This is a genomic window from Cecembia calidifontis (assembly GCF_004216715.1).
In the GTDB taxonomy this organism is placed as follows: Bacteria; Bacteroidota; Bacteroidia; order Cytophagales; family Cyclobacteriaceae; genus Cecembia_A; species Cecembia_A calidifontis.
In genome coordinates this window covers 1,325,588-1,383,258 of sequence record NZ_SGXG01000001.1, presented here as the reverse complement: position 1 = coordinate 1,383,258, position 57,671 = coordinate 1,325,588, and the positions used below count along the sequence as shown (strand labels likewise).

Here is a 57,671-nt window from a genome sequence, read left to right as displayed (position 1 = left end):
TCTTAATACCTTCCAAGCTGTCCGAGAAAAAATAGCTCAGCTCAAAGTTTTGTTTTAACTGCTTGAATAGGACTTCAATGTTCCATCTGTACTTATAAAGCAGAACAATGGTCTGTTCACGGTACTCAAACATATTGGTAACAAACTCCAGAGTTTAACCGCTTAAAGGGTCTATATATTTAATCAGTCTTGCCTTCATTGCTTCTTTTGAGGGATTTAGGAGAATTATCTGATCTGAAATTACCCCTCCAGATGCATAATCACTGATATGGTTAGTCTTTCCTTCCACGACGTCATAGACGGCATCTTCATTAATCCTGGTAAGAAAAAAGCTCCCTCGTTAGTTAACTCCTGCCATTTTTTGTACTTGACAGACCCCTTATCAAAGACATATATCGCCCCTTTTTGGGGGACAAGCTGTCCGAGAAAAGATTTGTCGTTACAAGCAGCCTCGGTAATATGTACCAGATCAGGTACTGAGCTTCCCAAAGGAAGCTGAGCATGGATTTATAAACCTCCCTTTTTCTTTCCGTCGATAGGGTTACGCCCGGCACCTTTGAAAACATCTACAAAAAGAGAGATAGTCGAAGAGTCAAGAATAAAAATTTTACTGACATTGACCTGTCTGGTAAGAAAACAAGGCATTACAGGTCTCAACTCTTCAGCGGAATGAGCTACGAGCTTATTGTAAATAGCTTCGAATACTTTACTGTCACGATTAATAGTTGCATCGCTTAGAGTACTCACAGCCGGTAGTTTGTAAATGTCAAGATAAGAAAGCTTATTTTCAAGAAAGAGAAGGTTCTAACAAAGACTAACCAAAGAATGGCTTTTAGTGGCAACACCATAAAGTAGGAAAACCAATTGCTTCCATGTGGTCATTGTCTTATAATATCTGTCACTCTGATATTCAAGTACACATGAATCAACTATATCACGGGGAACAAAAGAAAGTAGCTGACAAATGACGGGTTGACCCGCAAGTTTTGTATTTTTGTACATGATGTTTTGGTGTAGTGACTATAAATATCATAAGTTTTAGCGAGGCTTCATAGACTCGCTATTGTATTTTTCTAAGATATCCAAAAACACGCAGTGTTTTTGTCGGATGACAGTATTATTATACTACCAATCAGATAAATTTATACAAGATATCCCTTATAGGTTCACTTCTAAAAATCTCGCTCTCCGTACTCAGTTTTCACCTGCTTGGCTGACTTGGATCTTCCATTGAAATTGTAAGTCAAACTAAACTGTATAATTCTATCAAACCTCCCATATTCTGTGGAAGATAAAAACTCAAAACCTCGGGTGTTGATAGTTTGAATCTAGGTTTTTTAAAAAATAGTTTAAGTGCAACTTTAACCCCCTACTTTTATCCAACAAACCGATAAGCAATCCCCAATTGAAGGGCAAAATTCCTATAACGGATTTTGTCTTGAATATCATAAATGATGGATAAAAGAGCAGGGGTTGTTGTGGACTTTGGGTACCGGCAATTGACAAGGTGAAGTAATTTTAAAAGAAGGATTTAATTTATCTTTGGATATTCTTTGAAAGTTTAGTTTTTTATTTTATTATTGATCAGTTTTAGTTTTAACTTAAATTAACTTTTCGTGAAATTAAAGAACAACCGAAAAAGAACTGGGAAAAGAATTTCCTGGCTTCTTAGTGAAACTGGGGGGGGGGATTAGTTAACCTTTCTTTAGCGAAAGGCCTCGTAATTGTGGCCATGGTTTTGTCTGGATGTAGTCAGGAAGTGATTACAGATGATTATTTGGACAAAGGTATCGAGCAATCATCCTCAAAAGGTTTGCTTCAAGTTTCTTGGGAGTCAGTTATTTCTACTGATTATCAGGGTAATTTAGATGCTCTAAATGAAAACACGCTATCTTCAATGAATCCTTCAGAAGAGAAACAACGTGTTGAATTCGTGTTGTTTGAGACTGGAGAAGCTCGACTAAGCATAGAGCATTTAGCCAAAAATGAAGGGATCAAAATCCCTCATGAGGATCTACCGGATGATCGGTCGCCAGTAAAGAAAACCGTAATCTATGGCGGGGAAATCTCTTGGTATGACGGTTCAGGTGTATTGCTTGGATCAGAATCCGTGGACCGACTGGATTATTCTTCATGGATCTCAGATATCAAACAAATCAAAGAAACAAATTCCAAAGAAGATATCAATAGGGCTTTGCGAAACTTTCAATCCCAATTTTTTAAGGTTAATCTGGAGAAGTTTCTTGAAAATATTAAAGCAAATAATCCCATTGTACGAGAAATAGAGGAGTTTCAAATTTTAGAGGAAAATGAAACCTATGTCACCATACGTGTGGATTTGGCACAATTTGAACCGGGACAGACTGGAATTAATGTGATGCTAATAGACAAGAATAAAAATAGAATGGTAGCCAATAGAATTTATACCGAAGGTTATGAAATCCTACAAACTACCTACTACGGTTATTCCAAAAAAGATATTGAGACCCTAGATGCCATTCGGGTGGAAGAACCTCTTCTTCTGGAAGAACCGGTGGAAGTTACTAAAGTGACTTTGAATAAAATCTCTAACTTAAACATCTCATTAAATTGATACAGCTATGAAAAAGATATCTCTATTATTTCTTTGCTTTTGTTTTTTTCTTTCTCGTAGCTCCAATGCTCAAAATAAAAACACTTTTTGGTTACATGGGCTTGGCGATGATGAAAAAGCTTGGCAGCATTATGCCGCCATATTTGAAGCAGAACGACGAATGAGCAGCAATCGTCTTAAATACCCTTCAGACGCTGGAGTGGTTAGTTCTACATCTACCATTAGTAACCATATTACCCCCAATCCACAAAATATAGGAATCGGTCATAGCATGGGTGGTGTGGTCTTGAGAAACTTGGATAGAGTAAGTTCTCCTTCCTTTAGGAGAATTAATGGATTGATTACAGTGGCTTCGCCCAATTCTGGTGCAGGAATCGCCAATTCTTTTGATGATCAGAGTTTGCTAAGAGCTAGTCAAAAGGCCTGCACAGATATTTCTGCGGGTCCGACTTCTGAACTTTTTGGTTTACCATGGAAAATGATTGAACTGAAATTTGCCTCTTCGTTAGGTGCTAGCCTAACTTCAAAAGCTCTCTGTGAATTATTTATAACAAATGACCTGCTAGGAAACTATGCCGGATCTGCCTCAGCCCGGGCTGATTTAAAGATTGGTAGCCCCTTGCTTGGTCAAATCAATAGTTATAGCTCCTCCATCCCTAGGCTAACGATGATTGCAGAGGAAAACCGCCCTGTCCATTGGCGTATGTTGAGTAGTACGCTAACCCGCAATAATTCGTCTCCAAGTGACCAATTATTGCCTGATGTAATTACAGGGGTAGAGGTAATCTACAATGGCTTTTTTGTGGCTAGAACTACTGGTGCAGTGGCCAATACAATTTTAGGCTTCATAAATCCTGTGCTATTTGCGAAAGCTGCCCTTGATGCTTATAAGGCAACAAAATGGAAAAAGGGAGTCGATTGGCTTAGAGACAGTGAATCCATCTGGAACGGACTCACTGGTGCAATCCGGCTGGAACCTGAAAAGTACTGGGTCTGGACATGGATTCCTTGTGAAACTATTCCTGGAAGACAATTGCTAATCGATGACGTAGGGAGAGATCGGGATCAGTCCTGCGGAGAGTGGGGATTTGTGGAGCGTACACGACAGGTGATGGTACATTATCCTTCTGACGGATTTATTCCCAACTATAGTCAGGATATCGCTTCCCTGCCTGCATCCAACCGCTACTATATCCGCGGAGCCAATCATATCGAAGTACTCAATATGTCCAACAGTCGGCAGAATGGACAGCCGAATGATGCTACTAGAGAACAACTAAATGATGTTTTTGATTTTAGAACTGATATTTTCAGAACGGATAGAAGACAATGAGACCGTTTAGCTTAGGAATTATATGCTTGGCTTCTGCCTTAGTTTCCTCCTGTTTCTTATGGGATAAGGATGAACCCAAGCTGAAAACCAACGAGGAAGGGGAAGTGATTTCCCTTCCTTACCTCTGGAAAACAAACCTTCACTTTAACGACCCGGTATTTAACGGAACACTGAAATATCCGATTTACTACAAGGAAAATATTATTATTCCTATGACAAAAAGCCCATCAGGAAGATTGCTCGCAATGGTCAATCCGTTAAATGGAAAAGTTCTTTGGGAGTGGGATGATCGTTTTGTTAAAGCTACTGAAGATATATTAATTGGCCAATTCCCACAATTTGAAAATCTGATTTTTTTCCCCGCTGGAGGTAGGCTTTATTGTGTTAATCTGCAAAATGGGGAAACCCATTGGAAAAGGCGAATGGATCGTTCATTTTATAGTAATGTTTATGGCAAAGGTGAAAATTTCTATATGTTTGGTAGATCTGATGCATTTCCCGATTCGGTGTATCAGTCCGTTATCTTCAAAGGAAATATTGTCACAGGAGATCTGGAGGAGTATCTGATCCCTAACTTTACCATGGATTATTTCTTTCCCGGCAATCGGATCGGGGATGTGACCGCAGCTATGCCGGTGGGCCTAGATGGGAAGGAGTATCTGGCGGTCGTTTGGCAGGAGCCCTTCTTTGAGTTCTTTTGGCAGTCCTATCTGGGACTGTACGATCAGAGCACCCGGGCGTGGGTCTATGAAAAGACCATCATCAATCCGGAAAAAGCCTTCAATGGGGTACTGCTTAATCCTCCGGTAATTTATAAGGATAGAATATACATGGCCGTGGGGTTTGAGCTCACTTGCCATGACCTCCGCACCGGTCAGCAGTACTGGCGAAAGAAGTTTGACGGGGAGATCTTCTTCTCCAACTTCCTGATCGAAGAGGATAGGATTATCGTCAACAATGAGGATCAATATGTATATGCCCTAGATCCAATGTCAGGTAATCAACTATGGAAAACACGGGGTTCAGGTACAAGCAGTAAAATGAGCTATATGAACGGGGTTGTCTATTTCAACGGAGGAGCAAGCGGCAGGCTCCATGCAATAGATATCAGGGAGGGCAAGACTGTATGGAAGATCGATCCCAAACTGATTGGAGAGTTTCCTGACGAAGCCTTTAGAGGAACAGCCATCTATACCCTCCCCGGAGAAAACGGAAAAAAGGGGAAAGTGATATCCCTGACAGGAAATAATGCCTATTGCTTTGAAGCGTATCGGTAAATTAACACACTAACTGAAAACTAATACTACAATGAAAAAAATTTTAATTTTAATTTTCTTTAGCACTTTTTCATCTTGGGTAATGGCCCAAACGGAAAAAGGCAACATCCTGATTGGAGCCGGAACCACACTTGGCTTGGGGCAAAGTGATGGACTGATGGGTTTGGCATTTAACAGTTCTACCACGGAATTGGCTAATGGGGTAGAATTGAAAAATCGGATGACTTCATTTTTTATTTCATCCAAAGGGGGATATTTTATTTTCGACCGATTTGCGACAGGGTTAGAGTTGGCTATTTCCACGAGTAGTGGTACGACTCAGACTTCTGGACTTGAATTAGAATCCAATTTTTCCTTTCTCGGAGCCGGTCCCTTTGTGCGCTATTATTTTCCATCGGGAAAGCTCCTTCCTTTTGCTGAAATCAATTCTCTTTTTGGAGCTAGAAGCGAAGAAACCTCTGGTTCTGGTATTCAGGAAGATAGTAAGTTTTCGGTAGCTAATGTAGGAGGCGGGTTGGGGTTAGCCTTTCTTTTGGGAACTAGAAGTTCGCTTGACCTCGTTGCCAGCTTTAACGCGACTTCGCTCAAGGAGGATCAAACGGATTTGACTACCAGGCAAACTTCCATCGGGCTCAAACTTGGCTTTACGTTGTTTTTTTAAAGAGTTTATGATTAATTATGCCACCTAAAGGATCCCTAAGTTTCAATGGTAAAATTAAGCCTTTGAGATGAACCTTGATTTGGGAATAAAAACCAAATTTTCATTAAGTTAACGATAATGGGATTAAAAGTGAAAAATATCCTTAAACCTATGGTGAGCATTTACTGACTCCAAAATCCCTAACAATTCCAGATTATAGCAGCCATCCTCAGAATTAATAATTCGCTTTTCTCTCACTTCCACACCGATAAGCAATCCCCAATTGAAGGGCAAAATTCCTATAACTGATTTCGTCTTGAATATCATAAATAATGGATGCAGCCTGAGGTATTGGTCCAATAGTCATGAGGATGGTTAGAGCGAAGGTAGGTAGCTGAAAGGTTCATACCTAGATTTTTAGAATTTGGATAAGTAAGCTTGGTTTCCAGTCCATAGGCGAATCCCTATAATACCCCCATGATTAAGACCAGAGATTAAATTAAAAAAAACCGGTTAAATGTAACCTTATGCACAAGCAAACATGACGAAAGTTTTCTCTTGAGTTCTAAGCTAATGTGGCCCTTGAAGCACTCAAGAATCAGTTTGCATTGGCTGAATTGTCCAAGAAGTTCGATGTTAGCCCTGTGATTATATCCAAGTGGAAGGGTGAGTTTTTGGATAATATGTTAGCTGTATTTGAAAAGGATCATTCAAAGAAAAAGAAAGAAGGCCCGGCCCTTCAGCTACTCTATGCCTAGGTCGGAGATAGTTAATTCTGATCAGGGTAGCCAGTACAAATCAGCCTTTTAGGGCTACTACCTCGAAGGGCTAGGTATCAAAGTATCAATGGACGGAAAGAGAAGGGCTTTGGACAATGTATATATTGAAAGGTTCTGAAAGGCGGGCAAGTTTGGTTACCTCTATCTGAACCCAAGGGAGAACGGTTATGACCTCGGGAAGGTTGTCAAATGGTATATTGAATACTACTACCAAAAGGTCCAGCAAACCACCAGGGAGAAGCCAGAAGAAAGGTATTTTGGAGCAACCCAAAAAGCAGCAAAAAACGAAAGTCAGCTGTCCTACCTCCCAAAGAAATCCTTGGGAACCAGGACGCCAACTAAAGTGTATTAATACATAAACTTAGCAACTGTTACTTTTGGTCCAACAAATAGGGATTATTATACTACCAATCAAATAAATTTATACAAGATATCCCTCATAGGTTCACTTCTAAAAATCCCGCTCTCCGTACTCAGTTTTCACCTGCTTGGCTGACTTGGATCTTCCATTGAAATTGTAAGTCAAACTAAGCTGTATGATCCTATCAAACCTTCCATATTCTGTGGAAGATAAAAACTCAAAACCTCGGGTGTTAATAGTTTGAAAATTGGTATTGAAAATATTCTGAAAAATCAAATCGGTACTCAAATTACTATTGATAACAAAATTTAATCCGATATTGGAAAGTAATAAGTCTGTGTCAAAACCTTGGGCAGTTACCGACTTGGATAAGTAAGTGGCATCCCATTGGACTTTCCATCGAGGTGCGGGCTTATATGAAATATTGCTGTTGAGATTATAGTTAAAGCTGCTAGTAGACGGCCTATCAGATATTTCAATATTATTTATTTGAAAGTAAAACAAATTACCTGATAGATAGAGTTTGAATTTATCACTGATTTCCCAATCACTGATTGCTTCTAGTCCGGTGGACTGACTATCTCCGGCATTGGTAGCCAAGGTCAACAAAATAATTCGGTTATAGGGTTGATTTACCCTAAAAATAAGGTTGGAAACTCGGTTGTGGTAAGCATTGAAAATCAATGTAACCGGATTGTAATGTTTAGTTAAGCCCATTTCAAAGTTATGGCTGATTTCGGGTTGAAGGTCCGGGTCTCCCTGCCAAATGGCTTCTGAATGCCTGTGATTTTTGAAAGGGGCCAAATCACGTGTAGTAGGCCTGTCAATTCTTTTGGAATAGGTGGCCCTTAATTCACACTCTTTGCTCAATTTCCATAATGCTTGAAAAGAAGGGAAAAAATCAAACCTGTCCATCAAATACGGGGTTTCTCCCAATTGATGTACCAGATTTCTGTAGGTATGTTCTCCACGCAAACCTCCCGAGAAACTGATATCTCGGAATTTTCCATTTACTTGAATATATCCACCCTGTACCGTTTGCCTTAGGTCTAGGACATCATTGAAGTCAGGATCCCGATACCAATCGTCCAATTCATTATCAAACCTTTCAAACAAAAAATCCCCTTGATGTCTTACTGTCTTCCAAAGGTAGCCGGTTTCTACACTCATAGCATCCCCCACCGGAAATAAATAATCCCCTTGAATTCTCCATCCGTTCAATGGTGAAACCTCTATTGACCTTTCTAGCAAAGTTACTTCACCTGAACCCAAATCGGTATCCCTGTTGCTAAGTGGCCCTCCAAGTGTAGACCGCTCATAGACTGTAGCAAAACTAAGCCTATGTTTATTCTCGAAGGTTTTATTTGCATCAATACTCGTTGTCAAGAATTTTCCCTCTCTGACAAAAAGGTTTTCATTCAAAAAGGTACGGTCAGGTGATTGATTAAAGGTATAATCCAAATCTTCCCCTAAAACTGAATATTCGTTATATACCAGATTAGCTGTACGGTCGTTTCGTCGTTGACCATAAAAGCCTGATGCGCTGATAATCAGATTATTTTTTCCGGAATAAGTGGTCCCTCCTCTCAGACCCCAAATTCTCTCTGAAGTCGGACGCTCACCGGAAGATGGTGACCAAGTTAAGGTATCACCAACTAAGGTCCGAATCTCCCCAATTCTTGAACCACCAATATCAAATCTTCGAAAGTTTCCGGATAAAAAAGAGGTAAACTTACCACTGCTGTGATGCAAGGTAATGTCACTGCCATAGCGAGGTAAATCAAAATTGCTGAAGTTTCCATTTGCTACCATTCCCCAGCCTTTCTGAAATTCTTTTTTTGTCACAATATTGATGATTCCGGCTTTTCCATCCGCATCCATCCGGGCAGATGGAGAGGTCAACAACTCGACTTTTTCAATCATGTTGGCGGGAATTTGTGCTAAGATGTCAGCAGGGCTTTGGTTGGAAATCACTCCATTGACAGTTACCAAAAATTCTGCATTACCGCGCATCATGATATTGCCTTCTGCATTGACAGTGACTGAAGGTAATCTGCTCAGGACATCCATTCCTGTCCCGGATACAGTATTACCAAGTTGGGACGCAGCAAATTCTTGCTTATCTAATTTCATTTGAGCACTCAATGCATCTCCTTGTATCAAGACTTCATCCATTTCAGCCAACTCCGATACCAGTTGGATATTTAGAGTTATATGATTTGTGGATGGATTGAGATGCAGAACCGTATCTTTCGAACTAAATCCAACAAAACTTGCTTCAGCTTTCAGGTAGTTTGAGTCTGGTATGTTGATTGAATAAGAACCATTATCATCTGTTGTAGTTCCTGAAATCATTTTTTGTTGCGCATCAAAAAACCGAATGGAGGCAAAGGGGAGTGGTTCATAGCTATTTTTATCAATTACCTTGCCTTCTATTAAAACGCCCTCTTGGGCAAAAGAAACTAATGGAATTGAAAATAAAAAAATCAGAAATATTTTATAATTGGATTGCATCATTGAGAATAATTAATTCAACATCGAGGGTTTATTACTTATACCTTCCTTTTCTGTAAATGTTGAAATAGTAACGGGATAGTAGTGTTATTTTCAATGTAAATCAACTAACCACATTCAAAAGTATCAATTCGCAACCAAATAGGAAAATCAATCTTTTTAAAAAAGTAAGACTCTAAGCCTATTTAATCATTTCAAAAACGTTAGTGCAGGACAAGCTTAGGAACTGTATCTCTAAAATATAAATGTTGGTTCAAAACGCTGAAAAGACAAGCCAATCCCCAAAAACAGGGATTGGCTTAATATATAATTTATTAATCTTCAATAATCAAAGGGAAGGTAATATCAAAATCTACATCACCATCCTGAGTGGAAGAAGTAGCTGTTTTTACTCCTGGCTGATGTGCTAACCAAACCCTAAAGGTTGCACTCTCCTGAGGATCTGCTGTTGTCCATTTTGTTTTCAATCCTAGAGGCAAGCCATTTCTATCAAAATCTAAGTAGTTGATAGCTCCATCTCTGTTTTGAATATTCCCTATACCAGTAGGGCTTGAAAATACATTTTCTGTAAATTCAAAAAACATCTGATGCTCATCGTCTTCCTCTTTAATTTCAAGTTGAACATCTTCCACCGGACTTACAAGCCTGTTTAGTAGCTCAAAAGTAAGAACATAAGTGGTGTTTGATTTAAGTATAATCGGCTCTACCGTAAATGAAGAATTAACCGCTAGACCACCGGTCGGATCTTCCGCAAGAGCGCGTACTACGGTTCCATCATCTGCTGTAAAAATCAGTTCTACATCAGTAAAGATTTCTACTTCATTTTCCTCTTCCGGAACTTCGGCTTCTGTACAAGCATTAAATGCGATGATAGAAAGGATTAACATCCATAGGTGGCGAAGTTTGTTTGTTTTGTTCATTTGAATTAGAATTTATAGTGAATAGATAATTGTATATTTCTTCCCAAATCGTCTGCGAAGAATCGCATAGCATTCAGGTAATCCCTGTATCGAATATTCTTTGCATTATGCACTTGTAAACTCAAACCTAGATTTCCTTTTTCTGCCTTGGCAAAGCCATTTAAAAGAAAGTACCCCGGTGGCGGTGCTAGAAAATCAAAAATCTCAGAATTCAGATCGATGATTACATTTCCCTCGATGAGATCCCGAATGGAAACCTCTCTTGGTGCTTGAAATTGCCTAAAGGTATACATGGGCTGTAATGCTACCTGAACCCTGTCAAAAGGTCCAAGATTGCGTTTGTCAAATGCCAACTCATAAGTAATATTGATAGGGGGTTGGTTGATTAATGGCTCATCCCTTTCTACATTTCTTGACCAGATATAGCTACCACCAATTTTACTCGACCAGTTTTTCGAATGATGCCTTTCATAAGTAAGGTCTATTCCTGTGAAAAAAGCATTTGACTGGTCAAAAATATAGGTGGGCATAGGCCCTCTCAAGGTGCCTACTACACCAATTGGCCTCCAAAAAATAAAATTTGCAATGTAGTTGGCATAAACGGATGTGCTAAAACGTCCCTTTTCACCTTTAATTTCCAATTCATTGACCCACTTATAGCTTTGTTCTGCGTTAACCCCACTTTCAGCCATGGGAACTACTCGGTCATTTTGTAAGTTGCCCTCGGCATCTTCGTAGTATCGTAGCAAACCAAAAAGTTGTCTAGCCTCATGCTGACCAAAGCTATACAGCTCGGCCATGTTAGGTGGCCTCCAGCCCGTACCAATATTGCTTCTGAATGTGGTGGAAGGATTTATTTGATTCACATAGCCTAGAGCTGCTGTGAAATTAGAAAATGAAAAATTATCTGAAAATGGTGCTTGGGTTCGTTCTCTTCCAGCCACAGAATTGCGCTCATAATCATAGCGCAGTCCAAGTTCCCACTCTGAACTCCCTCGCAGAAGGGTTTCTACCAAAAACACACTCGCCCTAAAACCTTCATAATTTGGTATAAAAGGAGTAACACTCGTTCCTGGATTATTGAAGTTAGATTGCAAAAGGAGTTGACCTCCCATAATTCCCTCAATACGGTCGGTAAGTTTGTGACTGTAGTCAGCTTGTATATCTTGGGTGATGAGGTTAAGGTCAATAATTGGTAAATCTGCATTTCTTCGAACATCAAATTCCTGCCTACCATTGGATTGGAAAGCATAGCGGAAACCCACATGATTATCTGGGTTAATATTCCAATCCAACTTCAAAGAAGCCAAATGGTGGCTAACAAACTGATTTGGTTCATTGATATCATAGGAAAAGTCTCTAATGATAACAGGCCTATCCGCTTCAAAATTTCTAATCAAAGCAGCCCCACTACTCCCAATCGAAGCTCTAAGAATCCCAAGGTTTTGACGCATAAAGCTGTAATTGGCCTTTGCGATCAGGTTGTTGTTGATTTTGAATTTTGCTCCACCATAGGCACTATATTCTCTAGCTCCTGTATTAGTGAGCATGTAATCTGGCGCATGTCTATCTCCTACGATAGTAACATTGCCGCCAAGGTGCCAGCTAAAATTTTCGAAGCCTTCAGCCAAGTTAAGTCCGGTATTAAACCCTCTTCCGTTGGTCTGAAATCCGGCTACTGCTGAGCCCGACAGACGATTATTGAAGGGCATACTATGGGACTCCGTTACTACCGCTCCTCCCAGCGCATCAGGACCGAAACGAACAGCCGCTGCTCCTTTAATCACTGAAATCGATTCAGCACTCTGAATATCTATTTCCGGCGCATGGTCAGAACCCCAATTTTGAAACCCATGCTTGAAGCCATTATTGAGGATTAGAATGCGGTTACCGTATAGCCCATGGATAATCGGCAGTTGGATATTGGAACCAAACGAGGCAAAGGTCACTCCTTGTATATTTCCCAAGAGTGTGCCTAATGAGGCTGTTTGATTTCGGCTGATGGTCTCACGGTCTATACTTTCTATACTCAGACTTTTGGTACCCTCCGGCCGGATTCTTTCACTGCGAACCTCAACTGTACCCAAGCTTTTTTCATCTGGCTCGAGTTGAATAGTTGCTTGTTTATCCGGAGTAACAGTCACCTCTATGGGCTTAAAACCCAAGTACGTGACTTGTATTTCCTGGGGACTTGCTGTAAATACAGGAATAGAAAACTTCCCGAACTGGTCAGTAGCAGTGCGTTGGTCTTGTTTCCCGAGGACAGTTACGATTGCGCCCACTAAGGGTGCTTTACTTTCGGCGTCATAAACAGTTCCATCAAGGGAAAGACTGGCAGTTTGGGAAATTACTACCCCATTACCTAGGAAAAGGTAAAGCGCGGCCATTAGTACCATGTACTTAGACATATCAATAGATTGGTTGGTTGCACGAACAACAAATGGAACTTAGCCTTTCTTCACAGGAAGCGAGTTCTTCAGTTGTAATGAAATTCCTCACGTGAATAATCTTTATGGTCCGGTATACATACAGGAACGCCACAAGCGCAAAAGCCATAGTTATATGAGGAAATGAAGTGAATTAGAAAAAAATAGCAGGTGGTCCTCTCAGGGATGATGGACTTTTATCAAAGCTTTTAATTAAGAATTGATAGGATACCTCTTGATAATCAACAAAGAAAAGAGGAAGATTTTCAGGAATTAAAACTTCAGATATAAAGGTGTGAAAATGAGCATTGGAAATAATATCCCAAAAAATGTACTCTTCTTCTGTGTGGTTATGTTCCTTTTCCCCTTTCTGGAATGGGTGTGCATGCACAATCAAATGACCGTTCTCAGTCAGGTGCACGTGCTTATTATTGAAATTATTCCAAAATACCAAGCCCCACAGCCCTAGCACGGCTATTGAGAGGAACTTCATATGTTGGATTCTTTGGATCATATGCAAAAATATAAAACTTTTTGTTTTTGCAACAATATTGCATTTAGAGTTAACTTTTCCACTGTCTTTATACCTTGATAGTTTTTGAGATGTTTCAAATTTCTTTAAAAGTTTTGGTGGAAGTTCAAAAACTTGTCAATTGCTTTTTATAATTAGAATCCCTATTTTTCACAATAAACCAAAAAAGCCAAACCAATGAAAAAAATGAGTTCTTTGCTCACGATGCTATGCCTCGTGATAAGCTTAGCAGTGGCGTCAGTTCCTTTAGCGTCGGATAACTTTGTGGGTGAATGGGACTTACTAGTAGAGGGCACCCCTCAGGGAAATATCAATGTCATCCTGACCATCGAAAGGGTGGATGGGAAACTGAAGGGAAAATTCCGCCAGATAGGTTCCAATCAAGAAACCACCATTTCCAACATCAGTGAACAGGAAAATGGCATTACCCTGTATTTCTTTGCCGAGGGATACGACCTTTATCTAAGCTTAAAAGCTGCGGATGAGGGTAAACTATCCGGTTACTTGGTAGATCAATTTCCTGTAAAAGGCCAAAGAGCCTCGAAATAATTCCCTTATCCTGATTTGACCATTAAACCTGCATTTCGTGATGGCCAATAAAACATTAAAAATCAAATGCTGGATTGAGGTGGATGAAAGCAGGTTTTTTGGACCGGGAAGGGCTGAATTATTGGAATTGATAGACACGCAGGGATCAGTTTCCAAGGCCTCCAAAACCATGGGCATGTCTTACAAAAAAGCCTGGGATATGGTCACTGACCTCAATACCAGAAGCCCTGAACCTTTTGTACTCCTCCAAAAAGGAGGAAGTAAAGGAGGCTCGGCAGAATTGACGGAATTTGGGCGAAAATTTCTCAAACAATTCCAGGAACTGGAAAGAAAACTCAGAATTATTGCCAAAGAGGGAGAAGGGTTAATGGCAAAGCTTTAAAATTTCATGCCAAAATTCTTTTCTCTTATTTTTATAGCTCTCGATATATATCTTTGTAAATATCGGTTGGGATTGAAACTGCCAATAGGTGAATTAAAGAAGAAAATCCCCAAAAACTTGGACACAAAGCTAATTTGGAATTAACCCATCATGTCAAAATTATTGTTCCTAACGGTTTTCTTAACTTTTTTTTCTATCAACACTGTTTTTTCCCAGAAACAACAAAAGATTTTGGTAGCTGCTGCTGCCGATCTTAGGTTTGCCATGGATTCCATCATCAGAGTGTATCCACAAGCTTCGGAAATTGAAGTTATTTATGGTTCCTCCGGTAAGTTCTTCGAACAGATTTCCAATAGTGCCCCTTTTGATGTTTATTTTTCTGCCGATATGGTATATCCCCAGAAACTGAAAGAAAACGGAAAAACCGCCTCTGAAATTTATGCTTACGGCATTGGAAGGTTGGTCCTTTGGAGCAAAAAAGACCTGGGAAATAATCTGAAAATGGATGTCCTGAAGGATAAGCAAATCAGGAAAATTGCCATTGCCAATCCCCGCCATGCACCTTATGGCCAAAGGGCAGAAGAATCTCTTAAATATTATGGCCTTCACACACAAGTAAGGCCTAAATTGGTGTTCGGAGAAAACATAGCCCAAACAGCACAATTTGTGAGCAGCGGAGCAGCCGATATCGGAATCATTGCCCTATCCCTTGCACTTTCTCCCAATATGAAGAAAGTAAACGCAAACTACTTCCTTATTCCTGCAGACAGCCATCAACCCTTGTTGCAGGGGGCGGTGTTGGTCAAAAAAAATATCCCAAACCCAAGTGCGGCCCAATTCTTTGAATTTGTCAAAGGTGATCAGGCCAAACAGATATTGGCACATTATGGCTTTACCCAACCCTGATCACTGATGGATTTTTCACCTTTCATATTATCCATCAAATTGGCCTTTGTCACCACACTGGTTCTTTTTGTGGTCGGTGTTCCTTTGGCTTACTGGCTGGCGTTTAATCCAAAGCGCTATAAGATTTTCCTGGAAGCAGTGGTAGCTCTCCCCCTTGTCCTTCCCCCTACAGTTTTGGGATTTTATCTCCTTTTAGCTCTAAGTCCTGAAAACCTTTTCGGTTCCTGGTTAGAAGAACATTTTGACCTCAGGCTGGTCTTCACTTTTGAAGGACTGGTAGTGGCCTCTGTTTTTTACAGTTTGCCATTTATGATCCAACCTCTTCAATCAGGATTCCGCTCAGTACCCTTTGCCTTGGTTGAAGCTGCTTATTCTTTGGGAAAAAGCAGGTGGACTACCCTGATGAAGGTGATATTACCCAACATGTCCGCATCGCTTCTTTCAGCCAGCATCCTGACTTTTGCCCATACCATTGGGGAATTTGGAGTGGTACTGATGGTAGGGGGCAATATTCCCGGCGTTACAAAGGTTATTTCCATCAGTATTTACGATGAGGTGGAAGCCATGAACTACGGACTGGCCAATCAATACGCCCTGATCCTTTTGGTTTTCTCATTTTTGATTTTGTCTTTTGTTTACTTTTTCAATTATCAGCAACGTAAAAATATCAGGCTCCTATGATACAGCTTGACCTAAAGAAAAAACTTTTTGGTGCGGATGGACAGATCCAACTTCAGGTCAACACCATCATCCAGTCCAAGGAACTGTTAACCTTATATGGTCCCTCCGGAGCTGGCAAAACGAGCATTATCCGTATGCTATCAGGCTTGATGTCTCCAGAACAGGGCAAAATTATAGTCAACGGAAAAACCTGGTTTGACAGTGAAAAGAAAATCAACCTGAGGACACAGGATAGATCCATCGGCATAGTCTTTCAGGAATACTCGCTCTTTCCCAACATGACCGTATTTGAAAACCTGAAATTTGCCCTGCCCAAAGGAGATTCCCAAGACCTCATTGAGGAAATGTTGGAAACCATTGGACTACAGAACCTCAAAGACAAAAAGCCGAACTGGTTATCCGGAGGGCAAAAACAAAGGGTGGCACTGGCAAGGGCACTGGTAAGGAAACCTTCTATTCTGTTGTTGGATGAGCCACTTTCCGCCTTAGATACTGCGATGAGAAACAAACTCCAAGAGGATATTTTGGCCTTTCACAGGCGGTTTGAACTGACCACCATCATGGTATCCCATGATTACCATGAAGTCAAAAAGATGTCAGACAGGGTACTTTTGATCGAAAATGGTATCATAGCAAATGAAGGAAATCCGGAGGAAGTTTTCAAAGATTAACATCTTGTGGTCAAAAGTGAAAACCAAAAAACATTTTTTAACTCTAGTGAAATCCCCTTTTAAAAACCTATAGGGTTGAGGTGAATTTATTCACCCTTTACCTCAAAACACATTAAATTTCAAGACGTTATCGAATAATTTTCCAAAATTTTTGAACTTTTTGCCCATAGAAGCTCTTATTCTTTGGTAACCCGTCCAGCTATTTTCCCGTAATCTGATCTGGCACGCGCGAAAAGTTTCAAAGGGAAAAGACTTACAAATTTGAATTTACTCCAGACACATTGGATCAGAATATTTAAGACATCAATTTTTCCATAAAATTGATTGGGTAATAATTACCAAAAAGCCAAGGCCAGGTGGACTTTGGCTTTTTTTTATTCTCATACCTTCGATGCTATTTTTTCTAAAGCCTCCACCAGCCTGTCCAGGTCGGCTAATTTAGTATAGACATGAGGTGAAACCCTTACACAGTGTATATTCTCAAGCGCTATAGCGGTAGTATGGATTTTATAATCTGAAAAAAGTTTACTGCTTAATTCCACAGGATTCATACCTTTAATAGAAACTCCGGCCAAGGCACAGCTGTATGCCGCCTTCAATGAAGTGTGTATTTTAACTCCGGGTATCTCTTTTGCCTTGTTGGCCCAATAATCCTCATTTGAAGCTAATTCTTGTGGAGTCCAGCCTTCAAAGGACCGGAAAGCCTCTTTCCAAGTAGCCGCGTGAAGCTGATGAAAAAGGCTATTAACTGAAAACGCCCCTAAGAGGGCGCCGGCCTTTTTAAAAAAAGACCTCCGATTTTCTGGGTTATTCATCAAAGTGCTGGGTAAATTAACTGTAATTCAGGTAAATAAATTGCTAAAAACTTTCCAAAATCCCATCAACTTTTTATCTTTTGTTGTGAACGGTTAGACAAGGCATTTTAATTGTATCAATCCAGGATTAAGAAGAGATTACAAATGTTTGAATTCGAAAACTTGTCCTGGTTTCCAAATTGGCTCAGGGGATTGATGAACTTAAAAAAGAATCCCTGTTCAAGGAATTGAAACTGGCTTTACCTTTTTGGTAAACCGAAAAAAATGCCAGGGCTTGGGATTTACCTAAACCTGGCATTGATAGCCTGAAGGTTGTCTTCCCCAGGACATAGATCTGCTTCATCCAGTCTGTTCAAAGGCTTATGGTAGGTGTTTAATACCCCGTGAAGATCCTTCCATTCAGCGTTTACATACAATAAGCCTGTTAAAATTTCATTTTTAATCCTTGCCTGCTGCAGGGCATTGACTGCAGAGATCCGGTCTTCAGGATCCCAATCTGTTTCCAGCTTATTGAGCTGTATCAAAGAACCGTCATGCAGGGCTATCTTGGTGGATTTTCCTTTCTCATAAGAAGCGGTGATTTCCGGCATTTCCGGAACAAAATCCAAGGTAGAAGTGGCCTCTATATGTTCCCTAACATAATCATAGGATTTGGTGGATCCGGGATTATTATTGAAAGTCACACAGGGAGAAATGACATTCAGAAAAGCAAATCCTTTGTGGTGCATGGCAGCTTTGATCAGGGGAACCAATTGCTGCTTGTCCCCACTGAAACTCTGGGCCACAAAAGAGGCCCCTAACTCAATCGCCATACTGGCTAAGTCAATGGCCTGAAAGGGATTGATGGACCCGGCTTTGCTCTTAGATCCCTGATCGGCTGTGGCGGAATCCTGGCCCTTTGTCAGGCCATAGCAGCCATTGTTCATGACAATATAAACCATGTTCAGGTTCCTCCTTATCACATGGACAAATTGTCCCATACCGATAGATGCGGAATCCCCATCCCCGGAAACTCCAAAATAAACCATGTCCTTATTGGCCATGCTGGCCCCGGTAGCCACTGAGGGCATTCTGCCGTGCACCGAATTGAAACCATGGGAATTTCCAAGGAAATAGGTCGGGGTTTTGGAAGAACAGCCAATACCTGAAATTTTGGCGACATGATGCGGCTCAACGGACATTTCGAAACATGCCTGAACAATCGCCGCACTGATACTGTCATGCCCGCACCCTGCACATAATGTGGATAACGATCCCTCATATTCCTTGAGGGTATAACCCAATTTATTCTTTGGTAATTTGGGATGTCTAAAGAGTGGTTTTAGATAACTCATGAGGCTGGGTTTTTTCTAGGGTTAAGAATTGGGTTATTTGGCTTTTAATGGCATCGGCAGTGATGGGCATTCCGTCGTAATTCAATACAGGTATCAATTTTGAAGGGGACGTCTCAAGTTCCATGATGATCATTTTTCGCATTTGGGCATCGCGGTTTTGCTCTATGACAAAGACCAAGCGGTGGGAAGCAACGAATTCTTCCACTTCTGATCCGAAAGGGAATGCCTTTATCCTGATGGCATCGATTTTCAGGCCTTCTTCCTGTAAAAGGTCATTGGCCTCTTCTGCGGAGTATTGGGAAGTGCCAAAAAACAGCATTCCTAATTCGGATTGGTTTTCCTTTTGATACAATTGGGCGGAGGGCACAAGTTTCTTGGCGGTATCCCATTTTTTGATCAGACGGTCCATGTTCCTCTTGTAGGCGGCACCATCTTCTGTATAGGCGGCATATTCATCCTTGGAAGTTCCTCTGGTAAAAAAAGACCCTTTGGTAGGATGTGTACCCGGATAGGTACGATAAGGAATCCCGTCCCCATCTACGTCAAGGTACCTGCCAAATTTCCCAATATGCTCCAGTTCTTCCGCAGAAAGCACTTTTCCCCTGTCATATTTCCTATTGTCATCCCAGTGAAATGGCTCTGAAACATGGTCATTCATGCCCAAATCCAGATCAGTCATCACCATTATGGGTGTCTGTAACCTTTCGGCCAAATCAAAACTCATCGCTGTGAGCTCGAAACATTCCTGTGGACTGGATGGGATCAAAAGTACATGTTTGGTATCTCCATGGGACGCATAAGCTGCAAGAAGCAGATCGGACTGCTGGGTACGTGTAGGCATGCCTGTACTTGGTCCTGCCCGCTGCACATCAATCAGCACTGCAGGAACTTCTGCAAAATATGCCAAACCCAAAAATTCATTCATCAAAGATACTCCGGGACCACTAGTAGCAGTAAACCCACGTGCGCCGTTCCAGTTGGCCCCGATGACCATCCCCATTGCAGCCAACTCATCTTCCGCTTGGATGATGGCAAATTTGTGTTCCCCGGTATCAGGGTCTATCCTAAATTCTTTGCAATAATGTTCAAAAGCCTCTGCTACTGAAGTGGAAGGTGTAATCGGATACCAGGCCATGACTGTCGCTCCTCCATATACTGCCCCAAGGCCAGAGGCTGTATTTCCATCTACCATGATCTTATCACCTATCAAATCTCTTCTTTCTAAATGGAAAGATAAGGGATAATCAAAATGGCCTTCTACGTAATCCATCCCCAATTGCAAAGCCTGCATATTGGCATCGATCAATTGCTGTTTTCCTTCAAATTGCTCCCTGATCAACTGCCTCACCTCCTCTACATCCATGGACAATAATTTTACCAATGCCCCAACATAGATGATGTTTTTTAACAGCTGCCGCTTTCTGGGGTCCGCAAATGCTCCATTGGACATTTCCATCATGGGTATCCCCAAATAATGGATATCCTCTCTGAAATAAGGAGCCGGAAGCTTTTTTGTACTGTCATACATAAAATACCCTCCCGATTTTACACTCTTCACATCCTTTTCCATACTCTGGGGGTTGACACTGACCATCAGGTCTATCCCTTCCCTTCTGCCCAGGTAACCTTTCTCACTTACCCTTACTTCATACCAAGTAGGCAATCCCTGGATATTGGATGGAAAAATGTTTTTGGGCGTAACAGGAATCCCCATGCGGAAAATCGTCTTCGCGAACAGGGAGTTGGCACTTGCAGAACCGGTTCCGTTGACATTGGCAAACCGGACTATAAAATCATTGATTGCTTGCTTCATTTTTGTATCTGTGGAAGAGGTGCTGGCATTTGGTAGGCTTTGGTAACGGAGTAAAGGAATTTTTGCATGTCCCAGGCTGAGGTCGGGCAACGCTCGGCACAGAGCCCACAGTGCAGGCAAACATCCTCATCCTTTACCATCACCCTACCCGTTTTGAGTTCCTTTGACACTAAAAGGTTCTGTGAAAGATTTTCCGCAGGAACCAAGAGCTTTTGTCTCAATTCGGGTTCCTCTGCATTAACAGTAAATGTAATACAAGATGTGGGACAGATATCCATACAGGCATCGCACTCTATACAGCGCTCAGCAGTAAAAACCGTCTGTACATCACAATTAAGGCAACGTTGGGTCTCTTTATAGGCAGTGGGGACATCAAATCCCAGTTCCACTTCTTTTTTCCTGTCCTTCAGGGTGAGGGTTTTCTCCGCCTGGGGAACAGCATACCTTGGGTCAATAGCCACGCTGCTATCGTAACTCCATTCATGGATACCCATTTTTTGACTGACCAGGTTGGTATGGGGAGAAGGCCTTTCTCTGAGATTCTTTCCTTCACAAAACAGGTGGATAGAAACAGCAGCCTGATGGCCCTGGGCTACTGCTGTAATGACATTTTTGGGTCCAAATGCGGCATCCCCTCCAAAAAACACTTTGGAAAGGGTAGATTGAAATGTAACTTCATCCACTATAGGCATTCCCCATTGGTCAAATTCCAATCCCAGGTCACGCTCTATCCAGGGAAAACTGTTTTCCTGGCCAATAGCGATCAACACTTCATCAGCCGGAATAAATACATCAGGCTCATCTGTAGGAAGCAACTGCCTTTTGCCGTTGGCATCATATACGGCTTTCACTTTTTGGAACTTCATGCCTATAAGTTTGCCGTTTTCCACCTCGAAACTCAAGGGAACATGGTTATCTATAATCTGAATGTCCTCATGTAAGGCATCCTCCTTTTCCCAAGGAGAAGCTTTCATTTCATCAAAGGGACTTCTTACCACTACTTTTACTTCTTTTCCCCCCAGCCTTCGGGAAGTACGGCAGCAGTCCATAGCAGTATTCCCGCCTCCCAGAACAATTACTTTTTCCGAAATGGACTTGGTATGTTCAAAGGCCACATTGGCCAGCCATTCTATGCCGATATGAATGAATTTGTCCCCTTCCTTTCTTCCCGGAAGCTTGGGCAAGTCCCTTCCTTTTGGTGCTCCCGTACCCACAAAAACTGCATCATAGTTCTTTGCGAGGACTTCTTTTAAGCTTTTTACATACGTCAAAAACTGGGTATGAATCCCCATATCCAAAATATAATTCACCTCCTCGTTCAATACTTCTTCAGGAAGCCTAAAAGAAGGAATCTGACTTCTCATCATACCCCCACCGGCAATCTGCTCATCAAATAAGTGGACTTCATAGCCTAATGGGGCGAGATCCCGTGCAACGGTCAAGGAAGCTGGACCTCCACCAATCAGGGCAACTTTCTTTCCATTTGGTTGAAATGGACCTTGAGGCATAAATTGCTTTACATCCCCTTTGTTGTCTGCAGCTACCCTTTTCAGGCGACAGATGGCAACAGGTTCTTCTTCCACCCTGACCCTTCTACAGGCGGGTTCACAAGGGCGGTCACAGGTCCTTCCCAAGACCCCGGGGAATACATTGGATTCCCAGTTAATCATATAGGCTTCTGTGTATTTTTCTGCTGCGATCAGGCGGATGTATTCCGGAACAGGCGTATGGGCAGGGCAGGCATACTGACAGTCCACTACCTTATGGTAATATTCCGGATTTTTTGTGTCGGTAGGTTTCATAGGCTATTGGGTTTATGGGATGAGACCAAAAATCCTTAGACGATAAATCTAATAATTTTCAAAATTTAATGCTGAAATTTTCGCATTAAAATACGCATTTATTTTGACTACTGACAAAATCACAAATATTCACACATTAAAATCAGCCTTTCTATTGATCATAATTTAGAGGAAGCCATGGGAAACAAACTTCAGGGGAAAACTTTTATCATCACAGGTGGAACAAGCGGAATGGGAAAGGCCACTGCCTTGCTTTTTGGCCAAGAGGGGGCACAATTGATCCTAAGCGGTAGGAATACAAGAAGAGGGAAAGAGGCTGAACAGGAAATCAATGACCTTGGAGCTAAAGCTGTTTTTGTCCAAGGCGATGTCCGTGACCTATCCCACAATAAGGAGTTGGTACATTCCGCCATTCTGCATTATGGAAAACTGGATGGCGTACAATGCCATGCCGGAATGCTCGGCCTGGGATCTATTACAGAACTTGAACCTTCGCTTTGGCAGGAAACATTTGCAGTTAATGTGGATGCTGTTTTCTACCTCTTAAAATTTGCTATTCCTGAACTGCTGAAGCAAAAGACTGCCAGCGTAGTGGTCAATTCCTCCATCGCAGCCTTCAAAACTTTTCCCAATCATCCTGCTTATTGTGCCTCCAAAGCTGCCTTGGTGGCTTTGGCAAAACAGGCTGCTGTAGAGTACGGGCCGACAATCCGCATCAATACCATTTGTCCCGGACCAGTGGATACCCCATTTATCCATGATTCGGCGGCCGCTTTTCCCGACCCTGCCAAGGCAGTGGAAAATGCAGGGAAGAACACCCTGCTCCAAAGATTGGGAGAGCCTGAGGATGTAGCCAAACTCTGCTTATTTTTGGCCTCTGAAGATGCTTCCTGGATCACAGGTGCTGCCTTTACGATAGACGGAGGGGTAATGGCCAAAGGGTAATTCCGCAATTAATCCCAATTCCCCAAAGCTTCCAGGGCTTTCTTGATCAGTTCATCTTTGGAATCATGGGCATTGTTATTGAGCATGATGAGGGTTTTATTTTGATCAATGAGCCGGATGATAATGGTACGGTAACCTGGATTGTCCCCTGTATGGGATACGATTTTCCCGTAAGGAGAATCCAATACTATATCCCACCCAAACCCATAATTGCTCCATGAACCATCATTTAGTTGTGTGGGAGAAAATGCTGCTTCCAGTGTTTTCCTACTGACCAATTTTTCGGTGTACAAGGCCTGATCCCAGAGCAACAAATCCCTAGCGGTACTGCTGACCCTTCCAGGGCCCTTTCTATTTCCAAGCCAGACGGTATAATCAGAAGCATGGAATTTATTGGCATTGACATAATATCCATTTTCATCCTGCAGATGCCCTGCAGCGAAATTGACTACCTTGGCTTTTTCTTCCAGGGTACGGATATCTGTGTCTTTCATACCCAGGGGTTGGAAAATCCATTCCCTGGACAATTCAATAAAATCCCGGCCGGTCACCTTTTCTACAATGCTGGCCAGAAAAACATAGCCTGTATTGCTGTACTCGTATTTTTCTCCCGGTTGGGCCAACATGGGGGGCTGGTATTTCTGTAAATATTCCAATATGGCTGCATTGTCTGCCACCCTACTTTTGTCCCAATGCTGATCCATGACCGCCTGATAATCCGGCAGGCCATTGGTATGGGTCAAGAGTTGCCGGATGGTGATGCCCGGATAGGGAGTTGCAAGGTATTTTTCCACCAAATCATCATAGTCCAAAAGCCCTTTCTCTGCGCAGATCATGATCATCATGGCTGTAAATTGTTTGGAAACGGAGGCCATTTCAAAAACATCCGTAGGCAATAATGGTACCTGGTTTTCATAGGAACGAAAGCCTGTGGCCTTTTCAAAAATGATTTCACCGTTTTTGGCCAGGAGAAGAAGACCTGAAAATCCTTTAGTTTCGGCTTCCGAAAAGGCTTTTATTGCCTGATCTTCCTGGGAATAAGCCAAGCTTGTCCCAAACAGCAACAGTATACTAACAAGGGCATATAACTTCCTCATCTTTTTTGGATATGTTTTTGGATAAATTCAAAGGCTGCCTCATAGGCTTTGACCCAATTCCGGTGAAGCAAGAATGAGTGTACCTCATCAGGGAAGACCAATTGTTCCACTTCCACTCCTTGCTTTCTTAATATTTCAAGGAGCTCTACACTTTCACTGAAGACTACATTTCTGTCATCATCCCCTGAAATCAAGAGGACAGGTTCCTTCCAGTTTTTGACATGGAACATAGGGGAGGACTGAAAGGCCAATGCAGCTATTTCAGGATATTTTTCAGGTTTGTACCAGGGATTGAATGTGGGAATGACATTGTTCCAGTCGTGTACGCCATGGATATCAACCCCCAAGAGAAATTTTCCCGGGGCCTGGGCAAGCACATGAGCTGTCAGGTAACCTCCATAGCTTCCTCCCCAAGGGATGATTTTGGAAGCATCTACATCAGGTCTTGACGCCAGATAATCTGCTGCAGCCATGACATCTGCTACCTCCGAGGCCCCTCCGGCACCATAATTTTCTGCTTCTCTGAAGTTAATACCATAGCCAATCCCGCTCCTGTAATTCAAGGTAAGGGCCACAAAACCCTGTGAAGCAAAATACTGCTGCATGGCATCCGCATTGCTGTAATAAATGCTGTAATTGAAGCCATCCAACATCTGTCTCCGGCTTCCTCCATGAAGGAAAATAACAGCAGGATATTGTTTGCCTTCCTGATAATCCTTGGGTTTGTAAAGGTAGGCATGACTGACAAAACCATCTTTTGCCCGGATATCAATAAGCTCAGGCTTGCTCAGTTTTTCAGGAAAATTTTTGGGAAATAAATCGGCAGCGAGCATTTTTTCTCCATCCTCCTTCAAAATCATTGGCCAGGCAGGCCTTTCAAAGGAGGAAGAAAAGTAGGCTATCCCATCCACCGTCCTGAGCGGGGACCAGTGGTTGCTTTTTAAATCAGCAATCAATTCGGTGGATTTGTCCTTTAAATCCAGTCTAATGAGCTGCCTACCAGAGATTTTGAAGGTATTGCTGGTAAGCAGGAGTTCATCGGCATGGAGAGAAGTTTGCACCTTTTCAACCATGCCGGAGCCGGGGGTAAGCCTTTGCACCTTACCGTTCCCAATTTGTACGGCATAAAGCTGAACCCATCCGTTTTTCTCCCAAGGAAAAACAAGTTCCTGTGATGCTGTCCACCAAAGACGCTCATTTTGAGCAGGTATATCGGCTACCATTACACTTCCGATACCTTCATCTGCCCTAAAAACCTCTTTGGCTTCCATGCTGTTCAAGTCAAGTATTCTGATACTCCAGGGGTTGGTGGTTTTTATGGATTTGAAAAGGATTTGATTATGAATATGGGGAACCCTGAGATAGGCCAGGTATTTCCCATCAGGGCTCCAGCTTGGATAGCCGTCATGGTCCATACTCGTCTCGGGATATGACAGTTTTTGTTGCTCCAGATCATAAATACCCACAAAAGCATGGTCTGTCCTGTCACTTTTGAAAGCCAATTTTTTTCCAACGGGAGACCAGGTCAATTGGGAAATAGATCCCCTATGCGTAAACAAAGGTGCAATGGTACCTGGTGTTCCCTGAACATTTCTCAAATAAACTTTGCCTCCTTGAAGATAAACCATCCTTGTACCATCAGGATGAAAAAGAGGAGAATTTCCGCTGGCAAAAAATTTTACTTCTTTGGTCCTTAAGTCAAGGATGTAAATCTGTTGCTCGGTATTTTCCTGTAGCAAGGCAGGATTGGCAGGTTCGCCCTGCCTGTTTTTCGCATTCCCTCTTACAAAGACCAAGCTACGTCCATCAGGAGAAAATATGAGGTTTGAGATCTCCAGTCCATTATCCCCTTTGAAATCAGTTAATCTGACAGCCTGATAACCAGGAGAATCTGCTAAAAATATATTTCGCTCCCCTTTGTCATTGAAAACCCACGCCAGTCGCTTGCCATCATTGGATACTGTAAAGGCAGTGGGAAAAGGGACTGACAGGAAATCGGCTATGGATTGGGCCATAGTCTGTGAAAAAATAAAAATAAGGATCAGGGAGAGCAGGTTCCGTTTCATGGGGTTGAAGGGATTGAATCGTCCAAAAAGATAACAAAATCTTTTTTCCCCATACAAAAAAAACCTAAAATTTGGATAAATTCTTGTATTTTAGAATATTCTATTTCACTACCACTTTAAACCATAATTCCTTTGCCCATGACTTTGGAAAATTTCATTGCCCTGATTTTGCTTATCATTATAAGAAGGCGGCTGGCAAAAGGCGAAATCCACGATCGGTGGAAGTCATGGATCAATTGGGGATTCGTGGCAGTTGCTGTTGTTTTTATACTTAAGGGAATTGGGGGTCTGGGATCGGATCTTTCAAAACTTTTATCCTTAGGACTGATTGGCACCATTATATACTTTATCCTGAAAGAACCTGACTTCAAGGATGCCCGCAACTTGGTTTATGCCATTCTACCCCTTATCATCATCACTGTTTTAGGAGATCTTACCGAATTGATTTCCAAAGATTTTTATAACAATAGGAGCAACTATTTTGAAATCGCAGAATTCCTCGCCATTGTATGGGCCATATCCATGTGGTACAATGCCAGAAAACAGCGAAAAGCGGTGGAAGCTGAACGAAAAAAAGCTGAAGCGCTAGAAAAAGAATTCAAGATTTCAGAAGCCTTAAAGGCCCAACTTGAAATCCAGGTTGCAGAAAGGACAGCAGAAATCAGTAAACAAAAAGAAGAACTGGAAGAAGCTTTAAAGGAACTGAAAGCTACCCAATCCCAATTGATCCATGCGGAAAAGATGGCTTCTTTGGGTGAACTGACAGCAGGTATTGCCCATGAGATACAGAATCCCTTGAATTTTGTGAATAATTTTTCGGAAGTGAGTGTGGAGCTTGTGGATGAGATTCTAGATTCAAGACACAAGACACAAGACACAAGACCAAAGACTGATGTTCTTCCCTGAATAGCGTTGACCGTTTGGTTCAACATTCATTAAATATTTCCATCGGGCAATCATGAGCCAGAGGTTCTTCTCTTGGGCAAACTTCGAAGGGGCTCGATGCCCCTAAGAAGTTTTTTCTTCCTTCGGTATAAACAATCACCGTCGGTCTTTCTTGGGCTTTTAAATTTAGTATATTTTTATAAAATCCCATGGGGGTGTATTTCATTTTAAATCCCCTGTGTAGTCTTATGCTGTTGTAGTTGGCTACAGCTTTCGCCACTTTTCTTTTCAGGTCGCTGAAATCTTTGATTATCCACCTTTTGAGGTATTCATTTTTTATGATTCCATTGATTCGTTCTGCGTAGGGGTTTTCCCATGCGATATTTCCCATACTGATATGGATATTGTTTTTGTTGAGCAAGGAGGTGTATTCTTTACTACTGTACTGGGAACCTTTATCTGAGTGGTGGATCAGGCCCCAAGGCTGGTATCTCAAAGTACTGAGGGCCATTTTCATAGCTTTGATATTACCTTCTGTGCGCAAGTTGTCGTTGACCGAATATCCCACGATGATCCTGGTATAAACATCAATAATGAAGACCAAATAATAGAATTCACCATTGAGGTAAAAGTAAGTGATATCGGTTTGGATGACCTGAAAAGGTCTGTTTATGGCCATACCTTCGATAAGGTTTGGATAAGAATAAAGGCCTGCGTAAGTGGTTTTCTGGTAGTTTTTTATTTTTTTGATACCATATCCCATTTCCATGAAAATTTCACAGAATTGATCCCTTCCCATGAATTCGGGTTTCAATGTATAATACATTTTTTCGACCCCACATCCTGGATGGTCTTCCCTGAGCTCATCGGCCAGGATTACCAGTTGGGCAATTTCAAGATCGAATGCTTGCTGCCTTTTTTTGGCTTGTTGAACGGCCTGCTTGGTTACTCCAACAGTCCGATAAAGTTCATTGAGCGAATGGTTTATCATACTTTTGTTGGATTGGAACCACCAGAGTGTGGGGTTTTGGAGTTTTTTTTAATATCGATTGAGTAAGTTTCTTTGGCCAAATCAATCATTTTTTCCAAATAATCAATCATGATCTGTTTTTGGCCAACGGTACGCTCGAGATCTTTGACCTTTTCTTCGAGTTCTTTGAGCCTATTGGTTTGACTGTCTTTCATCTCAATTATCCTGATATTTTTTTCATTATAGGTCGAATACTTATAAATCCAATGATAAATAACTGAGTTCACAATTCCATAATGTCGCTCCATTTGCTGAACTGTCATGATTCCTTTCTCAAAATCATCAACCAACTTACGTTTAAATTCCTCTGAAAATCTACGCTGAGAATTAATCCTTTTTCCTGTTTTTAACATCTTTTTTCTCGGTTAAAAACGGTCAACCTATTTCAGGGAAGGACATGAGGCGGATAGGTTGGAGGATGAGATATTGGAGGATATCAAACAAAATCTGGAAAAAATACAGCAGCACGGAAAGCGGGCCGATTCCATAGTCAAAGGCATGTTGCAACACAGCCGCTCAGGTACAGGGGAAATGGAAATCACCGACATCAATGAGCTTGTGAATGAGTTTTTAAAATTATCCTACCATGGACTCAGGGCAAAAGACAAAAGTTTCAATGCTGATTTCCAGCTGGATTTAGAACCCGGACTTCCAAAGATTGCTGTGATGCCACAGGAAATCAGCAGGGTACTGCTTAACCTGATCAACAATGCCTTTTATGCGGTTACAGAAAAAGCAAAAAAGGATGTTAAGGAATATCATCCTCTCGTGACCGTCAGCACGAGGAAGAAGGGTAAAAACATAGAAATTGCCGTTAAAGACAATGGCAACGGAATTCCAGCGCATTTAAAAGACAAAATCTTCCAACCATTTTTTACTACCAAGCCTACCGGGCAAGGGACAGGCCTAGGCTTGAGCCTGAGTTATGATATTTTAAAGGCGCATGGGGGGAATATTACGGTGAGTTCCCAAGAAGGGCTTGGGACTGTATTCACAATTGAACTACCACAAGACAGCTAACCCTTTTCTTAATGAACACCATCCAGCCTCATCCTAAAACGCTTATAAAGAAACCGGTACTATTTATTGCGGCCCTTTTCTTCTCCATTTTATGCCATGCACAGTCCTTTGAAATCGAAGCGCTCAAAAAGCAACTCGATGCCTACACCAAGCAGGATACAGCCCGTGTCAACCGCCTAAACGAGATTTGTAATACTTTCCCCAGGTTATCGTACGATGACTTGGAACGATATGGAAATGAGGCTTTGCAACTTTCCAGGAAACTCGCCTACCCTCGAGGAGAAGGCATGGCACTTCTTACCCAAGCTAGGCTGAATTATCCTAAAAACAGGTTAGACCTGGTAGAAAGCTTTATCCTTCAGGCTGATACCATCGCCAAGAAAACCAACGACGAATTTTTACAGGCATGGGTTTATTTAAGGCTGTCTGGGCTTTATGGCAACAACGACAGCAGGGAAGGAATTCCGTGGATTTTGAAAGCAGAGGATATCGCAGTAAAACTCAATGATAAGCGACTGATAATGTCGGTTCATCATGACTTGGCTGGTGTCTACTTTAGATTAGGAGATTATGCTACTGCCATGGATTATGCGGTCAGTGAATTGGTACACGCAGAAGAATTGAACGACAAAAAGTTTAGGTACTACGGGATGTCCAATCTCGCAGATGTGTACATCATGATAGGGGAATATGACAAAGCCAATGAATACCAAAAGCAATTGATTGACCTACATCAGGAGTTGGGGTTTGGGAACCGGCATTTGGCGGGGCTATATAATGGTTTAGGTGAGAATTACAGGCTTTCAGATAAGCCCGTACAAGCCATTGAGGCTTATGAAAAGGCTTTAATTTATGCTCCAAGCGCAATTGACAGCCTGGTTCCAATCAGTAACATCGCAGACGTATATGTCCGTATGGACAGTCTGCCAAAAGCTTTCCAAAAAGCCTACGAGTCACTTACCATGACAAACAAAATACAAGAAGATTCAATGTATGGTTGGATTTACGGGATTTTGGCCAGGGCCCATCTGAAGGAAGGTAACCTGGACAGCGCGGTATATTACGGAGAAATGGGTTATCGATGGGGACAGGACTTTGGTATCATGGAAGACTTGCGCGATAACGCTGAAGTACTGGCTGAGGTGTATTCACTTAAAAATGATCATAAAAACGCCCTTTCCTTTTTCCAAAAGTTCATCAGCTACCGGGACAGTATGGTCAATGACAAGGTGAGAAATAAATCCTTGCTGCTTGAACATAATTTTGAGTTAGAGAAAAAAGAAGATGAAATCGCCCTGCTGAACGAACAGAAAAAGCTTCAGCGGAATTTCCTGTACAGTTCACTGGTCGTCTTGTTACTTATCCTCGTTGCCGCTTTTCTTCTCCTTCGCAATATCCGCCAAAAACAAAAAGCCAACCGCCTGCTGCAAATGCAAAAGCAGGAAATTGATACCAAAGCCAAAGAATTGGCTGCCCAAAAAGACATACTACAAAAATCCTACGACAATGTTGAACTCTTGGGTGAAATCGGACGAAAAATCACTTCATCGCTTTCTGTTGAGAAGATCATCGAAACGGTGTACGATAATGTAAATGGCCTGATGGATGCATCCATCTTTGGGATAGGCATTTACCATGATGCAAAAAAGGCTTTGGATTTTCCTTCTACCTTCGAAAACGGCCAAGCCCTCCCTCCCTATTCGAATGCAGTCAACGACCCCAACAGATTGGCGGCAGTATGCTTTACTAGTGGAAAAGAAATCATCATCAATGACCTGGAAAAGGATTATATCCATTTTCTTCAAAAAATACCTACGCCGATCGAGGGTAAAAACCCCGCTTCCCTGATCTATCTGCCTTTGATTTCCAAAGGAAAGCTATTTGGGGTCATCACCGTTCAAAGTTTCAACAAAAACGCCTTCACGGATTACCATGTCTACATGTTACGGTCAATTGCCCTTTATACGGCCATTGCTCTGGAAAATGCTGAATCTTTCAATCAATTGAACTCCGCCTTGGATACGCTACAGGACACTCAGGCCCAACTGATCCACTCCGAGAAAATGGCCTCATTGGGGGAATTGACAGCCGGCATTGCCCATGAGATTCAGAACCCCTTGAATTTTGTGAATAATTTTTCAGAGGTAAGTGTGGAACTGGTGGAGGAGATACAAGAAGCGAGAAGCGAGAGACGAGAAACGAGGGGGGTGTTCTTCCCTGAATAGCGTTGACCGTTTGGTTCAACATTCATTAAATATTTCCATCGGGCAATCATGAGCCAGAGGTTCTTCTCTTGGGCAAACTTCGAAGGGGCTCGATGCCCCTAAGAAGTTTTTTCTTCCTTCGGTATAAACAATCACCGTCGGTCTTTCTTGGGCTTTTAAATTTAGTATATTTTTATAAAATCCCATGGGGGTGTATTTCATTTTAAATCCCCTGTGTAGTCTTATGCTGTTGTAGTTGGCTACAGCTTTCGCCACTTTTCTTTTCAGGTCGCTGAAATCTTTGATTATCCACCTTTTGAGGTATTCATTTTTTATGATTCCATTGATTCGTTCTGCGTAGGGGTTTTCCCATGCGATATTTCCCATACTGATATGGATATTGTTTTTGTTGAGCAAGGAGGTGTATTCTTTACTACTGTACTGGGAACCTTTATCTGAGTGGTGGATCAGGCCCCAAGGCTGGTATCTCAAAGTACTGAGGGCCATTTTCATAGCTTTGATATTACCTTCTGTGCGCAAGTTGTCGTTGACCGAATATCCCACGATGATCCTGGTATAAACATCAATAATGAAGACCAAATAATAGAATTCACCATTGAGGTAAAAGTAAGTGATATCGGTTTGGATGACCTGAAAAGGTCTGTTTATGGCCATACCTTCGATAAGGTTTGGATAAGAATAAAGGCCTGCGTAAGTGGTTTTCTGGTAGTTTTTTATTTTTTTGATACCATATCCCATTTCCATGAAAATTTCACAGAATTGATCCCTTCCCATGAATTCGGGTTTCAATGTATAATACATTTTTTCGACCCCACATCCTGGATGGTCTTCCCTGAGCTCATCGGCCAGGATTACCAGTTGGGCAATTTCAAGATCGAATGCTTGCTGCCTTTTTTTGGCTTGTTGAACGGCCTGCTTGGTTACTCCAACAGTCCGATAAAGTTCATTGAGCGAATGGTTTATCATACTTTTGTTGGATTGGAACCACCAGAGTGTGGGGTTTTGGAGTTTTTTTTAATATCGATTGAGTAAGTTTCTTTGGCCAAATCAATCATTTTTTCCAAATAATCAATCATGATCTGTTTTTGGCCAACGGTACGCTCGAGATCTTTGACCTTTTCTTCGAGTTCTTTGAGCCTATTGGTTTGACTGTCTTTCATCTCAATTATCCTGATATTTTTTTCATTATAGGTCGAATACTTATAAATCCAATGATAAATAACTGAGTTCACAATTCCATAATGTCGCTCCATTTGCTGAACTGTCATGATTCCTTTCTCAAAATCATCAACCAACTTACGTTTAAATTCCTCTGAAAATCTACGCTGAGAATTAATCCTTTTTCCTGTTTTTAACATCTTTTTTCTCGGTTAAAAACGGTCAACCTATTTCAGGGAAGGACAGGGAGAAGCAAGAAACAAAGTCCTGTCCCGAGAATCGGGAAGACAAGAATCAAGAAAAAGAATGGGCGGATAGTGAGGGATTGGAGGATGAGATATTGGAGGATATCAAGCAAAATTTGGAAAAGATCCAACATCATGGGAAGCGGGCGGATGCAATTGTAAAAGGGATGCTGGCCCATAGCCGTAAAAGTACCGGAGAAAAAATACCCACAGACATGAATGCTTTAGCTGATGAGTATTTGAGGCTGAGTTACCATGGTATGCGAGCCAAAGACAAATCATTCAATGCTGATTTCAAAACTGAATTTGACCCTACTCTTCCCAAAGTCAAAGTAGTGCCACAGGACATCGGTAGGGTGCTGTTGAATATCATCAATAATGCCTTTCAGGCCCTAAATAATGAGGAATTAAGAATGAGAAATGAGGGATTTAAACCTCTAGTCACCGTCTCCACCAAAAACCTTGGGGACAAAATCGAGATTTCCGTCAAAGACAACGGCCAGGGCATCCCCGAAGCCATCAAAGACAAAATCTTCCAGCCTTTCTTCACAACCAAACCTACCGGGCAAGGAACGGGGTTGGGACTGAGCCTGAGTTATGATATTGTCAAGGCGCATGGGGGGGAGATATTCCTTGATTCTGAACTTGATAAAGGAACCACATTTTCCGTTCGACTACCTATTTGAGTCAATTAAAAAATCAGGTATAAGGCACACGGATAATAAAAACTGTCCCTTCTCCAATTGTTGTTTCTACGATCAGGGAGCCATTATGACTTTGCGTAATGATTTCACAGGACAAACTCAGACCTAAACCTGTGCCCTCACCGGTCGGTTTAGTGGTAAAAAAACGGCTCAAAAATCCGTTAACTTGCTATGTTTTAAAATCAAGTAATTCTTCATTTAATATTAATCCGTGTTCTATCAGGATTATTCTATTGAAATTCAGAAAGGAAGATTTTCCTGTAAAGTGAAAGCGCTACAATATTTTTTTGATTTTCAGACTTTAAAATCAAGCTGCAATAATTTTTAGTATATTAGGAAAGAATTTTATTCTGTCCAAGAAAGGAAGTCCAAAATATCCCTTTAAATGGATGATGAAAGTTATTCTAACCGAAGTGGCTGATTATTCAAGACAACTTTAAAAGCCCATGAAAGAGGATGATGAACAACAAATTGAGCATCTCAGGCAGCTTCTGCAAGAAAAATCTTCTTTGCTGGAACAATCTCTCAATGAGGTTCAAATTCTCAAAGAACAGATAATCAAAAGTGAAAAGTTAGCAAGTTTAGGAATGCTCGCTGCGGGCATAGCGCACGAAATCAAAAACCCATTGAACTTCATCAATAATTTTTCAGAATTGAGCATTGAGTTTTTACAAGAAATCGAAGGGAGTCTTCAAAGCCTGGAAAAAACTGAAGTCATTGAAGAAATAGAAGCCGTATTGAATGACGTAAAATACAACCTGGAAAAAATCCAGCAAAACGGACAAAGAGTCAACCGGATTGTTACTTCTATGCTGCTTCATTCAAGGGGTAAGAGCAGTGAATTTGAGCCCACAGACATCAACCAATTGATCAAAGAATATGTCAACTTGGCTTTTCATGGCATGAGAGCAGGCAAATCTCCCATCAATGTGAAAATAGACTATCAATTGGAAGAAGAAATCCAAGCTATCCCATTAAAACAGGAAGATTTCAGCCGGGTTATCCTCAACTTGTGCAACAATGCTTTCGATGCTATGCGGGAATTAAACAATGATTTTCCAAACAATAAGAGAGAACCTGCTTTAAAAATAAGTTCACGCAAAGATGGCCCCTGGATCACCATTGAGGTGGAAGACAATGGACCAGGTATACCTGAAGAGATAAAGGACAAAATCCTTCAACCTTTTTTTACAACCAAAAAAGGGACGCAGGGAACCGGCCTTGGCTTAAGCATTTCTTCAGACATAATAAAACAACACAATGGTTCAATCACCATTGATTCAAAAGAAGGACATTTTACAAAATTTATTATAAAAATCCCCGGAAATTAAAAACTTGAAAACCATGAAAATCATGATTGTAGATGATGAGAAAGATGTAGAGATGCTTTTCCGTCAAAAATTCCGAAAAGAGTTGAGGAACAAAGAAATTGAATTTGACTTTGCTTTTTCCGGGGAGGAAGCACTTAATCTTTTGGGAAGTGAAAACCCTCCTAAAATTGTATATGTGTTTTCAGATATCAATATGCCTGGGATGACCGGCTTAGAATTGTTGGAAAAAATCAAATTGAAATACCCAAACATTCCTGTAAGTATGATTTCTGCTTATGGAGATTCTGACAACTATAATAAAGCTATCAATTCTGGAGCCAAAGGATTTTTTACAAAACCTATTGATTTTGAGAGCCTTAAAACTGAAATATCACAACTAATCAAAGAGAAAGAAGGATAATGGCAAAAATTTTGGTCGTAGATGACGAGGAAGATCTGGAAGTATTGATCAAACAAAAATTCAGGCAAAAAATCAGACAGCAGAAGTACGAATTTTTATTTGCCCATAATGGAAGGCATGCCCTACAGCAATTAGAAGAGCATCATGACGTAGATGTGGTACTCAGCGACATCAATATGCCCGAAATGGATGGGCTTACACTCTTGTCAAAATTGAATGAGCAGAATTTTTTGCTGAAATCTGTCATTGTTTCTGCTTATGGAGACATGGACAATATCCGCGTCGCGATGAACAGGGGAGCTTTTGACTTTGTCACTAAACCTGTGAATTTTTCAGATCTTGAAATTACCATCGATCGGACCATCAAACATGTTCAGACCTTGAGAGAAACATTAAAGGCTGTGCAAGAGAACAACATACTAAAAATGTATGTGGATGAAACGGTGCTCAATTTCATGGGGGGAAAAGAAATTGAAAATGTCTTGGCCAATAATCAGATCATAGAGGGAACAGTCGCCTTCATTGATATCTGTGGTTTTACTGCCATTTCAGAAAATGAATCTGCCGATAAAGTGGTGAGTTTGCTGAATGCCTATTTTGATATCATGGTCAAAGAGATCATCAAAGAAAACGGCGTGGTGGACAAGTTTATGGGAGATGCTGTAATGGCAACCTTTAAAGGGGATTTTCATTTGGACCGTGCCATTGATTCCTGTCTGTCCATCAGGGAAAAATTGAAAAATGCAGATATAGGATTAGATGCCGGAAGCTACAAACCTGAGGTATCCATTGGAATCAATACCGGAGAAATGGTATGGGGAAATATTGGTTCGGTTACCTTAAAAAGACTTGATTATACCGTAATTGGAGATACTGTTAATGTGGCTGCAAGGCTGCAAGCCTTGGCCGATAAAAACCAAATACTGATTTCAGAAAAATGCTATGAACTGGTAAAGGAATCATTTAAGTGCAATGAAATCGGCCTATTAGAACTCAAAAACAAACAAAAACCAATAAAAGCATTTGAAGTAGTAGAGTGAGGGGAAAAGGAAAAAATACAAAAAACCGTTAATTATGAGTTCTTCCAAGAAGATCCATTGGAAATCCATATTCTCCCTGAAATCCATAATATATACCATATCAGGAGTCCTTTTGGCAGTTATTGGTTTACAGGGGTTTATGGTACCCAATAATTTTTTGGATGGCGGAGTGACTGGAATTTCGATCCTGGTGACGGGTTTTGCAAATATCCATATCAGTATCCTTTTAGTCCTATTCAACATTCCATTTTTAATTTTGGGTTATAAAAAAATCGGGCCTGTTTTTGCCATGAAAGCATCTTTTGCAGTAATCTTGCTGGCATTGGGAATGTACTTTATACAGATACCGACTTTCACGACGGATAAAGTATTGATTGCTGTTTTTGGAGGCTTCTTTATCGGGATGGGAATAGGCTTTGTAATCCGGGGAGGAGGAGTGATTGATGGTCTGGAAATCATCGGCTATTACACCCAAAAAAAGTCAGGCCTCACTTCAGGCGAAACCATCATGGTCCTTAATTCCCTGATCATTTTAGGGGCAGCCTTTGAGTTTGGAATTGAAACGGCCATGTATTCTATACTCGTTTATTTTACAGCGATGAAAACCTCTGACTATGTGGTGGATGGTTTTGAGGAATACACTGCACTCACCATCATTTCCAAGGATTATGAACAGATCAAAGAACTCATCGTAAAAGATTTTGGGAAGGCCATTTCAGTCTATAAAGGAGAAAGGGGCTATTTACCGAATAGTTTTGATATCAAATCCGATTGTGATATCATTATGTCCATAGTGACCCGGTTAGAAATACATAGGATCAAAGAGGCTGTCTCTGAAATTGATCCCAATGCATTCTTCTATGTCCAAAGTATCAAGGAGGTTAAAGGAGGTATCATCAAAAGAAAAAGCGACTTTTAAAAGTGAAAGACAGGTTCTCTCTTTTATACCAAAAGTATATGGCATTTCTGGAAAAAAACATTCCGGATCATTTGACCTATCACAGCGCCTCCCACACCAAAGATGTGATCGAAAAGGTCAAGTTGATCGGTAACATAGAAAACCTCAGTGACAAAGACCTTGAATTAACAAAAGTTGCGGCCTTGTTCCATGACATGGGATACCTTGTCCAAAAAAATGGACATGAAAATATAAGCTGCGAAATTGCAAAAAAAGAGCTTCCCCCCTGGGGATTTTCTGAAAAGGAAATCAATGAAATCTGCACTGCAATCATGGCAACCAAGGTTCCTCAAAAACCCAAAAATCATCTCGGCAAAATTTTAGCGGATGCGGATTTGGAATATTTAGGAACAGAACATTTTGAGAAAGGAACTTCACTGCTATTCCAAGAATTGAAGTATACAGATCCTTCTCTAGATGAAGAAAAATGGATTGAAATACAAATTGAATTTTTAAGGCAACACCAATACCATACCCATTTTTGTAGATCCAACCGTGAACCTAAAAAAAAGGAACACCTCCAAAAATTAATTCAAAGAAAATAACACGCATAATCTCAAATTTGAAGGATTGCTTCCTACCTCATCAAAGTACCAAAATCTTTAATTCCCTTTTTCTCAGCCATTTTCAAAAGTTTCAAAAGCAATTGGCCGGTAAGGAATGCATCTCCGGCAGCTGTATGCCTGTCATCAAGTTCAATACCATAGCGCTCACACAAATTGTCCAGGGAATATTCGCCAGGTTTACCCATAGAAGGGTCATAGTGGGGACCCTTTTCCAACCTCATGGCCAAATATTGGGTATCCAGGACCGGATTGAGCAACTTTTTCAGGCCAAATGGCTTCAATACTTTTTCGAGCATCAACAAATCAAAACCAATATGATGGCCGACAATAATGTCCCTCCCGATATAGTCCAAAAATTGCTTCGCAAAATCTTTGATGGTCAATCCTTCAATTGGATCAATGATTTCATGGACCTGAATGGCTTCTTTGTTTTTAACAGGTGTTTTTAAATAGATTTCCTGAGCAGTATCAATCTTTAAAACATAAGACCTGAGCTTAATGGCGCCAAAAGAAATAATAAAGTCCTTTTTGGGGTCCAAACCCGTAGTTTCTGTATCCAAAACCACGAATGTAAGTTGGCTGATAGGACGCATGGGGGGAATTGGTTTTTCAAAAAGACTTTCGTATGTTTCTACGAAAGCCGTTTTGGGCAATTCTTTTCCAAAAATCCTGCTCAGCCAGTTCATATCAGTTTCTGAAATAACCCAATTGGAACCTCACCTGAATGATCTTCTGCAGCTCATCTATGGGGGCAAAGGCATTTTTCAACAATTGCCGCTGCAGTTTACCCAATTTTTCAGGCTGTATATACCTCCCTGAACTCCCGGAATTCAATCCCTCGATGGCCCTCATCCGCATCAAAATTTCATAAGCCTTTCCTGCTTCCAACATGAGTTCTCTATAATTGGGCTCCAAGTCTGCCAATTTTTCGAAGCGCTTAAAAGTATTGTTGATGCCAACCACCCGGTGACTGAGCACCAATAACCTCGCAATATCCGCCAAAGGCATCATGGCTCTCAATTTAATATCAAATTTATCCTTCTGCTCCCCTGATTTCTCTACAATGAAATTTCTGAAAAATCCCAATGGGGGCGGATTCAAAAGTGCATTCTTTGCCAGGAAATTGAGGAAAATGCTTTTTCCGGCAATTTCATTATAAATATGCTCTGTAAGCTCTTCGGCCAAGACTTTATTGCCAATTATGGCCCTATAATCGAAAAAAATCGTAGCGTTCATCAAGGCCTGTTGGTTAGGGCTGTGGATCCAGTCAGAAAACATGGCTTTCCAAGTGGATAATGGCTGACAATATTTGGGATTATTGGCCATAATATCTGCCGGGCAAGGCTTAAAACCACAGGCCAGCAGGATTTCTATCACCTGTTGGGCTATCAGCAACATGTACTCCTTGGTTTCCTCCACTTTGGAAAGGGGTACGTTTTCAAATACGATCGCATTGTCAAGGTCAGTCCTCAACAACTGCTCCTCCCTGCCTTCTGAACCCAAAGAAAGGAAACAGAATTTGACTTTTGAAATCTCCGGAAAATCAGGGTCATGTTTCTTCTTTGCCATCTCAACCGCCCTCCGAATGATGATGTCATTGATTTCCGATATGATACTCGCCACGAACTCAATGGAAACCTCATTTTCAAGGTAATAAGCCAATAGCTTCTCTGCCCTGTCCCTAATTTTGGCCATTTCATGGATTTCCCAGGTATTCATCAGGGCATTGATCAATACCGCTGGACTATTCCCCTGAGAAAGTAATATATCATGATCCGATAGGATACCGGTTATTGGGCTATCCGATGAACCATCTTCTGTAAAAATGAGGTGATGCAACCTGTTTTTGATCATGGTTAGGTAAAGTTCAGAAAAGGCAGCATCTTTCCTTTTGGTAATTACAGGTGTCGTCATCAATTCCTCAACGGGGGTGTCATAACTTTTATTCCGCGCAATCAACCTATTCCTCAGGTCTTTATCGGTAATAATACCTAAGGGATGATCTTTTTCATTGACTATGACTATGGATCCAACACCCTTTTCAGCCATAGCAGCTACCGCATCCCTGATGAGGGTATGCTGAGGACAGGTAAGTACATCCGAAGAATAATTGAGATCAGACTGACCGGTAAAAATCAAAAGTCCACTGTCTCTGGAGATTTCTTTAAAAGTAGTTCTTGCTTTTTGGGATTGGGAAAGGTCCGTTCTCACTACTACCTGTCCCGAAGCAAAGCCGGCAGCAAAATATAAGCCCACACGGCTGTTTTCATGGAGTATTTTTTCAAAAACCGCTACCGGAATAGCATATACCAAACTTTCTTCCTTCACCCTGGCATTGAGGAGATAGGGCCTTTTACCGAGCAAAGCCAAAACCCCAAACACATCCCCTTCATCACATACTTCTACAATTTCTTCCTGCCCATCTTTCTTTTCGGTTAAAAGCACAGATCCTTCCTTTAGCACAAAAAAATACTGTTGGGCAGGATCTCCCTGTTCGAAAAGCAATTCATTTTCAGAAAAATATCGGACTTCCACTTCTTTGGCAACCTGCTCCAAAGAGTCTTCACTTAGAAAACTAAAGGGTGGATATCTTTTGAGAAATTCCTTGACCCTGTTGACAATGACATTGGCCATATGAGATTTGAAATTTTGGATTCCGGAATCAATTTACTGATTTCCGGAATCCAAATTCAAAAATTATTTTCGGCCGTCAATGATCTGCTTGACCACTTCCGGATCCAACAAAGTGGAAGTATCTCCCAGGTTATCCGTAACTCCTTCGGCCACTTTCCTCAAGATCCTTCGCATGATTTTACCGGACCTCGTTTTTGGAAGCCCAGGTACAATCTGGATTTTATCCGGCTTGGCAATAGGTCCGATGATCTTGGAGACCATGTCCTTGATTTCATTGATCAGGTTTTCTTCCGTCCTATGGGACATGTCACAGATCACATATGCGTAAATACCTTGGCCTTTGATTTCATGAGGATAGCCAACTACAGCAGATTCAATGACCAATGGGTGCTCATTGATGGCATTTTCCACTTCTGCGGTACCCATCCTATGGCCTGATACGTTGATCACATCATCTACCCTACCCAAAATCCTATAATATCCGTCATGGTCCCTTTTAACACCATCTCCGGTAAAATACATTCCTTTGTAAGTTGAGAAATAAGTCTGTCTGCAGCGCTCATGGTCCCCCCAGGTTGTCCTGATCATAGAAGGCCAAGGGAATTTCACACAGAGGTTACCCTCTACAGAATTGCCAGTCAGTTCATTTCCCTCAGCATCTACTATAGCCAATTGAATGCCCGGTAAGGGAAGGGTGGCAAAAGCCGGTTTGGTAGGGGTAATTCCCGCAAGCGGTGACACCATTATCCCACCGGTCTCTGTTTGCCACCAGGTATCTACTATTGGGCATCTTGACTTGCCGATGTGGGTATAATACCATCTCCAGGCTTCTTCATTAATGGGTTCACCCACTGATCCCAGGACTTTCAAGGAATCCAAATTATAAGGGTCGATGGGATCGGTACCAAAGGCCTGTAGGGCCCTAATGGCCGTAGGCGCTGTATAGAATTGATTGACTTTGTGCTTTTCTATCACTTGCCAAAATCTACCGGCATCAGGATAGGTAGGTACACCTTCAAACATCAAGGTGGTCGCCCCCGCCAATAAAGGGCCATAAACTATGTAGGAATGTCCTGTAATCCATCCGATATCTGCCGTACTCCAATAAATATCCCCTGGGGCATATTGAAACACATTCTCAAAAGTATACTTCGTATATACCATGTAACCGGCAGTGGTATGGACCACACCCTTAGGTTTACCTGTAGAACCTGAAGTATAAAGGATAAATAAGGGATCCTCACTGTCCATTTCCTCTGCCACATTGCTGTCATCCTGCCCTTCAAGCACCTCATCCCACCAAAAATCCCGGCCTAACTTCATGTTGACCTCCTGTCCTGTTCTCCTGCAGACAATAACGGTCTCTACCGAGGACTTTTCCAAAGCCTCATCCACAATACTTTTAATTCCGATTTTTTTGTTGCCCCTAAAATTCCCATCCGAAGTTAAAATGGCCTTAGCTTCACAGTCATTGATACGGTCGGCAAGGGCAGTAGAACTGAATCCTGCAAAGACTACAGAATGGATGGCCCCTATCCTGGCACAGGCCAACATGGCCACAGCAGCCTCAGGAATCATGGGCATATAAATCACCACCCTATCACCTTTCTTTATGCCTTTAGATTTCAGAGCATTGGAAAACTGACATACCTGGTGATAAAGCTCTTTGTAGGTGATTTTTCTGGAAGGCTCTGTAGGTTCATTGGGCTCCCAAATGATGGCCGTCCTGTCCCCATAGGCAAAAAGGTTTTTTTCAAATATGTTTTCAGTAATATTGAGCTTTCCATTGACAAACCACTGCACATTTGGCCCATTGAAATCCCATTTCAAGACCTTATCCCATCTTTTTTTCCAATGAAAAGAATCTGCAATCCTGGCCCAGAAATTTTCAGGTTCGGTGACAGACTTCTGGTATTCATAGAAGTACCCGCTCAGGGTATGTATCCTATCGCTCATGATGTTACAAGTTTATTTTGGTTATTATTTAATTGATTTAATTCATTAATGTCTTGACTTTGGATACCAAATCCTTGGTGGAAAAAGGCTTGGTGAGGTAAAGGTCAGCTCCTGCCTCCAGTCCTTTTTGGATATCCTGTTGCTTACTTTTTGCGGTCAGGAAGATGACTTTCGTGGTCTGATGATTTTTTTTCAGGTGCCGGCACACTTCATAGCCATCCACCTTGGGCATCATAATATCCAAAATGACCAATTCCGGTTCGCTTTCGTCTATTATACCCAATGCTTCCTCACCATCCCGTGCGATGAAAACCTTGTACCCCTCTTTTTTGAAGAGAAACTCGAGGGAAAGGAGAATATTGGGTTCATCATCTACAATCAATATCTTATTCATTGTCTTTAGGGTATATTACTTTTTCTTTCACTGATTCCTGTAAAGGAAGACTAAAGGCGAAGCAGGTAAGTCCTTCTTCTTGGGAAATACCTATTTTCCCTCCATGATATTCTACTATTTTCTTTGATATGGCAAGCCCCAGACCACTGCCGACCGGCTTTTTACTGGTTTGGTTTTTGGCTTGGAAAAACTTGTCAAAAATATAGGGGACTTCCTCCTCCGGGACTCCTTTTCCATCATCTTTGACCTGAATGATTAGCTCATCATCCTTTAAACTCCCATGAAACTCCACTTTTGATTTGGCAAATTTGGAAGCATTGGACAAGAGGTTCAAAATGACCTGCTTGATCCTATCTTCATCTATTGTCAACTCCAAGGCTTCAAAATCCAACTGCATGTCAAAACGCAGGCCTTTCTCTTTAAATACCTGTAACATACTCTCAGCAGCCTGCAAGATAACTATCCTAATATCTGTCTTTTCAAGTTGTAACTCCTGCCTTCCAGAATCAAAGCGCTCCAAATCTAACACCTGCTCTATCAGGCGCGCCATCCGGCTGGTCTCTTGAATGATGATGTCCAAAAAGCGCTTTCTTTCTTCTTCCGGCAAATCTTCATCCATTAAAATCTCTGAGAATGCCCGAATGGAGGTTATGGGCGTTTTCATCTCATGCGTTACAGTCGAAATAAATTCATCTTTGAGCATATCATTGAGGCGCAGGGTTTCATTCATTCTCCGGAGCTCGGCAGAGGCTTTTTTCAGCTCCTTACTTTTTTGCTTGAGCTCAAGATTGAGCGTTTTGAGTTCTTGCGTTTCTTTAAGGATTCCCAAGACCTCTTCCATACTGATTTCCTCTTCTTTGACGACAGATTCCACCATAATCCTAGCAGAGGCTGATCCTATAATGCCTGATAATATCCTTTCGGAATAATTGACCAATTCCGGATCAGCATAGCTGTTGGTCTCTAATACTTTTCCTGTCTCAATTGTATAAGTTTTCAGTAATTCCTCTGCTTTTGGTTCCCCAAGAAAATTAATCAGAAGCGCTTTCAAATCCGGTAAGTAGGCCTGACCTTTCCAGATAATGGAACTGTCCAAGGTGGTACTGTATTTGAAAATATCCACAAAAACAATGGCCTGATTATGCTCCTTGGATGACTGCTCCTTTACCATAGAGATCAAAACATATAAGAACACATTGAGGGACAGACTAAAAAACAGACCATGGGTAATATAAGTCATATCCTGCATGCCCAATAAGCTATAAGGCTTCAAAGCCGCAATTCCAAACAGCCCCTCGGTCATGAGGCTTTCCGGCAACCAACCTGCAGTAACAATTGTTGGTACAACGAGTGTATAAAACCAGATGATAAAGCCGGCAATTATCCCTGTCAGGGCCCCCAATCTGGATCCCTTTTTCCAGTAAATGCCTCCCAATATGGCTGGAGCAAACTGAGCGATGGCAACAAAGGAGATCAGGCCAATGGAAACCAAAGAAAACTGCGCTGAAACCTGTTTGTAATAAATATAGGCCAACATGATAATCAAAAAGATACTGGCCCTTCTGATCCAAATCACAATACTTCCTAACTCATGCTGAAATTTGTTTTTGAAGCTATCACTGACCAATAAGACGGGAATTACCAGGTTATTGCTGACCATATTGCTCAAAGCAATCGTTGAAACGATAATCATGCTGGTAGCCGCCGAAAACCCACCCAGATAAACCAATAATGCCAACCAGTCCTGACTATATGCAATTGGTAATGCCAAAACAAAAGTATCTGCATCGACGACTGAATCCTGAAAATGAACAAGTCCCCCAAGGGCAATGGGCAGTACAAAAATATTGATCAACAAAAGATACAAAGGAAAAAGCCACATCGCCTTATCAAGATGTTTCTCGTTTGTATTTTCCACCACAGCCAGCTGAAACTGTCTCGGCAAAAAGAAAACAGCCATCATGGATAAGGCACTCATCCAAAACCATTCCGAGGCATTATTCTCCCCCTGTAGGACAAATAAGTGATCCAATCCTCTTAATTCTGCCTGCAGGAATATGTCCGTAAACCCTTCAAAGATAAAATAGGTGACAAACACCCCCACAATCAGGAAAGCTACAAGTTTAAAAACCGATTCAAAGGCCACTGCCATGACCATTCCCTCATGCTGGGCAGTAGCCTCCGCATCACGCGCCCCAAATAAAACCGTGAAAAGCGCCAATCCCAAAGCCAAGAAGAAAGCTGTGTCCTGATAAAAAGGGATTTCCACAAAAGGCTGGGCTGCCTCCGCATATTGCAAAATATCAAAGGTACTTGCGATAGCCTTGATCTGAATGGAAGTGTAAGGCAGAATACCTAAAAGGCAGAACAGGGTGACCACACCACCCAGGGTAATGTTTTTGCCATATCGGCTCGAAATAAAATCTGCAATAGAGGAAATCCTCTGCACTTTGCTGATCCTGATGATCTTCCTCATGACAATCCACCAAAGGGGGGCAACCAAGCTGGGTCCCAAATATATCGTCAAAAATTCCAGCCCATTGCTCGCAGCCCGACCCACAGAACCATAATAGGTCCAGGCTGTACAGTAGACTGCCAGAGAAAGGGCATAGATATAGGGATTGGAAGCATAGCTTTTTCCTTTCCGGGCTGATTTTTCAGAAAAGTAAGCTATGGCAAAAAGCAAAGCCAGATAACCAAAGGTAAACGCTATGATCAATCCCTTACTGAGCATTCTTGTTACTGTTCGTTTTTCTCAATACCCAAATGGTCAAGCCAATGATCAAAGCCCAAAATGCAAAAACCATCAGAAAAAGCACAGGAATCCCTGCCAGCTTGGCCGGTATATTATAGAGGTAGAGCACAGGATAGTTCAACAGGAACAAACCCAAAAAAAACACCCCCCATAAATATTGGTTTTTTGCTCCTTCTTTCATTTTTGCAGCTTTTGAACAATAAATTAAGGCTTTTGAGCTTTGGAAAAAAGGAAACCCCGACAATTGAATTTGTCGGAGTACCTCATCCCTTACGTTTATTTTATTTAGTGTGCATGTGCTTTGCCTGCTCCTCTTGGGATTCTTATCTCCTGAATCATATCCTGAACATCCTGAGGAGGTGCAGGGGTAAGTTTGGATACCACAAAACATACCACAAAATTCACCAGCATACCTACTGAACCAATCCCTTCCGGAGAGATACCAAACCACCAATGGTCCGCATTATTCATTTCAGGATTCCAGAATTTGAAGAAGACAATGTATAGCATGGTAAATACCAACCCTGAAACCATGCCGGCTATGGCTCCTTCTTTATTGATTCTACTGGAGAAAATGCCCATGATGATCACCGGGAAGAAGGATGCAGCTGCCAATCCAAAAGCAAAGGCAACCACCTCAGCCACAAAACCTGGAGGGTTTACACCAAAATAACCAGCAAGGATCACAGCACCCGCCGCGGAAATTCTTGCAATCAATAATTCCCTTTTTTCCGTCATATCCGGCTTAAATGTCCTGAACAGGTCCCTGGATACAGAAGTGGAAATCACCAAAAGCAAGCCTGCTGCAGTGGATAAGGCTGCCGCCATACCACCGGCCGCTACCAGACCCACTACCCAGTTGGGCAATTTGGCAATTTCAGGGCTGGCCAATACCATGATATCCCTGTCAATTTTCAGTTCATTGGTTTCAGCTACCGGAGTATATTGGACGATACCATCACCGTTTTTGTCATCAATGCTGATCAGGTTGGTTTTTTGCCAGTTGCCTACCCATTCAGGCAAATTGCTCACCGGCTTGTCAGCCACAGTATCGATGGCATTATAAATCCCAAAAGCAGCTACAGCAGGAGCAGTGGTATACAGGATGGCAATGAAAATCAGCGCATAACCAGCGGAAAGACGTGCATCTTTTACCCTGGGTACCGTAAAAAACCTGACAATCACATGTGGCAATCCAGCCGTGCCCACCATCAAAGCCAAGGTAATGGCAAAAATATCCGCCATACCTTTACGGCCTGAGGTATATTCTGCAAATCCTAATTCAGAGAGGACACCATCCAGCTTTTCAAGCAAGTGTGTTCCGTCTGCTACTGTACCTCCCAAACCCAATTGAGGAATCGGATTTCCCGTCAATTGCATGGAAATGAAAATCGCAGGGACCATGTAAGCAAAGATCAGTACACAATATTGGGCAACTTGGGTGTAAGTAATGCCCTTCATACCTCCTAACACTGCATAGAAGAATACGATGCACATACCGATGATCACCCCTGTATTGATATCCACTTCCAGGTATCGGGAAAAAACGATGCCTACTCCTCTCATTTGACCGGCTACATAGGTAAATGATATAAACAGGGCACAGATGACCGCTACTACCCGGGCTTTATTGGAATAGTACCGATCACCCACAAAATCCGGCACGGTAAACTTTCCAAATTTGCGGAGATAAGGTGCCAATAATAAGGCAAGCAAAACATAACCGCCTGTCCAGCCCATCAGGTAAACCGAACCATCATAACCTGCAAAGGCTATGATTCCCGCCATGGAAATAAAAGATGCCGCTGACATCCAATCTGCAGCGGTAGCCATGCCATTGGCCAAAGGGGATACTCCCCCACCCGCGGTATAAAATTCTTTGGTGGAACCTGCCCGGGTGTAAATAGCGATTCCGATATAAAGAGCAAAAGAAGCTCCAACAAGTATATATGTCCAGGTTAAAATATCCATAATTGATTGGGGATTAAATGTTATTCTTCATTGACGTCAAACTCCTTGTCCAATTGGTTCATGCGGTACACATAAACAAAAATGAGGACAACGAATGTGTAAATAGATCCTTGCTGGGCAAACCAAAAGCCCAGTTTGAAACCGCCGAACTGAATGGTGTTGAGGGGTTCTACTAGGAGGATTCCAAATCCAAAGGATACCAGGAACCATATGGCCAAGAGAAAAAGAAGCGTCTTGAGGTTCTTTTTCCAATAGGCTTTCATTTTGAGTTTTGTTTCTGACATAGTATTTCGGGTTTAATTTTTTTATAAGAAGATATGAGTTTGAAGGATGAATTCACCGGCTGAGCCGCTTTTTCGGTAATTTTCAAAAAGGGGTCTATTGCTGTACTGAAGCGTGACTTTAGCCTGATGCCCATTCATGTAATAGTTGACCCCTAGGTCATATTGCCAGGAGCTGGCATCAAACAGCTCAAAGTTTTTGTAGGTAAAGGCCCCAAAAGGCTGGATTCTGCCATGATCTTCCAAAATGCTTTTGGGCAACAAAAACCCGGTCTGGGAGTAAAAGATACTCCCTGTTCCTATAGTGGGCTGGGCATTCCCTGGTCCATTTTGGGTACTTCCCTGGCCAAAACCAACATTCATGATCCCAATATTCCTCATATAATTGGGCCCAAAATCATATTTGTAAAAGACGGAATAGGAAGTAATGGCCGTTCCATTGGCCGGATTAAGGGGTACATCCAAGAAGGTATCCAAACCAAAAAGTTTGATGTCATGGTATTGTGCTGACCCGTCGGCAGTTCTTGACATGGTAGCGCCTGCATGGTGGTGCCAGCCCCCTCCTATATTGAAGACCTTTTTTGTACCCAGATAGGAGCCCACAAAAAACGGGAGCTTGTTGTTTTCTTTTTCCAGAAATTGATAGGCAATGTATCCTTGCGTGGCCCAGTTGTCATTGACAACGTTGGCTGCTATCGGAACTTGCCGATCTTCATCAAATCTACCCCCACTGCCCACTGAGAAAGGCTTGTTCAGGGCCAGTCGGTAATCCCATTTGGCAGCCTGTCCTTTAGCATAGATACCATATTGCCTTGCAAATTGATCCGTAAGTTCAATCAGTGGCCAGTTGAAAATCGGCGCATCAATGGCCATAAAGTTCAAGGTACTATGACTGCTCATCCTGGAAATTCCGTTCCAATAATGCAGCCCTGCCCCTATGTACAACTCCTCTATAATTTTAAACTCTGTCCAAATATCGTGGAAAAAAATCTGCGGTTTCTTGGCGGAAAGCGCATTGGCAGACCCTGTCCCTGTTTCCGGATCGACGATCACAGGAAGATTTCCGGGATTTCCGGTCATTCCACCTCCCGGGGCACCTCCATTGGTAAAAGTTTGGTTATTGATCCCCCAATGGGACAAAATCAAAAACCTGGGAGATACCTGGGCATAAGCCAGAAACCTTGCCCTCCTGAGACCAATATCAAAGGAGTGATTTTTTGGTTGACCATCTATCCCTAAAGTCCCTGGGTTATTTTCGGTTCCCCTTACCCAAAACTGATTCCAGATCAAAAAACGGATATATTTATTTCCGTCATCAGACAATTTTAGGGTTAATGGCTTATAGGAATGGTCTACAAACATGTCATCTTTTGCAGATTTGTAGAATGAAAGGGTATCCTGCCCAAAAGCCGGAAAGCAAAATGCAAGAGCCAGTAAGGAGTTACCTATCCATTTCAAAGTAGATTTCATTGGTTTTTGGGTTTGTTGTTTTTGACTTTTTGAAGTCGGGCCCGAACAACAAGTGAAATCTAAATTGGGAACTTGGCGGAATAAAGAAAAATCAGTGATATATATCCGTTAAGTAATTATAGCAAAAAAATTTTATTTGGTTTCACCGGTTTTTGAACCTTTCCCATTTGATGATCATGAACTTGTCTCCCAGTTCCGTGATCAGCATGCCGGTGTCTGTCAGGTTTTCCTTTTGGGCCATATATTTGACCAATTCTGTGTGATTAAGGACTTTATATGTTGGCCGGTACTCATAGTTCTCTGGGGCTTTGATTTTGTACTGCTTGACCCAGTTCATCACAGAGACATGGCTTACACCCAATATTCTTTCGATTTCACGATATGAAATTCCTTCGATATAGAGCTGCAATGCCTTTACCACATAGTATTTGTCTATGGATTTACCCAGCTTATTGACCGTAAAGTGATAACTGCATTTTTTACATTTAAACCGTTGCCTTCCTCCTATTACGCCGCTTTTTACCACTTTTCCATGACCGCATTTAGGACAAACAGGCTTTTCCATTGCTTTGATTCCGGGTTTGATATATCAATTTAGCGAAAGTATAATATTTTACCAATATATGGTTTTTCTGTGTATTTTGAAAAACCAAACAGTATAAAATTATGCTTTACCCAAAATCTGGACGTATAAAATCTTAGAGTAACATTTCTAACGAAATGGCCAATCCAAATGCAAGCATACTTACCAAAACCTTATTGAGATAAAACCGGTGATCCGGGCTACTCTCAAAAAATATAGTAGTGGAAATATGTAAAAACCCTCCAGCGACCAGGCCATAGAATATGTTCAATGTCTCACCCCCCAAAAGTTTACTTTCATACAGATAATTGCTTAACAACATCCCCAATGGCGAGGCCAAAGCAAAAACTGTCAGCAATAGAAATATCCAGCGCTTCTTCATGACACTCATCAAAACGGCCACCAAAGCAAAGGCCTCAGGTCCTTTGTGCAATAAAATACCAAAGAGCAAATTATTACTGCCATGATGATGGTGGTGGTGCTCATGACCGGCATGGTCATGAACATGGGCAGCAAGTACACCTTCATTACCAAGCAAGGTACCTTCCAAAAAGGCATGCATAAATAATCCTATCATTATGGTCCAAACCCCAATTTCAGAGGCATGATGGTGGCTTGGGTGATGGATATGTCCATGTTCCACACCCGTAGAAAGCAGTGCCAAAATTTGCTGGATGAAGAAACCTAAGAGAATATAAAGTCCCATTCCGGCCGGATTGGCAGATTCCGTAAAAAGTTCAGGTAGGATATGCAATACCGTAATGGCAAACAAATAAGATCCTGCAAATACCAAAACCAATTTAAAATACCTTTCTTCCCAACTTGGAATAAAATAAGCCAAACCACCCGCCAGAAGTGCGGTGGAAAATAAGAGTATAAAATTTAGGAGCATGACGCTTGGTTTTCTTTAATTGATCTATTCTACAGGAAAGGACAGATAAGGCTTGATGCCTTCGCTGGCATAGGACTTCATGTTCCCTTCTCCATCATTATAAATTAGGAATATTTCAAAATTTCCCTGTTTTTGTTGCAACTGAATGGCCTTTTCAGTTCCCATTACCATCAAAGCAGTGGCCAATGCATCTGCTGTCATACAATCCCCTGCTACCACGGTAGCGCTGAGCAAACCATGTCTCACAGGCCTACCCGTAGCCGGATCTATGGTATGGGAAACTTTCAATCCATCCACTTCATAGTAGTTGCGGTAATTCCCTGAAGTAGCCATGGCCCTGTTATCCAAAGCAATGATACTGTAAAGCTGATCAGCACTGCCCTGCTCTTCCGGTCTGGAAACTCCTACTTTCCAGATTTCGCCTTTTTCATTGACACCTTTGGCTACCAACTCTCCACCAATTTCTACCAAATAATTTTCTATACCCTTGGAATGAAGAAAATCCGCTATCACATCTACACCATAACCCTTGGCATTGGCACTGAAATCCAATTTGATACCCGGTAACAGCTTTTTCACAGAGGTTTCATCAAATACGATATTCTTGAAGCTGATCAATTTAACCAGCTGATCAATATTGACACTGTCTTTCAATTGTGGCCCTCCGGGCCCAAAACCCCATAGATTGACCAAAGGTCCTACAGTAGGATCAAATGCCCCCTCCGTAAGTTCAAAGATTTCTTTGCTTGACTTCAAAACCGGATAAAAGAAAGGAGATTCATAGACCAAAGAATCGCCTTGATTAAATCGGCTGATTTCTGAATCAGGAATATAAGTGGACAAAGACTGATTGAAAACTAGCAAAAGCGAATCTATACTGGACTGAAAATCCCTTCCGCTTTCATCCAGATAAACTACCCTGTAGGAAGTGCCCATCGTTTTTCCCGAAAAAACCACCTTTGAACGCTCGGTCTGAATATTTTCCTGTGGAGTGGTGGATGTACTCTGCCGGTAGAAGTAGACTATGGCTACCAACAACAACAGTACAATTGAATAAATTATATTTTTATTGGCGTTACTGGACATGATAACTGCAATTTTTCGCAAAGTTAAGCCATATTTTCCAAAGAAAGTTCCAAAGTATCCCAATTTTTGCAACAAAATTGCACAAAATTAGGATGCAATTTCCTGCTTTCAGCCTTGGGCTAAATTCCTATCTTTGTAGATGCTGAAACCGAAGCTATGAGAGAAGATTATTTGAGTGGGGAAAAGGACAATTTGAATTCCTCGGACAGGGAAATAGAAAAAGCGCTAAGGCCATTAAGTTTTGAGGATTTTACCGGTCAGTTTAAGATCGTGGAAAACCTCAAAATATTTGTCCTCGCCGCAAAAAAAAGAAAAGAGCCATTGGATCATGTGCTTTTACATGGACCTCCGGGACTTGGGAAAACCACCCTCAGCCATATCATTGCCAATGAATTGGAGGCGGGCATCAAAATCACTTCAGGTCCTGTTTTGGACAAACCATCTGACCTCGCCGGATTATTGACGAATCTTGAGGAGGGAGATGTGCTTTTTATAGATGAAATCCACCGTCTCAACCCTATCGTGGAAGAATACCTGTATTCTGCCATGGAAGATTTCCGGATCGATATCATGTTGGATTCTGGCCCTAACGCGCGTTCGGTACAGATCTCCCTGAATCCATTTACACTGATCGGGGCCACCACGCGCTCAGGACTTTTGACCTCTCCCCTACGGGCAAGGTTCGGTATCAATTCCAGGTTGGAATATTATGACGCCAAGTTGTTAACAGATATCGTTTCCCGCTCTGCCAATATCCTTCAGACCCCAATAGATGAAGTGGCGGCCAATGAAATTGCAAGAAGAAGCCGGGGAACTCCGAGGATTGCCAACATGCTACTCCGTAGAACAAGGGATTTTGCCCAGGTGAAAGGAAATGGACGCATTACTTTGGAAATTTCCAAAATGGCATTGGATGCTTTGGATGTGGATGAAAATGGCTTGGATGAAATGGACAACAGGATTCTACTGACAATAATCGACAAATTCCGGGGCGGTCCTGTGGGCCTAGGCACTATAGCCACGGCCTGTGGGGAAGAGGCAGAGACGATCGAAGAAGTATATGAACCTTTTTTGATCCAGGAAGGCTATATCAAAAGAACCTCCAGGGGACGTATTGCCACCGAACTGGCATACAAGCACCTGAAAATTAAACCCAACTACGGGGGCGGAATGGGTAACCTCTTTGAATAAGTGAAGACAATTCCATGAGAAATACGACGGATCTATATGCACAAATAATTAAAACCCAAGCCAAAAGCTTGGGCTTTGATTTTTGCGGGATTGCCAAAGCAGAATTTCTGGAAGAAGAAGCCCCCAAGCTGGAAGCATGGCTCCACGAAAACTATCATGGAAAAATGGCCTATATGGCCAATCATTTTGACAAAAGGCTAGATCCGACCAAATTGGTGGATGGTGCCAAAACAGTAGTCAGCCTAATCTACAATTACTTTCCTGAAAAAAAGCTTCCTGAAAAGGAGGAGGATTTCAAAATTGCCAAATATGCTTACGGCCAGGATTACCACCACGTGATCAAGGACAAACTCAAAAGACTTCTGGAAATCCTAAGGGATGAGATCGGCGAATTTGGAGGAAGGGCTTTTGTGGATTCTGCCCCAGTAATGGAAAGACAATGGGCCCAAAAAACAGGAATTGGGTGGCTGGGGAAAAACAGTCTATTGCTCAACCGGCAAATGGGCAGCTTTTTTTTCCTGGCAGAATTGATCATTGATCTAGAGGTCACAGCAGACCCGCCTATGGTCAAAGACTATTGTGGCACTTGCACCAGATGTATTGACGCCTGTCCTACAGATGCCATCGTCCAACCGGGCGTTGTAGATGGCTCCAAATGCATATCGTATTTTACCATTGAACTGAAAGAGGAAATCCCCCAGGATGTAAAAGGAAAATTTGAGAACTGGGTATTTGGCTGTGATATCTGTCAGGATGTCTGTCCATGGAACAGGTTTTCAAAACCCCACCAAGAACCAAAATTTGACCCTCATCCGGATATGATGAATTTTAACCGAAAAGATTGGGAAGAAATAACGGAAGCGACCTTTAATAAAGTTTTTTCAAAATCTGCCGTCAAACGGGCCAAATTTTCGGGTTTTCTGAGAAATCTAAGATTCCTTCAGCAATAGCAGTACATATTCAGTACCTTTATAGCTTTCCAGCCTATAATGAAGATTCAAAAAGTATTAAATCCTGGGGATGAAAAGGATTTTATTCGTACACATGTACAAATCAACCGGCCTTTTCCCAATTGGATAAGACCCCTTGACAAGGATGTTTTAGAGGTTTTTGACCCAAAAAAGAACAAGCAACTTAAACCTGGAACATTTGCCAGGTGGATCATGAGGGATGAAAAAGGCCAATTGCTGGGGAGGATTGCAGCTTTTGTCAATCCCAAGTACAAAAACAAAGGGGATAAGTTTCCTGTAGGAGGAATTGGCTTTTTTGACTGTATCGATGATCAAAATGCCGCTAATCTATTATTCGATACCGCTAAGGATTGGCTGATGGACAAAGGGGTCCAAGCCATGGATGGCCCCATCAATTATGGAGACCGGGACAAGTGGTGGGGATTGTTAATAGAAGGTTTTGACCCTCCTATATACAACATGAATTTTAATCCCCCCTATTATCAGCAACTCTTTGAAAATTATGGGTTTCAGGTATTCTACAATCAGATTTGTTGGAGCATGCGGGTAGCGGAGGATGCACACCAACTGAGCCCAAAATTTTATGAAAGCCATAAAAAATTTGCAGGAAATCCAGACTTCAAAGTAGTCCATTTTAAAAAGAAGGAACTTCAGAAGTTCGCAGGAGACCTAGCTACCGTATACAATAAAGCATGGGCCAAGCATGAAGGCAATAAGGAAATTACCATGAACCACGCTGTTAAATTGATCAAATCAATGCTCCCAGTGCTGGACGAAAAACTGATTTGGTTTGTATACCATAAAGAGGAACCTGTGGTCATGTGGATCAACCTACCAGACATCAACCAAATTATCAAACACCTGGACGGAAACCTGAACTGGTGGGGTAAGTTGAAGTTTTTATTTTGGAAAACTTTTGGAAAAAATGAAAGTTTTGTGGGTTTGGTATTCGGTATCGTGCCGGAATTTCAAGGCTCTGGCTTGGATTATTACATGATTGTGGAAGCAGAGAAGGAAATTAAAGCTACCCGCTCTTATAAAAAGCTGGAATTGTATTGGCAGGGAGATTTTAACCCTAAGATGCTGAATATATCCAAAAACCTGGGGGCAAAACAATCACGCAAAATGATTACTTACCGGTATAATTTTGATAGAAACATACCCTTTGAGAGACATCCCATTTTGAATTGATTCAAAAGCCTGGGGGCTGAAAAATAAATTTGAATGGTGTGATTCAAAAAATCCAGGTAGATGAGCCTCTTCCCGAGGCTCTTATACATTAACCGGCAAAGCTTACAAAATATTTGTTGAGTACCGGCTCGTAGCTCTTGGAAAATTTGCTGTAACACCATTCTTTGAATTCCTGAATTTCTGCTGGAACTAGAAGATTCAGGGCTTTGCGCAACTCTTTTTCAAAGAGCCTTTTGTCAAAACTTACCTTCATAAGCACGGTTTTAACATATTCTAACATATCTCAAAGAATTAAATGGGTTAAAACTAAACAACTATACATGAGCATACGATACTAAGAAAGGTTTGTTGCGTTTAAAATATAAAGTTAATTTGCACTCGCTAAGTACTCATATTCTCATGATCAAAACGAAAATAGCCCTCTTCTTGGTATGTCTTTTTACATTTTTTTCCAATAGCCTATTGGCACAGGAGGTAATTATTGAACTGGGACCGGATGAAATCGGACTTAATGAAACATTTAGCATCAAAGTAACCATCACTAACGATAAAATCAAGTCCTACGATGAATTCCCTGATATTTTAGGATTTCAAAAACAAGGCATATCCCAGTCCTCTTCCATGAATATCATCAATGGGCAGGTCAGCAGCACCAACAGTATCATTCAATATTACAAACCCAACAGAAAAGGAGAGTTTACACTTGAGCGGTTTTCCGTAAAAATTAACGGAAATAACTATTCATCCCCTGGAAAGAAGATCAGTGTTGTAGATCCTAGGTCCAGTCAAAGGCAGGGGGTTTTCGATCCCTTTGATGATCTCTTTGGCAGAAGGGACAGGGAAGAGCCAGAATTCATAGAAATAGAAGATGATGCCTTCTTTGCCTCCTCGGTCGATAAAAACGAGGTATTTGTGGGCGAGGGATTTAATGTAAGCTTAGCTTTTTATATGTCCGAAACCAATCAGGCCCCTTTCCAATTCTATGAGCCAGGCAGGCAACTGGATGAAATCCTAAAAAAAATGAAACCCTCCAAAGCTTGGGAAGAGAATTTTAACATTACCAACATCCAACCGGAAAGGGTCACCTTGAATGGTAAAAACTGGATCAAATACAAAGTTTATGAAGCTACTTTCTTCCCCTTTTCTGATGGGGAAATAACCATTCCCCCCATTGCCTGGGAAATGATCAAATATAAGGTAGCCAAGAACCCCACATTCTTTGGGAGCAACAGACTGGAAGATTTCAAAACATTTTATTCTTCAGCCAAGACAATCAAAGTCAAACCGCTTCCGCAACACCCTTTGAGAAATGAAGTGAGTGTAGGGGTTTTCCAGTTGAGGGAAAATATCAGCCAACTGAATGTACAGACAGGGGAGGGTTTTACCTACAATTTCAGCATATCGGGAGAAGGAAATATCAATTCCATATCTCCTCCAAGAACCCGTCAAATACACAAACTGAATACCTATGACCCCAATGTCAGGCAACAGATCAACAGGGGAATGGGCAAAATAAGGGGCTCAAAAGAGTTCAATTACTACCTGACAATCAATGAACCCGGTGAAGTTAAGCTTGCGGACCATTTTGAATGGATCTATTTCAATCCGGTATTGGCAAAATATGATACGCTGAGACCCAAGGCTGTTGTAAATGTTACCGGCGAATCTAAAGTTAATCAGGCCATTTCCAAGCAGAGATTAGGGGGAATTTACGATTTGATCGAACTAGAGAGCAATAAGCTTTCATACCAGCGATATAAGTATTATTTTTCGCTATTTATCAATTTACTATTGGTCGGTTCAGTCATTCTTCTGGCCGTCCTGATTATGAGAAGAAGTAATGGGTAATTCATTTGGAAGAATATTTAGGATCACCACTTTTGGAGAATCTCACGGATTGGGTCTGGGTGTGATCATTGATGGCTGTCCCGCAGGACTGTCCGTGGATGAAGATTTCATCAGAGAAGAGATGCAACGCAGAAAACCCGGCCAGTCCAAAATAACTACCCAACGCAAAGAGGAAGACGAATTCCAAATCCTTTCGGGAGTTTTTGAAGGAAAAACTACAGGGACGCCCATCGGCATGGTTATCATGAATACTGACCAAAAAAGTAAAGATTATAGCCATATTGCTGACAAATTCAGACCTTCACATGCGGATTACACCTATTTCGAAAAGTACGGAATCAGGGATTACCGCGGCGGAGGAAGAAGCAGTGCCAGGGAAACGGCCGCACGGGTCGCTGCCGGTGCCATTGCGAAATTAATGTTGAAACAGTTTGGTATTGCTGTACAGGC

The 57,671-nt window shown here is 41.7% G+C and carries 56 protein-coding genes and 1 pseudogene (2 of these 57 running past the window's edge); 25 read left to right on the top strand and 32 right to left on the bottom strand.

The window, feature by feature from the left end; translation table 11 throughout:
- The 3 genes from BC751_RS06000 to BC751_RS22700 form a co-directional block, all read right to left on the bottom strand.
- On the bottom strand, positions 1–133 hold the 5' portion of the coding sequence (locus tag BC751_RS06000) for a transposase (protein WP_130274749.1). It extends 254 nt beyond the left edge of the window; the window shows 133 of its 387 coding nt (coding positions 1–133); its start codon is at positions 131–133; its stop codon lies off the left edge, out of view.
- A gap of 374 nt (positions 134–507) precedes the next feature.
- A complete protein-coding gene (locus tag BC751_RS05995) occupies positions 508–747 on the bottom strand; it encodes a hypothetical protein (RefSeq protein ID WP_130274748.1) in 240 nt (79 codons plus the stop codon).
- Between the two features lie 57 nt (positions 748–804).
- Complete coding sequence (locus BC751_RS22700) at positions 805–1,002, bottom strand: DUF4372 domain-containing protein (RefSeq protein ID WP_130274747.1); 198 nt, start codon at positions 1,000–1,002, stop codon at positions 805–807.
- A gap of 730 nt (positions 1,003–1,732) precedes the next feature.
- Here BC751_RS22700 and BC751_RS05985 point away from each other — a divergent pair.
- The 4 genes from BC751_RS05985 to BC751_RS05970 all read left to right on the top strand — a co-directional run bounded on the left by BC751_RS05985 (position 1,733) and on the right by BC751_RS05970 (position 5,864).
- Positions 1,733–2,593 carry a hypothetical protein gene (locus tag BC751_RS05985; RefSeq protein WP_165389803.1) on the top strand — a complete coding sequence of 287 codons (861 nt, stop codon included), beginning with the start codon at positions 1,733–1,735 and terminating at the stop codon, positions 2,591–2,593.
- 160 nt (positions 2,594–2,753) lie between these two features.
- Positions 2,754–3,926 (top strand): lipase family protein, encoded by a 1,173-nt coding sequence (locus BC751_RS05980; RefSeq protein ID WP_130274745.1) that lies wholly within the window; start codon positions 2,754–2,756, stop codon positions 3,924–3,926.
- Complete coding sequence (locus BC751_RS05975) at positions 3,923–5,203, top strand: outer membrane protein assembly factor BamB family protein (protein ID WP_130274744.1); 1,281 nt, start codon at positions 3,923–3,925, stop codon at positions 5,201–5,203. Before BC751_RS05980 ends, BC751_RS05975 begins: the two co-directional genes overlap by 4 nt.
- Positions 5,204–5,234: 31 nt before the next feature.
- Positions 5,235–5,864 carry an outer membrane beta-barrel protein gene (locus tag BC751_RS05970; protein WP_130274743.1) on the top strand — a complete coding sequence of 210 codons (630 nt, stop codon included), beginning with the start codon at positions 5,235–5,237 and terminating at the stop codon, positions 5,862–5,864.
- 214 nt (positions 5,865–6,078) lie between these two features.
- On the opposite strand, the gene BC751_RS22560 is transcribed toward BC751_RS05970, so the two are convergent.
- Entirely contained in the window at positions 6,079–6,210 is a 132-nt protein-coding gene (locus BC751_RS22560) for a hypothetical protein (RefSeq protein ID WP_278043578.1), read from the bottom strand.
- A gap of 208 nt (positions 6,211–6,418) precedes the next feature.
- Between BC751_RS22560 and BC751_RS05965 the strand changes: the two genes are divergently transcribed.
- Entirely contained in the window at positions 6,419–6,601 is a 183-nt protein-coding gene (locus BC751_RS05965; protein WP_130274742.1) for a hypothetical protein, read from the top strand.
- 472 nt (positions 6,602–7,073) lie between these two features.
- Here the strand turns inward: BC751_RS05965 and BC751_RS05960 are convergent, their stop codons facing one another.
- From BC751_RS05960 to BC751_RS05945, 4 genes are all read right to left on the bottom strand, one after another.
- Positions 7,074–9,500, bottom strand: a complete 2,427-nt coding sequence (locus BC751_RS05960) for a TonB-dependent receptor (RefSeq protein ID WP_242617384.1) — start codon at positions 9,498–9,500, stop codon at positions 7,074–7,076.
- A gap of 311 nt (positions 9,501–9,811) precedes the next feature.
- Entirely contained in the window at positions 9,812–10,417 is a 606-nt protein-coding gene (locus BC751_RS05955) for a hypothetical protein (RefSeq protein ID WP_130274741.1), read from the bottom strand.
- Between the two features lie 5 nt (positions 10,418–10,422).
- Complete coding sequence (locus BC751_RS05950) at positions 10,423–12,825, bottom strand: TonB-dependent receptor (protein ID WP_207226844.1); 2,403 nt, start codon at positions 12,823–12,825, stop codon at positions 10,423–10,425.
- A 172-nt stretch (positions 12,826–12,997) separates the two neighbouring features.
- Positions 12,998–13,336 (bottom strand): hypothetical protein, encoded by a 339-nt coding sequence (locus BC751_RS05945; protein WP_130274740.1) that lies wholly within the window; start codon positions 13,334–13,336, stop codon positions 12,998–13,000.
- Between the two features lie 216 nt (positions 13,337–13,552).
- Between BC751_RS05945 and BC751_RS05940 the strand changes: the two genes are divergently transcribed.
- The 5 genes from BC751_RS05940 to BC751_RS05920 all read left to right on the top strand — a co-directional run bounded on the left by BC751_RS05940 (position 13,553) and on the right by BC751_RS05920 (position 16,564).
- Complete coding sequence (locus BC751_RS05940; RefSeq protein WP_242617383.1) at positions 13,553–13,924, top strand: hypothetical protein; 372 nt, start codon at positions 13,553–13,555, stop codon at positions 13,922–13,924.
- A gap of 40 nt (positions 13,925–13,964) precedes the next feature.
- Positions 13,965–14,306, top strand: coding sequence for a winged helix-turn-helix domain-containing protein (locus tag BC751_RS05935; RefSeq protein ID WP_130274739.1), 342 nt, complete (start codon positions 13,965–13,967; stop codon positions 14,304–14,306).
- A gap of 150 nt (positions 14,307–14,456) precedes the next feature.
- Positions 14,457–15,212, top strand: a complete 756-nt coding sequence (modA, locus tag BC751_RS05930; protein WP_130274738.1) for a molybdate ABC transporter substrate-binding protein — start codon at positions 14,457–14,459, stop codon at positions 15,210–15,212.
- Between the two features lie 6 nt (positions 15,213–15,218).
- Complete coding sequence (gene modB, locus BC751_RS05925; protein ID WP_130274737.1) at positions 15,219–15,893, top strand: molybdate ABC transporter permease subunit; 675 nt, start codon at positions 15,219–15,221, stop codon at positions 15,891–15,893.
- Complete coding sequence (locus BC751_RS05920) at positions 15,890–16,564, top strand: ABC transporter ATP-binding protein (protein WP_130274736.1); 675 nt, start codon at positions 15,890–15,892, stop codon at positions 16,562–16,564. Before modB ends, BC751_RS05920 begins: the two co-directional genes overlap by 4 nt.
- Before the next feature lie 380 nt (positions 16,565–16,944).
- On the opposite strand, the gene BC751_RS22315 is transcribed toward BC751_RS05920, so the two are convergent.
- The 4 genes from BC751_RS22315 to BC751_RS05900 all read right to left on the bottom strand — a co-directional run bounded on the left by BC751_RS22315 (position 16,945) and on the right by BC751_RS05900 (position 22,328).
- Positions 16,945–17,379 (bottom strand): aminotransferase class V-fold PLP-dependent enzyme, encoded by a 435-nt coding sequence (locus tag BC751_RS22315; RefSeq protein WP_242617382.1) that lies wholly within the window; start codon positions 17,377–17,379, stop codon positions 16,945–16,947.
- A 281-nt stretch (positions 17,380–17,660) separates the two neighbouring features.
- Complete coding sequence (locus BC751_RS05910) at positions 17,661–18,713, bottom strand: 2-oxoacid:ferredoxin oxidoreductase subunit beta (protein ID WP_130274735.1); 1,053 nt, start codon at positions 18,711–18,713, stop codon at positions 17,661–17,663.
- Complete coding sequence (locus BC751_RS05905; RefSeq protein ID WP_130274734.1) at positions 18,688–20,526, bottom strand: 2-oxoacid:acceptor oxidoreductase subunit alpha; 1,839 nt, start codon at positions 20,524–20,526, stop codon at positions 18,688–18,690. The genes BC751_RS05910 and BC751_RS05905 overlap by 26 nt, the downstream gene beginning before the upstream one ends.
- Positions 20,523–22,328, bottom strand: a complete 1,806-nt coding sequence (locus BC751_RS05900; protein WP_130274733.1) for an FAD-dependent oxidoreductase — start codon at positions 22,326–22,328, stop codon at positions 20,523–20,525. The genes BC751_RS05905 and BC751_RS05900 overlap by 4 nt, the downstream gene beginning before the upstream one ends.
- Before the next feature lie 177 nt (positions 22,329–22,505).
- Between BC751_RS05900 and BC751_RS05895 the strand changes: the two genes are divergently transcribed.
- Positions 22,506–23,273: an SDR family NAD(P)-dependent oxidoreductase gene (locus BC751_RS05895; protein ID WP_130274732.1), complete on the top strand. Its 768-nt coding sequence runs from the start codon at positions 22,506–22,508 to the stop codon at positions 23,271–23,273.
- A gap of 8 nt (positions 23,274–23,281) precedes the next feature.
- Here the strand turns inward: BC751_RS05895 and BC751_RS05890 are convergent, their stop codons facing one another.
- Together BC751_RS05890 and BC751_RS05885 are read right to left on the bottom strand one after the other, a co-directional pair.
- Positions 23,282–24,370 carry a serine hydrolase domain-containing protein gene (locus BC751_RS05890; RefSeq protein ID WP_130274731.1) on the bottom strand — a complete coding sequence of 363 codons (1,089 nt, stop codon included), beginning with the start codon at positions 24,368–24,370 and terminating at the stop codon, positions 23,282–23,284.
- Positions 24,367–26,436, bottom strand: a complete 2,070-nt coding sequence (locus BC751_RS05885; RefSeq protein WP_130274730.1) for a S9 family peptidase — start codon at positions 26,434–26,436, stop codon at positions 24,367–24,369. Before BC751_RS05885 ends, BC751_RS05890 begins: the two co-directional genes overlap by 4 nt.
- Before the next feature lie 138 nt (positions 26,437–26,574).
- On the opposite strand from BC751_RS05885, the gene BC751_RS22310 reads away from it, so the two are divergent.
- Positions 26,575–27,342: a sensor histidine kinase gene (locus BC751_RS22310; protein ID WP_242617596.1), complete on the top strand. Its 768-nt coding sequence runs from the start codon at positions 26,575–26,577 to the stop codon at positions 27,340–27,342.
- Positions 27,343–27,361: 19 nt separating this feature from the next.
- Here the strand turns inward: BC751_RS22310 and BC751_RS05875 are convergent, their stop codons facing one another.
- Both BC751_RS05875 and BC751_RS05870 read right to left on the bottom strand, forming a co-directional pair.
- Positions 27,362–28,312: an IS3 family transposase gene (locus BC751_RS05875; protein ID WP_242617320.1), complete on the bottom strand. Its 951-nt coding sequence runs from the start codon at positions 28,310–28,312 to the stop codon at positions 27,362–27,364.
- Positions 28,309–28,704 carry a transposase gene (locus tag BC751_RS05870; RefSeq protein WP_130273830.1) on the bottom strand — a complete coding sequence of 132 codons (396 nt, stop codon included), beginning with the start codon at positions 28,702–28,704 and terminating at the stop codon, positions 28,309–28,311. Before BC751_RS05870 ends, BC751_RS05875 begins: the two co-directional genes overlap by 4 nt.
- Positions 28,705–28,777: 73 nt before the next feature.
- Between BC751_RS05870 and BC751_RS05865 the strand changes: the two genes are divergently transcribed.
- Positions 28,778–29,371 carry a sensor histidine kinase gene (locus tag BC751_RS05865; protein ID WP_242617381.1) on the top strand — a complete coding sequence of 198 codons (594 nt, stop codon included), beginning with the start codon at positions 28,778–28,780 and terminating at the stop codon, positions 29,369–29,371.
- A gap of 11 nt (positions 29,372–29,382) precedes the next feature.
- A complete protein-coding gene (locus tag BC751_RS05860) occupies positions 29,383–31,596 on the top strand; it encodes a tetratricopeptide repeat protein (protein WP_130274729.1) in 2,214 nt (737 codons plus the stop codon).
- A 15-nt stretch (positions 31,597–31,611) separates the two neighbouring features.
- Here the strand turns inward: BC751_RS05860 and BC751_RS05855 are convergent, their stop codons facing one another.
- A complete protein-coding gene (locus BC751_RS05855; protein ID WP_242617320.1) occupies positions 31,612–32,562 on the bottom strand; it encodes an IS3 family transposase in 951 nt (316 codons plus the stop codon).
- Positions 32,559–32,954, bottom strand: coding sequence for a transposase (locus tag BC751_RS05850; protein WP_130273830.1), 396 nt, complete (start codon positions 32,952–32,954; stop codon positions 32,559–32,561). The genes BC751_RS05855 and BC751_RS05850 overlap by 4 nt, the downstream gene beginning before the upstream one ends.
- Before the next feature lie 161 nt (positions 32,955–33,115).
- On the opposite strand from BC751_RS05850, the gene BC751_RS05845 reads away from it, so the two are divergent.
- Positions 33,116–33,685 (top strand): sensor histidine kinase, encoded by a 570-nt coding sequence (locus tag BC751_RS05845; RefSeq protein ID WP_341272830.1) that lies wholly within the window; start codon positions 33,116–33,118, stop codon positions 33,683–33,685.
- Positions 33,686–33,698: 13 nt separating this feature from the next.
- On the opposite strand, the pseudogene BC751_RS22305 reads toward BC751_RS05845, so the two are convergent.
- Positions 33,699–33,848, bottom strand: a pseudogene (locus tag BC751_RS22305) (ATP-binding protein); the annotation flags it as partial.
- Between the two features lie 301 nt (positions 33,849–34,149).
- Here BC751_RS22305 and BC751_RS05835 point away from each other — a divergent pair.
- From BC751_RS05835 to BC751_RS05815, 5 genes are read left to right on the top strand one after another with little or no spacing between them, the layout of a single operon-like run.
- Entirely contained in the window at positions 34,150–35,034 is an 885-nt protein-coding gene (locus tag BC751_RS05835) for a sensor histidine kinase (protein ID WP_130274727.1), read from the top strand.
- Positions 35,035–35,047: 13 nt separating this feature from the next.
- Positions 35,048–35,434 carry a response regulator gene (locus tag BC751_RS05830; RefSeq protein WP_130274726.1) on the top strand — a complete coding sequence of 129 codons (387 nt, stop codon included), beginning with the start codon at positions 35,048–35,050 and terminating at the stop codon, positions 35,432–35,434.
- Positions 35,434–36,474 (top strand): adenylate/guanylate cyclase domain-containing protein, encoded by a 1,041-nt coding sequence (locus tag BC751_RS05825; protein WP_130274725.1) that lies wholly within the window; start codon positions 35,434–35,436, stop codon positions 36,472–36,474. Before BC751_RS05830 ends, BC751_RS05825 begins: the two co-directional genes overlap by 1 nt.
- Before the next feature lie 34 nt (positions 36,475–36,508).
- Positions 36,509–37,393: a YitT family protein gene (locus tag BC751_RS05820; RefSeq protein ID WP_130274724.1), complete on the top strand. Its 885-nt coding sequence runs from the start codon at positions 36,509–36,511 to the stop codon at positions 37,391–37,393.
- Between the two features lie 2 nt (positions 37,394–37,395).
- Positions 37,396–37,977, top strand: a complete 582-nt coding sequence (locus BC751_RS05815) for an HD domain-containing protein (RefSeq protein WP_165389802.1) — start codon at positions 37,396–37,398, stop codon at positions 37,975–37,977.
- A 32-nt stretch (positions 37,978–38,009) separates the two neighbouring features.
- On the opposite strand, the gene BC751_RS05810 is transcribed toward BC751_RS05815, so the two are convergent.
- From BC751_RS05810 to BC751_RS05755, 12 genes are all read right to left on the bottom strand, one after another.
- Entirely contained in the window at positions 38,010–38,684 is a 675-nt protein-coding gene (locus tag BC751_RS05810) for a 3'-5' exonuclease (protein ID WP_130274722.1), read from the bottom strand.
- A 1-nt stretch (position 38,685) separates the two neighbouring features.
- A complete protein-coding gene (locus BC751_RS05805; RefSeq protein ID WP_130274721.1) occupies positions 38,686–40,632 on the bottom strand; it encodes a DUF294 nucleotidyltransferase-like domain-containing protein in 1,947 nt (648 codons plus the stop codon).
- 63 nt (positions 40,633–40,695) lie between these two features.
- A complete protein-coding gene (gene acs, locus BC751_RS05800; protein ID WP_130274720.1) occupies positions 40,696–42,588 on the bottom strand; it encodes an acetate--CoA ligase in 1,893 nt (630 codons plus the stop codon).
- A gap of 37 nt (positions 42,589–42,625) precedes the next feature.
- Positions 42,626–42,982 (bottom strand): response regulator transcription factor, encoded by a 357-nt coding sequence (locus BC751_RS05795; protein ID WP_130274719.1) that lies wholly within the window; start codon positions 42,980–42,982, stop codon positions 42,626–42,628.
- Positions 42,975–45,716 carry an ATP-binding protein gene (locus BC751_RS05790; RefSeq protein ID WP_130274718.1) on the bottom strand — a complete coding sequence of 914 codons (2,742 nt, stop codon included), beginning with the start codon at positions 45,714–45,716 and terminating at the stop codon, positions 42,975–42,977. Before BC751_RS05790 ends, BC751_RS05795 begins: the two co-directional genes overlap by 8 nt.
- Entirely contained in the window at positions 45,706–45,918 is a 213-nt protein-coding gene (locus BC751_RS05785) for a hypothetical protein (protein WP_130274717.1), read from the bottom strand. The genes BC751_RS05790 and BC751_RS05785 overlap by 11 nt, the downstream gene beginning before the upstream one ends.
- A 104-nt stretch (positions 45,919–46,022) precedes the next feature.
- Entirely contained in the window at positions 46,023–47,708 is a 1,686-nt protein-coding gene (locus BC751_RS05780) for a sodium:solute symporter family protein (protein ID WP_130274716.1), read from the bottom strand.
- A 20-nt stretch (positions 47,709–47,728) separates the two neighbouring features.
- Positions 47,729–47,992, bottom strand: coding sequence for a DUF4212 domain-containing protein (locus BC751_RS05775; protein ID WP_130274715.1), 264 nt, complete (start codon positions 47,990–47,992; stop codon positions 47,729–47,731).
- Between the two features lie 21 nt (positions 47,993–48,013).
- Positions 48,014–49,459, bottom strand: a complete 1,446-nt coding sequence (locus BC751_RS05770) for a porin (protein ID WP_130274714.1) — start codon at positions 49,457–49,459, stop codon at positions 48,014–48,016.
- 142 nt (positions 49,460–49,601) lie between these two features.
- Positions 49,602–50,024, bottom strand: a complete 423-nt coding sequence (locus BC751_RS05765; RefSeq protein ID WP_130274713.1) for a transposase-like zinc-binding domain-containing protein — start codon at positions 50,022–50,024, stop codon at positions 49,602–49,604.
- A gap of 133 nt (positions 50,025–50,157) precedes the next feature.
- Entirely contained in the window at positions 50,158–50,934 is a 777-nt protein-coding gene (locus BC751_RS05760) for a ZIP family metal transporter (protein WP_130274712.1), read from the bottom strand.
- 24 nt (positions 50,935–50,958) lie between these two features.
- On the bottom strand, positions 50,959–52,020 hold the full coding sequence (locus tag BC751_RS05755) for an FAD:protein FMN transferase (protein ID WP_130274711.1): 1,062 nt from the start codon (positions 52,018–52,020) through the stop codon (positions 50,959–50,961).
- A gap of 156 nt (positions 52,021–52,176) precedes the next feature.
- Here BC751_RS05755 and ruvB point away from each other — a divergent pair, with 156 nt between their 5' ends.
- Genes ruvB through BC751_RS05740 form a run of 3 tightly spaced genes read left to right on the top strand, consistent with a single transcriptional unit; the run spans position 52,177 to position 55,373 of the window.
- A complete protein-coding gene (gene ruvB, locus BC751_RS05750; protein WP_130274710.1) occupies positions 52,177–53,211 on the top strand; it encodes a Holliday junction branch migration DNA helicase RuvB in 1,035 nt (344 codons plus the stop codon).
- A gap of 14 nt (positions 53,212–53,225) precedes the next feature.
- Positions 53,226–54,161 (top strand): tRNA epoxyqueuosine(34) reductase QueG, encoded by a 936-nt coding sequence (gene queG / locus BC751_RS05745; protein ID WP_130274709.1) that lies wholly within the window; start codon positions 53,226–53,228, stop codon positions 54,159–54,161.
- Positions 54,162–54,200: 39 nt separating this feature from the next.
- Complete coding sequence (locus tag BC751_RS05740; RefSeq protein WP_130274708.1) at positions 54,201–55,373, top strand: hypothetical protein; 1,173 nt, start codon at positions 54,201–54,203, stop codon at positions 55,371–55,373.
- An 88-nt stretch (positions 55,374–55,461) separates the two neighbouring features.
- Here BC751_RS05740 and BC751_RS05735 read toward each other — a convergent pair whose 3' ends face one another.
- Positions 55,462–55,653: a hypothetical protein gene (locus tag BC751_RS05735; protein ID WP_130274707.1), complete on the bottom strand. Its 192-nt coding sequence runs from the start codon at positions 55,651–55,653 to the stop codon at positions 55,462–55,464.
- A gap of 119 nt (positions 55,654–55,772) precedes the next feature.
- Between BC751_RS05735 and BC751_RS05730 the strand changes: the two genes are divergently transcribed.
- The gene (locus BC751_RS05730; protein WP_130274706.1) at positions 55,773–57,221 is read left to right on the top strand and encodes a BatD family protein; all 1,449 of its coding nucleotides are present in this window, start codon (positions 55,773–55,775) and stop codon (positions 57,219–57,221) included.
- On the top strand, positions 57,214–57,671 hold the start of the coding sequence (aroC, locus tag BC751_RS05725) for a chorismate synthase (RefSeq protein ID WP_130274705.1). Its footprint extends 625 nt past the window's final position; 458 of the gene's 1,083 nt are visible here — the first part of the coding sequence; its start codon is at positions 57,214–57,216; the stop codon falls past the right edge of the window. Before BC751_RS05730 ends, aroC begins: the two co-directional genes overlap by 8 nt.

What these genes read in the sequence shown, in the direction of transcription:
- BC751_RS05890 (WP_130274731.1), bottom strand. Translation starts at nt 24,370, where the DNA reads ATGAGGAAGTTATATGCCCTTGTTAGTATACTGTTGCTGTTTGGGACA.
- BC751_RS05785 (WP_130274717.1), bottom strand. Translation starts at nt 45,918, where the DNA reads ATGAAAGAAGGAGCAAAAAACCAATATTTATGGGGGGTGTTTTTTTTG.
- BC751_RS05780 (WP_130274716.1), bottom strand. Translation starts at nt 47,708, where the DNA reads ATGGATATTTTAACCTGGACATATATACTTGTTGGAGCTTCTTTTGCT.
- BC751_RS22700 (WP_130274747.1), bottom strand. Translation starts at nt 1,002, where the DNA reads ATGTACAAAAATACAAAACTTGCGGGTCAACCCGTCATTTGTCAGCTA.
- BC751_RS05980 (WP_130274745.1), top strand. Translation starts at nt 2,754, where the DNA reads ATGAGCAGCAATCGTCTTAAATACCCTTCAGACGCTGGAGTGGTTAGT.
- BC751_RS05740 (WP_130274708.1), top strand. Translation starts at nt 54,201, where the DNA reads ATGAAGATTCAAAAAGTATTAAATCCTGGGGATGAAAAGGATTTTATT.
- BC751_RS05945 (WP_130274740.1), bottom strand. Translation starts at nt 13,336, where the DNA reads ATGAAGTTCCTCTCAATAGCCGTGCTAGGGCTGTGGGGCTTGGTATTT.
- BC751_RS05920 (WP_130274736.1), top strand. Translation starts at nt 15,890, where the DNA reads ATGATACAGCTTGACCTAAAGAAAAAACTTTTTGGTGCGGATGGACAG.
- BC751_RS05870 (WP_130273830.1), bottom strand. Translation starts at nt 28,704, where the DNA reads ATGTTAAAAACAGGAAAAAGGATTAATTCTCAGCGTAGATTTTCAGAG.
- BC751_RS05755 (WP_130274711.1), bottom strand. Translation starts at nt 52,020, where the DNA reads ATGTCCAGTAACGCCAATAAAAATATAATTTATTCAATTGTACTGTTG.
- BC751_RS05730 (WP_130274706.1), top strand. Translation starts at nt 55,773, where the DNA reads ATGATCAAAACGAAAATAGCCCTCTTCTTGGTATGTCTTTTTACATTT.
- BC751_RS05825 (WP_130274725.1), top strand. Translation starts at nt 35,434, where the DNA reads ATGGCAAAAATTTTGGTCGTAGATGACGAGGAAGATCTGGAAGTATTG.
- BC751_RS05735 (WP_130274707.1), bottom strand. Translation starts at nt 55,653, where the DNA reads ATGTTAGAATATGTTAAAACCGTGCTTATGAAGGTAAGTTTTGACAAA.
- BC751_RS05950 (WP_207226844.1), bottom strand. Translation starts at nt 12,825, where the DNA reads ATGTCTAAGTACATGGTACTAATGGCCGCGCTTTACCTTTTCCTAGGT.
- BC751_RS05970 (WP_130274743.1), top strand. Translation starts at nt 5,235, where the DNA reads ATGAAAAAAATTTTAATTTTAATTTTCTTTAGCACTTTTTCATCTTGG.
- modB (WP_130274737.1), top strand. Translation starts at nt 15,219, where the DNA reads ATGGATTTTTCACCTTTCATATTATCCATCAAATTGGCCTTTGTCACC.
- BC751_RS05885 (WP_130274730.1), bottom strand. Translation starts at nt 26,436, where the DNA reads ATGAAACGGAACCTGCTCTCCCTGATCCTTATTTTTATTTTTTCACAG.
- BC751_RS05985 (WP_165389803.1), top strand. Translation starts at nt 1,733, where the DNA reads ATGGTTTTGTCTGGATGTAGTCAGGAAGTGATTACAGATGATTATTTG.
- ruvB (WP_130274710.1), top strand. Translation starts at nt 52,177, where the DNA reads ATGAGAGAAGATTATTTGAGTGGGGAAAAGGACAATTTGAATTCCTCG.
- BC751_RS05955 (WP_130274741.1), bottom strand. Translation starts at nt 10,417, where the DNA reads ATGAACAAAACAAACAAACTTCGCCACCTATGGATGTTAATCCTTTCT.
- BC751_RS05860 (WP_130274729.1), top strand. Translation starts at nt 29,383, where the DNA reads ATGAACACCATCCAGCCTCATCCTAAAACGCTTATAAAGAAACCGGTA.
- BC751_RS05775 (WP_130274715.1), bottom strand. Translation starts at nt 47,992, where the DNA reads ATGTCAGAAACAAAACTCAAAATGAAAGCCTATTGGAAAAAGAACCTC.
- BC751_RS05875 (WP_242617320.1), bottom strand. Translation starts at nt 28,312, where the DNA reads ATGATAAACCATTCGCTCAATGAACTTTATCGGACTGTTGGAGTAACC.
- BC751_RS05935 (WP_130274739.1), top strand. Translation starts at nt 13,965, where the DNA reads ATGGCCAATAAAACATTAAAAATCAAATGCTGGATTGAGGTGGATGAA.
- BC751_RS05850 (WP_130273830.1), bottom strand. Translation starts at nt 32,954, where the DNA reads ATGTTAAAAACAGGAAAAAGGATTAATTCTCAGCGTAGATTTTCAGAG.
- BC751_RS05790 (WP_130274718.1), bottom strand. Translation starts at nt 45,716, where the DNA reads ATGCTCAGTAAGGGATTGATCATAGCGTTTACCTTTGGTTATCTGGCT.
- BC751_RS05830 (WP_130274726.1), top strand. Translation starts at nt 35,048, where the DNA reads ATGAAAATCATGATTGTAGATGATGAGAAAGATGTAGAGATGCTTTTC.
- BC751_RS05895 (WP_130274732.1), top strand. Translation starts at nt 22,506, where the DNA reads ATGGGAAACAAACTTCAGGGGAAAACTTTTATCATCACAGGTGGAACA.
- BC751_RS05910 (WP_130274735.1), bottom strand. Translation starts at nt 18,713, where the DNA reads ATGAGTTATCTAAAACCACTCTTTAGACATCCCAAATTACCAAAGAAT.
- BC751_RS22560 (WP_278043578.1), bottom strand. Translation starts at nt 6,210, where the DNA reads ATGACTATTGGACCAATACCTCAGGCTGCATCCATTATTTATGATATT.
- acs (WP_130274720.1), bottom strand. Translation starts at nt 42,588, where the DNA reads ATGAGCGATAGGATACATACCCTGAGCGGGTACTTCTATGAATACCAG.
- BC751_RS05905 (WP_130274734.1), bottom strand. Translation starts at nt 20,526, where the DNA reads ATGAAGCAAGCAATCAATGATTTTATAGTCCGGTTTGCCAATGTCAAC.
- BC751_RS05835 (WP_130274727.1), top strand. Translation starts at nt 34,150, where the DNA reads ATGAAAGAGGATGATGAACAACAAATTGAGCATCTCAGGCAGCTTCTG.
- BC751_RS05975 (WP_130274744.1), top strand. Translation starts at nt 3,923, where the DNA reads ATGAGACCGTTTAGCTTAGGAATTATATGCTTGGCTTCTGCCTTAGTT.
- BC751_RS05940 (WP_242617383.1), top strand. Translation starts at nt 13,553, where the DNA reads ATGAAAAAAATGAGTTCTTTGCTCACGATGCTATGCCTCGTGATAAGC.
- modA (WP_130274738.1), top strand. Translation starts at nt 14,457, where the DNA reads ATGTCAAAATTATTGTTCCTAACGGTTTTCTTAACTTTTTTTTCTATC.
- BC751_RS05770 (WP_130274714.1), bottom strand. Translation starts at nt 49,459, where the DNA reads ATGAAATCTACTTTGAAATGGATAGGTAACTCCTTACTGGCTCTTGCA.
- BC751_RS05855 (WP_242617320.1), bottom strand. Translation starts at nt 32,562, where the DNA reads ATGATAAACCATTCGCTCAATGAACTTTATCGGACTGTTGGAGTAACC.
- BC751_RS22310 (WP_242617596.1), top strand. Translation starts at nt 26,575, where the DNA reads ATGACTTTGGAAAATTTCATTGCCCTGATTTTGCTTATCATTATAAGA.
- BC751_RS05760 (WP_130274712.1), bottom strand. Translation starts at nt 50,934, where the DNA reads ATGCTCCTAAATTTTATACTCTTATTTTCCACCGCACTTCTGGCGGGT.
- BC751_RS22315 (WP_242617382.1), bottom strand. Translation starts at nt 17,379, where the DNA reads ATGAATAACCCAGAAAATCGGAGGTCTTTTTTTAAAAAGGCCGGCGCC.
- BC751_RS05900 (WP_130274733.1), bottom strand. Translation starts at nt 22,328, where the DNA reads ATGAAACCTACCGACACAAAAAATCCGGAATATTACCATAAGGTAGTG.
- BC751_RS05765 (WP_130274713.1), bottom strand. Translation starts at nt 50,024, where the DNA reads ATGGAAAAGCCTGTTTGTCCTAAATGCGGTCATGGAAAAGTGGTAAAA.
- BC751_RS05805 (WP_130274721.1), bottom strand. Translation starts at nt 40,632, where the DNA reads ATGGCCAATGTCATTGTCAACAGGGTCAAGGAATTTCTCAAAAGATAT.
- BC751_RS05960 (WP_242617384.1), bottom strand. Translation starts at nt 9,500, where the DNA reads ATGATGCAATCCAATTATAAAATATTTCTGATTTTTTTATTTTCAATT.
- BC751_RS05820 (WP_130274724.1), top strand. Translation starts at nt 36,509, where the DNA reads ATGAGTTCTTCCAAGAAGATCCATTGGAAATCCATATTCTCCCTGAAA.
- BC751_RS05795 (WP_130274719.1), bottom strand. Translation starts at nt 42,982, where the DNA reads ATGAATAAGATATTGATTGTAGATGATGAACCCAATATTCTCCTTTCC.
- BC751_RS05810 (WP_130274722.1), bottom strand. Translation starts at nt 38,684, where the DNA reads ATGAACTGGCTGAGCAGGATTTTTGGAAAAGAATTGCCCAAAACGGCT.
- queG (WP_130274709.1), top strand. Translation starts at nt 53,226, where the DNA reads ATGAGAAATACGACGGATCTATATGCACAAATAATTAAAACCCAAGCC.